Annotated in this window: 51 protein-coding genes (2 of these 51 cut by a window edge); 27 read left to right on the forward strand and 24 right to left on the reverse strand. The window is 65.1% G+C overall.

Annotated features, from left to right (window positions below):
- A protein-coding gene (gene ureG / locus IVB46_RS15240) for an urease accessory protein UreG (protein ID WP_063980981.1) crosses the window boundary here: on the forward strand, positions 1–381 show its 3' portion. It extends 243 nt beyond the left edge of the window; the window shows 381 of its 624 coding nt (coding positions 244–624); the start codon falls outside the window, past its left edge; the stop codon is at positions 379–381.
- Between the two features lie 300 nt (positions 382–681).
- A complete protein-coding gene (locus tag IVB46_RS15245) occupies positions 682–2340 on the forward strand; it encodes an HWE histidine kinase domain-containing protein (protein WP_063980982.1) in 1659 nt (552 codons plus the stop codon).
- A gap of 73 nt (positions 2341–2413) precedes the next feature.
- On the opposite strand, the gene IVB46_RS15250 is transcribed toward IVB46_RS15245, so the two are convergent.
- The 5 genes from IVB46_RS15250 to IVB46_RS15270 all read right to left on the reverse strand — a co-directional run bounded on the left by IVB46_RS15250 (position 2414) and on the right by IVB46_RS15270 (position 6622).
- Positions 2414–3022, reverse strand: coding sequence for a TetR/AcrR family transcriptional regulator (locus tag IVB46_RS15250; RefSeq protein ID WP_247302567.1), 609 nt, complete (start codon positions 3020–3022; stop codon positions 2414–2416).
- A gap of 172 nt (positions 3023–3194) precedes the next feature.
- Positions 3195–4337 carry an OpgC domain-containing protein gene (locus IVB46_RS15255; RefSeq protein WP_247302225.1) on the reverse strand — a complete coding sequence of 381 codons (1143 nt, stop codon included), beginning with the start codon at positions 4335–4337 and terminating at the stop codon, positions 3195–3197.
- Between the two features lie 187 nt (positions 4338–4524).
- Positions 4525–4980: a hypothetical protein gene (locus IVB46_RS15260; RefSeq protein ID WP_247302228.1), complete on the reverse strand. Its 456-nt coding sequence runs from the start codon at positions 4978–4980 to the stop codon at positions 4525–4527.
- Between the two features lie 82 nt (positions 4981–5062).
- Entirely contained in the window at positions 5063–5434 is a 372-nt protein-coding gene (locus IVB46_RS15265) for a DUF883 family protein (protein WP_028148389.1), read from the reverse strand.
- A gap of 75 nt (positions 5435–5509) precedes the next feature.
- Positions 5510–6622: an AI-2E family transporter gene (locus IVB46_RS15270; protein ID WP_247302230.1), complete on the reverse strand. Its 1113-nt coding sequence runs from the start codon at positions 6620–6622 to the stop codon at positions 5510–5512.
- 205 nt (positions 6623–6827) lie between these two features.
- Here IVB46_RS15270 and IVB46_RS15275 point away from each other — a divergent pair, with 205 nt between their 5' ends.
- Both IVB46_RS15275 and IVB46_RS15280 read left to right on the forward strand, forming a co-directional pair.
- Positions 6828–7610, forward strand: coding sequence for a L,D-transpeptidase (locus tag IVB46_RS15275; protein ID WP_247302232.1), 783 nt, complete (start codon positions 6828–6830; stop codon positions 7608–7610).
- A gap of 17 nt (positions 7611–7627) precedes the next feature.
- Positions 7628–8281 (forward strand): DUF2865 domain-containing protein, encoded by a 654-nt coding sequence (locus tag IVB46_RS15280; RefSeq protein ID WP_247302235.1) that lies wholly within the window; start codon positions 7628–7630, stop codon positions 8279–8281.
- 223 nt (positions 8282–8504) lie between these two features.
- On the opposite strand, the gene IVB46_RS15285 is transcribed toward IVB46_RS15280, so the two are convergent.
- Entirely contained in the window at positions 8505–10598 is a 2094-nt protein-coding gene (locus tag IVB46_RS15285; RefSeq protein WP_247343060.1) for a HAMP domain-containing methyl-accepting chemotaxis protein, read from the reverse strand.
- A gap of 275 nt (positions 10599–10873) precedes the next feature.
- Here IVB46_RS15285 and IVB46_RS15290 point away from each other — a divergent pair, with 275 nt between their 5' ends.
- A complete protein-coding gene (locus tag IVB46_RS15290) occupies positions 10874–11029 on the forward strand; it encodes a Thivi_2564 family membrane protein (protein WP_011084288.1) in 156 nt (51 codons plus the stop codon).
- Between the two features lie 159 nt (positions 11030–11188).
- Here the strand turns inward: IVB46_RS15290 and IVB46_RS15295 are convergent, their stop codons facing one another.
- The 3 genes from IVB46_RS15295 to cysD all read right to left on the reverse strand — a co-directional run bounded on the left by IVB46_RS15295 (position 11189) and on the right by cysD (position 16500).
- Complete coding sequence (locus tag IVB46_RS15295; protein ID WP_247302239.1) at positions 11189–13354, reverse strand: malate synthase G; 2166 nt, start codon at positions 13352–13354, stop codon at positions 11189–11191.
- Positions 13355–13768: 414 nt separating this feature from the next.
- A complete protein-coding gene (gene cysC, locus IVB46_RS15300; protein ID WP_247302241.1) occupies positions 13769–15685 on the reverse strand; it encodes an adenylyl-sulfate kinase in 1917 nt (638 codons plus the stop codon).
- Positions 15686–15705: 20 nt separating this feature from the next.
- Entirely contained in the window at positions 15706–16500 is a 795-nt protein-coding gene (cysD, locus tag IVB46_RS15305) for a sulfate adenylyltransferase subunit CysD (RefSeq protein WP_247302243.1), read from the reverse strand.
- A 236-nt stretch (positions 16501–16736) separates the two neighbouring features.
- On the opposite strand from cysD, the gene cysG reads away from it, so the two are divergent.
- The 12 genes from cysG to IVB46_RS15365 all read left to right on the forward strand — a co-directional run bounded on the left by cysG (position 16737) and on the right by IVB46_RS15365 (position 27967).
- Positions 16737–18161 carry a siroheme synthase CysG gene (gene cysG / locus IVB46_RS15310; protein ID WP_247302245.1) on the forward strand — a complete coding sequence of 475 codons (1425 nt, stop codon included), beginning with the start codon at positions 16737–16739 and terminating at the stop codon, positions 18159–18161.
- Positions 18158–18466, forward strand: coding sequence for a DUF2849 domain-containing protein (locus IVB46_RS15315; RefSeq protein WP_071916679.1), 309 nt, complete (start codon positions 18158–18160; stop codon positions 18464–18466). Before cysG ends, IVB46_RS15315 begins: the two co-directional genes overlap by 4 nt.
- A 30-nt stretch (positions 18467–18496) precedes the next feature.
- A complete protein-coding gene (locus IVB46_RS15320; protein ID WP_063980993.1) occupies positions 18497–20152 on the forward strand; it encodes a nitrite/sulfite reductase in 1656 nt (551 codons plus the stop codon).
- Entirely contained in the window at positions 20139–20654 is a 516-nt protein-coding gene (locus IVB46_RS15325) for a DUF934 domain-containing protein (RefSeq protein ID WP_063980994.1), read from the forward strand. The genes IVB46_RS15320 and IVB46_RS15325 overlap by 14 nt, the downstream gene beginning before the upstream one ends.
- Positions 20651–21382, forward strand: a complete 732-nt coding sequence (locus IVB46_RS15330; protein WP_208088820.1) for a phosphoadenylyl-sulfate reductase — start codon at positions 20651–20653, stop codon at positions 21380–21382. The genes IVB46_RS15325 and IVB46_RS15330 overlap by 4 nt, the downstream gene beginning before the upstream one ends.
- Before the next feature lie 124 nt (positions 21383–21506).
- A complete protein-coding gene (locus IVB46_RS15335) occupies positions 21507–22508 on the forward strand; it encodes a sulfate ABC transporter substrate-binding protein (RefSeq protein ID WP_028148402.1) in 1002 nt (333 codons plus the stop codon).
- A 33-nt stretch (positions 22509–22541) separates the two neighbouring features.
- Positions 22542–23378: a sulfate ABC transporter permease subunit CysT gene (gene cysT / locus IVB46_RS15340; RefSeq protein WP_080584160.1), complete on the forward strand. Its 837-nt coding sequence runs from the start codon at positions 22542–22544 to the stop codon at positions 23376–23378.
- A gap of 9 nt (positions 23379–23387) precedes the next feature.
- Entirely contained in the window at positions 23388–24299 is a 912-nt protein-coding gene (gene cysW, locus IVB46_RS15345) for a sulfate ABC transporter permease subunit CysW (RefSeq protein WP_247302247.1), read from the forward strand.
- Entirely contained in the window at positions 24289–25323 is a 1035-nt protein-coding gene (locus IVB46_RS15350) for a sulfate ABC transporter ATP-binding protein (RefSeq protein WP_063980997.1), read from the forward strand. Before cysW ends, IVB46_RS15350 begins: the two co-directional genes overlap by 11 nt.
- Before the next feature lie 96 nt (positions 25324–25419).
- Entirely contained in the window at positions 25420–25923 is a 504-nt protein-coding gene (locus tag IVB46_RS15355; protein ID WP_063980998.1) for a CAP domain-containing protein, read from the forward strand.
- A gap of 78 nt (positions 25924–26001) precedes the next feature.
- Entirely contained in the window at positions 26002–27177 is a 1176-nt protein-coding gene (locus IVB46_RS15360) for a patatin-like phospholipase family protein (RefSeq protein WP_063980999.1), read from the forward strand.
- A 1-nt stretch (position 27178) separates the two neighbouring features.
- Positions 27179–27967: a 3-hydroxybutyrate dehydrogenase gene (locus IVB46_RS15365; protein WP_028157423.1), complete on the forward strand. Its 789-nt coding sequence runs from the start codon at positions 27179–27181 to the stop codon at positions 27965–27967.
- A 142-nt stretch (positions 27968–28109) separates the two neighbouring features.
- Here the strand turns inward: IVB46_RS15365 and IVB46_RS15370 are convergent, their stop codons facing one another.
- From IVB46_RS15370 to IVB46_RS15380, 3 genes are all read right to left on the reverse strand, one after another.
- On the reverse strand, positions 28110–28934 hold the full coding sequence (locus IVB46_RS15370; RefSeq protein ID WP_247302250.1) for a sulfite exporter TauE/SafE family protein: 825 nt from the start codon (positions 28932–28934) through the stop codon (positions 28110–28112).
- Between the two features lie 190 nt (positions 28935–29124).
- Positions 29125–30483: a flippase gene (locus IVB46_RS15375; RefSeq protein WP_247302252.1), complete on the reverse strand. Its 1359-nt coding sequence runs from the start codon at positions 30481–30483 to the stop codon at positions 29125–29127.
- A 289-nt stretch (positions 30484–30772) separates the two neighbouring features.
- Positions 30773–31612 carry a protein-disulfide reductase DsbD domain-containing protein gene (locus tag IVB46_RS15380; protein ID WP_247302254.1) on the reverse strand — a complete coding sequence of 280 codons (840 nt, stop codon included), beginning with the start codon at positions 31610–31612 and terminating at the stop codon, positions 30773–30775.
- A gap of 142 nt (positions 31613–31754) precedes the next feature.
- Here IVB46_RS15380 and IVB46_RS15385 point away from each other — a divergent pair, with 142 nt between their 5' ends.
- Positions 31755–32399 carry a YqgE/AlgH family protein gene (locus IVB46_RS15385; protein WP_063981003.1) on the forward strand — a complete coding sequence of 215 codons (645 nt, stop codon included), beginning with the start codon at positions 31755–31757 and terminating at the stop codon, positions 32397–32399.
- A gap of 237 nt (positions 32400–32636) precedes the next feature.
- On the opposite strand, the gene IVB46_RS15390 is transcribed toward IVB46_RS15385, so the two are convergent.
- Entirely contained in the window at positions 32637–33524 is an 888-nt protein-coding gene (locus IVB46_RS15390) for a TauD/TfdA family dioxygenase (RefSeq protein ID WP_247302256.1), read from the reverse strand.
- A 113-nt stretch (positions 33525–33637) separates the two neighbouring features.
- Entirely contained in the window at positions 33638–34417 is a 780-nt protein-coding gene (locus tag IVB46_RS15395) for an SDR family NAD(P)-dependent oxidoreductase (protein ID WP_247302258.1), read from the reverse strand.
- Between the two features lie 98 nt (positions 34418–34515).
- On the opposite strand from IVB46_RS15395, the gene IVB46_RS15400 reads away from it, so the two are divergent.
- Both IVB46_RS15400 and IVB46_RS15405 read left to right on the forward strand, forming a co-directional pair.
- Positions 34516–35253 (forward strand): SDR family oxidoreductase, encoded by a 738-nt coding sequence (locus IVB46_RS15400; protein ID WP_247302261.1) that lies wholly within the window; start codon positions 34516–34518, stop codon positions 35251–35253.
- 136 nt (positions 35254–35389) lie between these two features.
- The gene (locus tag IVB46_RS15405; protein WP_063981006.1) at positions 35390–35764 is read left to right on the forward strand and encodes a CsbD family protein; all 375 of its coding nucleotides are present in this window, start codon (positions 35390–35392) and stop codon (positions 35762–35764) included.
- Between the two features lie 188 nt (positions 35765–35952).
- On the opposite strand, the gene IVB46_RS15410 is transcribed toward IVB46_RS15405, so the two are convergent.
- Positions 35953–37647, reverse strand: coding sequence for an SGNH family hydrolase (locus tag IVB46_RS15410; protein WP_247302263.1), 1695 nt, complete (start codon positions 37645–37647; stop codon positions 35953–35955).
- A gap of 158 nt (positions 37648–37805) precedes the next feature.
- Entirely contained in the window at positions 37806–39191 is a 1386-nt protein-coding gene (locus tag IVB46_RS15415; protein ID WP_247302265.1) for a lytic murein transglycosylase, read from the reverse strand.
- A 200-nt stretch (positions 39192–39391) separates the two neighbouring features.
- Here IVB46_RS15415 and galU point away from each other — a divergent pair, with 200 nt between their 5' ends.
- Positions 39392–40267 (forward strand): UTP--glucose-1-phosphate uridylyltransferase GalU, encoded by an 876-nt coding sequence (gene galU, locus IVB46_RS15420; RefSeq protein WP_014498169.1) that lies wholly within the window; start codon positions 39392–39394, stop codon positions 40265–40267.
- Between the two features lie 161 nt (positions 40268–40428).
- Here the strand turns inward: galU and IVB46_RS15425 are convergent, their stop codons facing one another.
- Complete coding sequence (locus IVB46_RS15425) at positions 40429–41925, reverse strand: diguanylate cyclase (protein ID WP_247302266.1); 1497 nt, start codon at positions 41923–41925, stop codon at positions 40429–40431.
- A 137-nt stretch (positions 41926–42062) separates the two neighbouring features.
- Between IVB46_RS15425 and IVB46_RS15430 the strand changes: the two genes are divergently transcribed.
- Together IVB46_RS15430 and IVB46_RS15435 are read left to right on the forward strand one after the other, a co-directional pair.
- Positions 42063–42320, forward strand: coding sequence for a hypothetical protein (locus IVB46_RS15430; RefSeq protein ID WP_028148420.1), 258 nt, complete (start codon positions 42063–42065; stop codon positions 42318–42320).
- Positions 42321–42331: 11 nt separating this feature from the next.
- Positions 42332–42580, forward strand: a complete 249-nt coding sequence (locus tag IVB46_RS15435) for a hypothetical protein (protein ID WP_063981010.1) — start codon at positions 42332–42334, stop codon at positions 42578–42580.
- 548 nt (positions 42581–43128) lie between these two features.
- On the opposite strand, the gene IVB46_RS15440 is transcribed toward IVB46_RS15435, so the two are convergent.
- The 3 genes from IVB46_RS15440 to metG form a co-directional block, all read right to left on the reverse strand.
- Positions 43129–46005, reverse strand: a complete 2877-nt coding sequence (locus tag IVB46_RS15440; protein WP_231143929.1) for an EAL domain-containing protein — start codon at positions 46003–46005, stop codon at positions 43129–43131.
- 154 nt (positions 46006–46159) lie between these two features.
- Positions 46160–47158 carry an NAD(P)H-quinone oxidoreductase gene (locus tag IVB46_RS15445; RefSeq protein ID WP_135214695.1) on the reverse strand — a complete coding sequence of 333 codons (999 nt, stop codon included), beginning with the start codon at positions 47156–47158 and terminating at the stop codon, positions 46160–46162.
- 67 nt (positions 47159–47225) lie between these two features.
- Positions 47226–48905: a methionine--tRNA ligase gene (gene metG / locus IVB46_RS15450; RefSeq protein WP_247343065.1), complete on the reverse strand. Its 1680-nt coding sequence runs from the start codon at positions 48903–48905 to the stop codon at positions 47226–47228.
- Between the two features lie 275 nt (positions 48906–49180).
- Between metG and IVB46_RS15455 the strand changes: the two genes are divergently transcribed.
- A complete protein-coding gene (locus tag IVB46_RS15455; RefSeq protein ID WP_085401848.1) occupies positions 49181–49372 on the forward strand; it encodes a DUF1192 domain-containing protein in 192 nt (63 codons plus the stop codon).
- A 626-nt stretch (positions 49373–49998) separates the two neighbouring features.
- Positions 49999–50508 (forward strand): DUF1465 family protein, encoded by a 510-nt coding sequence (locus IVB46_RS15460; protein ID WP_028148425.1) that lies wholly within the window; start codon positions 49999–50001, stop codon positions 50506–50508.
- A gap of 194 nt (positions 50509–50702) precedes the next feature.
- Here IVB46_RS15460 and rpmE read toward each other — a convergent pair whose 3' ends face one another.
- Complete coding sequence (gene rpmE / locus IVB46_RS15465) at positions 50703–50930, reverse strand: 50S ribosomal protein L31 (RefSeq protein ID WP_007599895.1); 228 nt, start codon at positions 50928–50930, stop codon at positions 50703–50705.
- Positions 50931–51130: 200 nt separating this feature from the next.
- Between rpmE and IVB46_RS15470 the strand changes: the two genes are divergently transcribed.
- Positions 51131–52975, forward strand: coding sequence for an ABC transporter ATP-binding protein/permease (locus IVB46_RS15470; protein ID WP_247302268.1), 1845 nt, complete (start codon positions 51131–51133; stop codon positions 52973–52975).
- A 227-nt stretch (positions 52976–53202) separates the two neighbouring features.
- Here the strand turns inward: IVB46_RS15470 and IVB46_RS15475 are convergent, their stop codons facing one another.
- The 3 genes from IVB46_RS15475 to IVB46_RS15485 form a co-directional block, all read right to left on the reverse strand.
- Complete coding sequence (locus IVB46_RS15475) at positions 53203–53649, reverse strand: GNAT family N-acetyltransferase (RefSeq protein ID WP_247302269.1); 447 nt, start codon at positions 53647–53649, stop codon at positions 53203–53205.
- Positions 53649–54677: a peptidoglycan -binding protein gene (locus IVB46_RS15480; RefSeq protein WP_247302270.1), complete on the reverse strand. Its 1029-nt coding sequence runs from the start codon at positions 54675–54677 to the stop codon at positions 53649–53651. The genes IVB46_RS15475 and IVB46_RS15480 overlap by 1 nt, the downstream gene beginning before the upstream one ends.
- Positions 54678–54820: 143 nt before the next feature.
- The gene (locus IVB46_RS15485; RefSeq protein WP_028150916.1) at positions 54821–55846 is read right to left on the reverse strand and encodes a flagellar motor protein MotA; all 1026 of its coding nucleotides are present in this window, start codon (positions 55844–55846) and stop codon (positions 54821–54823) included.
- Positions 55847–56228: 382 nt separating this feature from the next.
- Between IVB46_RS15485 and IVB46_RS15490 the strand changes: the two genes are divergently transcribed.
- Positions 56229–56651: the 5' end (the start) of a cyclopropane-fatty-acyl-phospholipid synthase family protein gene (locus tag IVB46_RS15490; protein ID WP_247343068.1), read on the forward strand. The gene runs 603 nt beyond the window's last position; the window shows 423 of its 1026 coding nt (coding positions 1–423); its start codon is at positions 56229–56231; the stop codon falls past the right edge of the window.

Consider the following 56651-nt stretch of genomic DNA (forward strand, 5'->3'; position numbering starts at 1 on the left):
TCGATGAACCTGGCCGCGGTCGCGGACATGCGCGCAAAATTCCCCGGGCTCGACCTCGTGCTGATCGAGTCCGGCGGTGACAATCTGGCTGCCACTTTTTCCCCGGAGCTCGCCGACCTCACCATCTACGTCATCGACGTGGCGGCCGGCGACAAGATCCCGTCCAAGGGCGGCCCCGGCATCACCCGCTCCGACCTCCTGGTCATCAACAAGATCGACCTCGCGCCCCATGTCGGCGCCTCCCTGGAGAAGATGGAGACGGACGCCAGGCGCATGCGCGGCGCGCGCCCCTTCGTCATGACCAACCTGAAAAAGAGCGAGGGGCTCGACCAGATCGTCGGCTTTATCGAGGCCAAAGGCGGCCTGAAACGGGCAGGCTGACGGCGCGACGACGTGGCGCAGGGCGTCTTCCGCCGTTAACGTCTGGGGCAAAAGCCGCATCCGCGGAACAAATTTCGGACACGGCGATTAACTACCTCCGGTGCCCGGAGCAAAGCCTTCATGGCCAGACCATCGGCCGGGCGAATTAAGCTTTTCAGGCGACCGAAGTTGCGTACTGATGCCTCCTCCTTCATTATCTCCATTACTGGGGTCCACTCTGTTTCGGCACATGGCCGTTCGAGCGGCGTTGATATGCTCCGTGTTTATTGCCGACCTGCTGTTTTCGCCTGAGTAGTCGAAGTGGTCCGGCTGGGTTTTATCATCGGTTTCATCGCCCTGCTCGGAGCCCTGCTCTCCGGGCTCGCGGCCTATCGCGTCCACGACCAGGAGCTGGCACTGGACCGGATCGCGCTGGCGCGCGCGATCGACGTCCACGCGAGCCTGGTCCAGGACCGGCTGACCGAGCGCGAGCTGCTCGCGCGTGTCGCCTCAGGCTTGTTCCGTGCGCCGTCGGTCATCAAGCCGAACATGCTGGAGCCGCTGCGCTCGGCCATCTACGCCTTCAAGACCGATTTCGTGGTCGCCGGGTGGGTCGCCCGGCTGAAGCCGAACGAGCTTCTGCCGGCGGAGGACGCGATCGCGAGCGCCGGCTTCCCCAATCCGCAGATTCGCACGTATGACGACAAGCCGATCGATCTTGCGAAGGTCACCCAGCCGATCGACGTGCTGATGGACCTCGAACCGCGCAGCAACGAGACCAAGGCGCTGCCGGGCCGCAGCTACGAGCAGGATCAGGTGCGCAGCGCCATGCTGACGCGTGCGCGTGTCGAGAAGAGGTCGGTCGCCTCGGACCCGGTTCAGTTGCTGCGGGGCGGCGGGCCCATCGGCATCATCGTGGCCGCGCCCGTCATTCCCGAGGGCGCGACCGAGCCGGCCGGCTTCGTCACATTTTCCTATGAGCTCGCCTCCCTGATGCTGACCAATGACGACATGTCGTTGTTCTCGGTCGCGCTGAAGGATCCGCGCAGGGAAGGTGGCGAGCTCGTTGCCAACGACCAGGGCGTGGTCTCGTCACGCATGACGGCCGCGGACGGGCCGGCGCCGTCGGCGACGCGCACGGTGAGCTTTGGCGGGCGCGACTGGCATCTCGGCTACTACGCCAAGACCAATTCGGCGCGGCGCGCCGAGCAGACGGCGATCATCGTGGCGGCGATCGGTTTTGCCATCACCGCGATGGTGTGCGGCCTGTTCGGCTATGTCGCCTACAACAATCTGCGGCTCAGCCGGGAAATCCAGGTGCGGATCGGCTTCGAGCGCCGGCTGACCGCCGTCATCGACGAGCTCAACCACCGGGTCAAGAACATCCTGGCGGTGATCCAGTCGATCGTGACGCGCACGCTGCGCCACGGCTCGGACATCGACGTTGCGCGTGAACTGCTGATCGGCCGTATCCACGCCATGTCCAACGTGGTCTCGCTGCTCAGCGAGAGCCAGTGGCAGGGCGTCAAGCTGAAGGGCCTGTTCGAGGCGCGCGCCATCCCGCATGCCGACCGCATCGCCGTCACCGGCCCCGACATCGCGGTCAGCGCGCGCGCCGCGCAGAGCCTGTCGCTCCTGTTCTTCGAGCTCGCCTCGCACTCCGACGAAGGTCTGTCGCTGGTCGGAAAGCATCCGCACATCACCGCGAATTGGACGGTGACGGGCGAGGGGACCGACGAGGTCTTCCATTTCCGCTGGGAGGAGTTCAACACCAGCGAGGCGACGCGCCGCCCGGATTCCGATTTCGGTCTGATCCTGCTCGACCGTGTCGCGCCCGAAGCGCTCGGCGGCACCGCCAAGCGCTACTTCACCGACGCCTCCTACGTCTATGAATTGACGGCGCCGATGGAGACGGTGGTCGACATGTCCGAGCGCGACCGCACGGACAAGATCTCGGCGCCGGTCAGGCCGGTGCGATAGAGGTCGAGCTTCAGATCGTTGCTTTGAGCATGATCTTTTCGGAAAACCGCTTCGCACTTTTCCGGATCATGCTCTAACCCTTCGGCCGCAGCACCAGGTCGACCAGATTGCGCGCGTAGGCCGGCGTGATCGGTGCAATGCCGAAGACGTAGCGGTAGAACAGGCTGCCATAGATGGCGTCGTAGAGATCCTCGGGCGCTCCCACCGCCAGGATGCTGCCATCCGTCTGGCCAGCGGCGATCATCTCGACCAGTGCGTCGCGGCGGAATTGCAGGTAGCGGGCATAGAACAGCTCCGCCGAGCCGGTCTTGGAAATGCATTCGGAGACGACGGCGAGCTGCACCTTGCCGAACTCGCCCTGGAGCGCCTCGGCATAGGCCGCGGCATGGCGGCGTGCGCGCGCCGCGGGGCTGCCGGAGCTCGCAGGCGGCAGCGGCAGCATCTGCGCGGCATGATGAAGGAAGGCGTCGATCAGCAGCGCTTCCCGCGACGGCCACCATTTGTAGATCGTCATCTTGGAGACGCTGGAGTGGCGTGCGACGGCGTCGATGGAGGTGGCGGCAAGGCCGGTGGCGGCCATCAGCGCATAGGCGCTTTCGAGAATGGCGTTGGTGGTCTCGATCGATCGCGGCCGGCCGCGCCGGGGCGCGCTGTCAGCCTCATCACCCCCGCCCTTTGCCATCGCCACGCCCGGTCCCCTCACGCAGAGGCTCCCCGCATAGCGCAGCCACAGGTCTCGGCCTAGCAGAATCGCACGATTATTTGGCTCGAGCGAAGTGGGTACCGGTTCGCGTGAAGAAAACGCGTCAAGACAGGAATCTAGAGCTCCGTTCCGATTAGATCGGAACGGAGCTCTAGGCCTGCTGCCGCAGGGCGGCCGGAAGGTCCTGCCGCCTCGACCACGAGATGTAATAGGCCACTGCCGTCATCGCCGCGAAGCCAACGAGGCTTACCGCGATCTGCATCACCACGAGGTTCGGTCCGGTGATCAGGATGAGATGGCCGGCGAAGGACAGGAACACGGCAACGCAGAACACCGCGAGCCATTCCTCGCCGCATGTGATCACCGCCTGAAGCGGCCGCAACTTCAGGCCGGGGTGGTCGGCCGGAATGAGATGGGTCGCGAGGAAGGCAAGCGCGAGGAAATGGATCACGCGATAGGGCGCGAGATTTTCCTTGTCTGTCGGCGCGATGCTGTTGACGACGACGTCCGGCAAATAGACGGACAGCGCGGGCGAATGCCGCATCAAGGTGACGGCCATTGCGAAGATGAGATAGGCACCCGCAAGGATCCGCAGCCAGGACATGCCGTGCAACGCGCGTCCCGAGGCGCCTGTTACGGCGAACCAGCCGCCCAGGACCATCAGCATCTGCCAGCACAGCGGATTGAAGGTCCAGTCCTGGTCCGGATAGACCCGGAAATTCCAGTCGAACCAGCGCGCCGCAACGTACAGCGCGACCGATGCCGCCAGCGTCAGGTTCGGCCGCCGCAACAAACCCCACAGCGCAAACGGAAAGAACGCCATCAGCGGGATCATCAGTTGCAGGAGGTCGAGGTTCAGCGGCTCTTCCTGGAGCACGAGGCCGCGGACCAGGATGCGCACCGGATGATCGAGAATGCCCGAGATGTTGTATTCGTGGATGATCTCCGGCGCCATCGATTGCGAGGCGACATAGGCGATGGTGTCGATATAGATCACGAAGAGCACGACATAGGCGGCGTAGAGCCGCCAGACGCGGCGAAAGATGCGCGTCGCCGCGACGACGTAGCCGCGCTCCAGCGCCATCCTGCCGTGAATGATGGCGACGCCATAACCCACCACGAACACGAACAGGTCCGCGGCGCCGCTGAAGCCGAAATTTCGCAGCGTCAGGAGATTGACGACGTTGTTCGGGATGTGGTCGACGAACACCGACCAGTTGGCAATGCCGAGCGTCAAATACAATCTGGCATCGTGATGGAATGCGGCGAGGTTCGCCTTGACGGACGGTTTCATCGCGGAAAATGACTTTTGGAATCACGGGCGCTGCTTTTAGCGGCAACCGCCCGCCTATCCGAGTAGCGTTTGCGTGAGGGGGGCCAGAATTGTCCAATCTGGCGCAAAATTGCGCATGATCGCCGGATGGAATTCCCGCAAGCTCGCTCGTTCCGCCGACGACGAAATTATCTTAGCGCTTCGACCGCTATTCGGCCGGTTCAGCCGAGGCTTCGTCGGATGCGCCGGCGCGACTCGCCATAATTCCAAGGGCGACGCCGCCGATCGCCAGGATCGGCAGCAGCCGCTTGATTCCGATGGCGCGAACGATCTGGAGGCCCGTCGCGAGCAGCATGGGGTCGGCGAGCATGCTCGAAGCGGCCGACTTCGCGGCGCGCTCGGCGGCGATCCGGGCGCGCTTCCGCATCTCCCGCTTGTAGCCCCAATAGCTCCCCGCCGCGGCAAGCGTCAGCAGGAAGAAGATGCCGGCGCCGGCCAGGCAGGCCTGCACCGGTCCGTAGGTCTGAAGGACCGAGATGAAGGCGGCCGCGCAGAGAAAGCCCGTGGTGATGAAGAGCGCGAGTGCCGCGCCCGCGGCGAGCGATGTCAGGCGGACGGTCGTGCCCGTCGATGCGCTGATGCCGTCGATGATGCGCTGTAACATGGCCTTGCTCCTCAGATCCCCGCAAGCCGGCAGCGACGGCGCGACAGCGCCGCCGTAACAACGTCAAGGTCCTGCGCCCACGCTAGCGGCGCCAGGCGACACCGATCAGGAAGCCGATGCCGAGCGCGAGTCCGACGGTCGCGAGCGGCCGCTGCGTGATGGCATCTTCCAGCGTTTCCTCGATCGAGCCGTAGGCGTCTTGCGCAGCTTCCATCATGGCGCTGCCGCGATCCGACATGTCGTCGACCGCGGAATCCACGCTCTCGCGGGCCTGGCGATAGCCGCGGCGGGCCTGCTTGCTGGTGGAATTGGCAAAGGTGTTGAGCGCGTCGGTGATCTGATCGGTGAGGGCGGCGATATCGCTTTTCACGGCTGCTACATCCTTCTCGAGGCGTTCTCTGGTGGCTTTGTCGGTCCAGTCTCTCATCCCGGTTTCGCCATTGGTTGACATCAGGAGCTCCAAAGCTGTTGGCGGCTGAGATAGCCGGAAAACGTTTCGTGCCCGGGTAAGTTCCGTTCGGGAAACCGGTCATGCCTGCGGCAGCTGCGGCGAATTCTCCGGCAGCAGATGCTCCTTCAGGATCAGCCCGACGATCAGGAGCGGCGACGACAGGAATGCGCCCATCGGCCCCCACAGCCAGGTCCAGAAGGCCAGCGCGATGAAGACGGCAAGCGCGTTCAGGGAAAGCCTGCGCCCGATGATGGTCGGCGTGACGAAGTGCCCTTCCAGGAAGGTGATGCCGCCGAAGGCGAGGCCCGCCATCAGTCCGCCGCCGATAGTCGGGAAGGCGACGAGCCCCACCACGACCAGAATGACGAACATCGCGACTGGTCCGATGATCGGGATGAAGTTGAGCGCCGCCGCAAGCGCGCCGAGCCCGGCCGGGTTGGGCATGCCGGTGATGGCGCAGATGAGACCGGTTGCGATGCCCACGCCAACATTGATCAGCGTCACCGTCAAAAGATAGTTGCCGAGATGGACCTCGATCTCGTTGAGGATCCGCAGCGTGCGCAGCCGCGCGTCGCGATCGCCGAAATTCATGATCAGCGCCCGCCGTAGGTCGCGCCAGCTCGCGATGAACAGGATCAGGGTGGCGAAGAACAGCAGGAATTCGGCGAAGGTCGGCGACAGGAATTCCAGCGTCGGTTGCACCCATTCGGCTTTCGGCAGCGGAAGGCTTGGCAGCCCCTCGGAGCCGCCCACCATCGTCTGCAACTCCTTCCACAGCGCCAGCGGCCGGTCGAAGACGTGCATCTTCTCCTTCAACTGCGCGCCCAATTCCGGCAGGCGCGAGCTCCACTCCATCGCTGGCACGGCGATCAGCGCGACGACGAAGGCGACCACCGTCGTCACCGCGATCACGATCAGCACGGCGCCGAGGGCGCGCGGCACATGCCGCCGCTCGAGAAAGCTGGCGGCCGGCGACAACATGGTGCCGGCGACGACCGCCATCACGACCGGGAGGAAGAATGCCCTGGCGACGTAGAGCATGGCGACCACGGCAATCAGGAACAGACCGGCGAGCGCAAAGGCGACGAACTCGGTGCGGCGGATCACCGGCGGCAGCTCGACATGGCTGTCGGGAAGCGGGGCGCCCTCGTTATTGCCGGAAATCAGACGTTCAGTGGGAAGGACGCGCACAATATCTCCTCCCGCACGGAAGCCTCCGCGCGCCCATTGTTGGCAGTAGAACGTCCGGGCGGACGTTCCGGTTCCATCGCGGTTTCGTGAAGTTTTGCTCGCTTGACTGTGACGTCGCCGCCGCAGCGAGCGGGGGAACTTGAGTCGGTCCAGCTGCGTTGTTGGGAAGCCGCATCACCCTGATGCACATCCAACGGGGCAGCACATGACAAGGTTCTCTCCAGTCCGTCGCCGCTTCTCGCTGCGCGCCACTACCGCCATTGCCTTCGCGACAGCATTGCTGACCGTGCCCTTTGCGGCACAGGCCCAGACGCTCGGTTATGCGCCGATGCAGCCGCAGGGATATCTGCAGGACCCGAGCTATTCGCGGGGGTATGTCAACGCGGCGCCGCAGGCCGCCGACGAGGATGCCGCTCTGCCCGACCGGCTGCGCAAGCAGATCGTCAGCTTCGACCGGAACGAGCCGGCCGGGACCATCGTCATCGATACCGGCAACACTTACCTCTATTACGTGCTCGGCAATGGCCGCGCGATCCGTTACGGCGTCGGCGTCGGCCGACAAGGTTTCACCTGGGCCGGCGTCCAGAGCGTCAGCCGCAAGGCCGAGTGGCCGGACTGGCATCCGCCGGCCGAGATGATCGCGCGTCAGCCTTATCTGCCGCGCTTCGTCGCCGGCGGACCCGGCAATCCGCTCGGTGCACGCGCGATGTATCTCGGCTCGAGCGAATACCGCATCCACGGCACCAACGATCCCACCACGATAGGCAAGTTCGTGTCCTCCGGTTGCATTCGCATGACCAACGAGGACGTCACGGACCTGTTCAGCCGCGTCAATGTCGGCGCCAAGGTGGTGGTGCTGCCGAAGAACGCCCCGCTGATGGCCAAGGGGTACGACAGGGGCGGCGACCCCGTACGCAAGCGCCCGCCGGTGACGACGCTGCCTTCGGGGCGCCAGGCGCTGAACATCACGACGTCGGCAGTGAACTGAGAGTTGAGCGAGGTCATATGAAGAGACGTTCGATCGGCAAACTGGCCGGTGGCGCGGCGGCGTGCTTCGCCGTCGCCTCGTTCGGCCTCGCGTTGACGCCGTCGGCGCATGCGGAAGACTTCTTCTCGGCGCTGTTCGGCGGCTTCCGCGCGCGCTCCGCGCCGGAGATCCGCATGCCGTTCCCGACCGATGACATGCCGCGCTACGACACGCCGCGCCAGCGGGCCTCTTATGGCGGCGGCATCGCCTATTGCGTGCGCGGTTGCGATGGCCGCTACTTCCCGGCGCAAGGAAACGACACCGAAAGCAAGGCGCAATCCTGCAAGAGCTTCTGCCCGACGTCCGAAACCTCGCTGGTCTATGGCAGCAACATCGACGACGCCACGACGGACAAGGGAAAATCCTATTCCGACCTGCCCAACGCGTTCCGCTTCCGCAACGAGATCGTCGCGGGCTGCACCTGCAACGGCAAGGATCCGGTCGGACTCGCCCAGGTCAAGGTCGAGGACGATCCGACCTTGCGCAAGGGGGACATCGTCGCGGGCAGCGATGGCCTGGTGGTCGCCAACCGCAACGCCAACGACCGCCGTGGCGTCGCGATGAATTTTTCGCCGCTGCCGGAGTCGGTGCGCGCCAGGTTCCGCCAGGTGCCGGTGGTCGCGAAGGAGTAGGGGCGGTGCGGCCTCAAGTGGGTTGCGGCGCTAGCGCCTCGATCTCCACTGTCGTCCCGGACAAGCGGAGCGCAGATCCGGGATCCATAACCACAGGAAGCGGTTTGACGAAGGCACGTGGTTAGCAGCTTGCGCGACAACTTCTCCCTGTGGTTATGGGTCCCGGCGTTCGCCGGGACGACACTGAAGGTGTAGCGGCAGCTTTCTATCCAATCCGCAAGTCCTACGCCGCGCGGATCTTCCCCAGGAAGTCGCTGACCTGCTGGCCGAGCTGACGGCTCTGGGTTTCCAGCGTTTCCGAGGCTTGCTTGACGTTGTCCGCCGCACCGGCGGCAGCATCGGCGTCGGCCTTCACGCCGGTGATGTTGTCGGAGACGTTCCTGGTGCCCTGCGCCGCAAATTGCGTGCTGCGGGTGATCTCCTGGGTCGCCGCGCCCTGCTCCTGCACGGCGGCGGCGATCGCGGTGGCGACCTCGTTCACTTCGCCGATGATGCCGCCGATGGTCTGGATCGCGTTGATGGCGTCGCTCGCCACCCTCTGGATGTCGGCGATCTGCCCGGAGATTTCCTCGGTGGCTTTTGCGGTCTGGCTGGCCAGCGATTTCACCTCGGAGGCGACGACCGCGAAACCGCGCCCGGCTTCGCCCGCACGTGCGGCCTCGATCGTGGCGTTGAGCGCGAGCAGATTGGTCTGCGCCGCGATGGTGTTGATCAGGCCGACGACCTCGCCGATGCGTCCTGCGGACTGCGCCAGCCCTTGCACCGTGCCGTCGGTCTCGCGGGCCTGGTTGACGGCGCGGCTGGCAATGCCTGCGGCGTGCGCCGCCTGCTGGCTGATGTCGTTGATCGAGGCGGAGAGCTCCTCGGCGGCGGCGGCGACGCTGTCGACGCTCATGGAGGCGTCGTTGGAGGCCTTGCCGGCGACCTGGACGCGGTCGTTGGTCTGGCGCGACACCGCGGACAGGTCGCCCGAGGTCTTGCGCATCTCGCCGGACGCTTCGCTCAGTTCGCCGAGCGTCTTGCGCACCGCGCCCTCGAACTCGCCGACATAAGTCTCGACGGCGCGCTGGCGCGCGGCCGCGCCGACATTGCGCTCGCGCTCATGCTCTTCGATCTTGAGCTTCTCGGTCGCCTGCTGCTTGAAGGTTTCCAGCGCGCCGGCAAGCGCGCCGATCTCGTCCTGGCGGTCGAGATAGCCGCTGTCGACGGCAAGGTCGCCGCCGGCGACCTTGAGCATGGCGTCGCGGATGGTGTTGAGGGGATGGATGACGCGGCGGCTGACCAGCATGACCGCGCCGACGGCGAGGCCGAGGGCAAGCGCCAGGAGTGCAAGCTGCACGATCAGCGCGCGCTGCGCGGTACTGCGCTGCTCCTGCGTGTAGGTCCGGGCGGCGTCGAGCGCGGCTTCGGCCACCGCGACCGCACTGGCCATACGGCCGACCGTGAGCGGGCTCCACTGGTTGGCCGTCATCTCGGCCTTCTCACCCTTGACCAGGGTGTCCGCGAGACGGTCGCGCAAGGTGAGATATTGCGGCTCGAAATAGGCGGTCTTGGCCGTGGTCATGGCGGATGCGAGTGCGGGCGGCAATTGCATGCCCGAGGTCGACAATTCCAGCGCTTTCCACATCGCGGCCGTACCGCCGACAAATTGGGTGTAGTTGTAGCGGCCCTCCGGCGTGATCTTGCCGGCCGCAAGTCCGGTCGAGACGATCAGTGAGGCCTCGCCCGCGGTGTTGCGGAGCAGCCAGGCGCTCTGCTTGATCGACAGCAGCTGGTCGATCACGGCATCCTGGTGGTTGACGGTGGCGGCGAGGACGCCCGAGAGCTTGTCGAGCACGTCGAGCAGCCCCTGCGTCGTCTCCATGTATTCCTTGGTCAGGCCGGCGCGGCGCTGGTCCTTCGGTTTGGCAACATCCTCCCAGAACTGCTTCTGCTCTTCGCCCAGCAATTTGTAGAGCCGCGCGAGCTCCGGCACCAGCGCGCCCGATTGCGGGAAGTCGATGCTCGGCAGCAGCTCGAGCGCGCGGGCCATCGCCGGCATCTGCGCATCGCGCAGCGCGCGCAGATATCTCTCGATCTCGGAGTCCATCGGCTCGGTCGCGTTCAGCAGCCGCGACGTGGTCGAGCGGTCGGTGCGCAGATTGTGCATCGCCTTGAACAGATCGGCGGAGGCGTCGGCGATCTGCGAGATGCGGTTGGCGGTCTTGAGGCGGTCCCAGGAGGCGTAGGCGGTGAGCGAGAGTGCAATCACCACACAGACCGAGGTGATGGCGATCACCGCCTTCAGCAGCGCGGACACGGTCAGACGATTCAGCATCGAAGCCCCCCTAAATTCCCATTGCAAAGTTCGTCGAGACGCCCCGGCAACATCAAAAACGGAGGGGCAGACAGATCGGCAATCGCATGCCGTTTGCGGCGCATCACCCAAACGGTTTCTGCATCTGAAACGAAAAGGGTAAAGTTTTAGGCAGGCCGGCTGATCGTAGAATTACGTATTTACTAGAAGTTGCAGTGGGTTGCCGTGATGGAACCTGCGCGGGAGATGGGCGTTAGAACACCGTCAGACAATTTGCCTGAAGGGGGGTCCTTGCGATGCTGGTCGGCGTACTCGTCACCTTTCTCGTCGTCATTCTCGTGCTCTATCTCATCAACATGCTGCCCATGGACGGTCGCGCCAAGCAGATCGCGCGCGTGGTCGTCATCATCATCGGCGTGGTGTCGCTGCTGAAATATCTGACGGTGTTCTAGCGGGGCTGGGCGCGTAGCCCGGATGGAACGCAGCGAAATCTGGGGGGCCTGCCCCAAGCAACGCCGGTCCCGGATTGCGCTTCGCTCCATCCGGGCTACGGTCCGAAAACAAAAAAGCCCCGGCGCGAGCCGGGGCTTTGGTGTTTGAATGATCGGGCTTTAGCCCGCAGCCTTGGCCTCGCGGCGGCGGGCGGTGAGGATGTACTCGGTGTAGCCGTTCGGCTGCTCGCGCCCCTTGAAGATCAGGTCGCAGGCGGCCTTGAAGGCGACCCCGTCGAAGGCGGGCGCCATCGGCTTGTAGATCGCGTCGCCCGCGTTCTGCTTGTCGACGACGACGGCCATGCGCTTGAGCGATTCCATCACCTGCGCCTCGGTGATGACACCCTGGTGCAGCCAGTTGGCGAGATGCTGGCTGGAGATGCGCAAGGTGGCGCGGTCTTCCATCAGGCCGACATCGTGGATATCGGGCACCTTGGAGCAGCCGACGCCCTGGTCGATCCAGCGCACGACATAGCCGAGGATGCCCTGGCAGTTGTTGTCGATCTCCTGCTTGACGTCGTCGGGCGCCCAGTTCGACTTCGACACCGGGATGGTGAGGATGTCGGAGAGCTTCGCGCGCGGACCGCCCTTGGTGAGCTCCTGCTGGCGCGCGGTGACGTTGACTTGGTGATAGTGCAGGGCGTGCAGCGTCGCTGCGGTCGGCGAGGGCACCCAGGCGGTGGTGGCGCCGGCCTGCGGATGCGCGAGCTTCTGTTGCAGCATGTCCGCCATCTTGTCGGGCGCGGCCCACATGCCCTTGCCGATCTGGGCATGGCCGGGCAGGCCGTCGATCAGGCCCATGTCGACGTTCCAGTCCTCATAGGCCTTGATCCAGGCCTGCGCCTTCATCTCGTTCTTGCGGATCATCGGGCCCGCTTCCATCGAGGTGTGGATCTCGTCGCCGGTACGGTCGAGGAAGCCGGTGTTGATGAACATGATGCGCTTGGAGGCGCGCTGGATGCAGGCCTTGAGGTTGACGGTGGTACGCCGCTCCTCGTCCATGATGCCGACCTTGAGCGTGTTCTCGGGCAGCGAGAGCATCTTCTCGACGCGATCAAAGATCTCGCAGGTCAGCGACACCTCGTCCGGGCCGTGCATCTTCGGCTTGACGATATAGGCAGATCCGGTGCGGCTGTTCTTGACCTTGGAGTTGCCCTTGAGGTCGTGGATGGCGAGCAGGCCGGAGACGGCGGCGTCGAGCAGGCCTTCCGGAACTTCCTCGCCGGCCTCGTCCAGCACCGCGTCGGTGAACATGTGGTGACCGCAATTGCGCATCAGCAGCAGGCTGCGGCCATGCAGCTTCACTTCGCCCTTGCCGTCCGGCGTCTTGTAGCTGCGGTCACTGTTGAGCGAACGGGTCAGCGTCTTGCCGCCCTTCTCGAAATCGGCCGAGAGCGTGCCGTTCATCAGGCCAAGCGTGTTGCGATAGACCAGCACCTTGTCCTCGGCATCGACCGCGGCGACCGAGTCTTCCATGTCGAGGATGGTCGAGACCGCGGACTCCATGATCATATCGGCGACGCCGGCGGGATCGTCCTTGCCGATCACGCTGCTGCGGTCGATCTTGACCTCGACGTGCAGGCCGTTGTTGGCGAGCAGCACCGCGGACGGCGCGGCGGCATCACCCTGGAAGCCCGCGAATTGCGCGGCGTTCTTCAGCGCGGTGGCATTGCCGCTCTTCAGCTTCACCGCGAGCTGGCCCGCCACGACGCTGTAGGCGGTGACGTCGGTGTGGCTGCCGGTCGCCAGCGGCACGGCGGCATCGAGGAACGCCTTGGCCTTGGCGATCACCTTGTCGCCGCGCGCCTTGTTGTAATCCTTGCCGCTCTCGGCAGCGTCGTGCGGGATCGCGTCGGTGCCGTAGAAGGCGTCATAGAGCGAGCCCCAGCGCGCATTCGCCGCGTTCAGCGCGTAGCGCGCGTTGGTGAGGGGCACGACGAGCTGCGGGCCGCAGATCTTGCCGATCTCTTCGTCCACATTGGCGGTCTCGACCTTCTGCGTTGCCGGCTCGGGGACGAGATAGCCGATCTCCTTCAGGAAGGCGGTATAGGCATCGAGGTCGAACGCCTTGCCCTTGTTGGCACGGTGCCAGTCGTCGATCTTGGCCTGCAGCGTGTCGCGCACGGCGAGCAGCGCGCGGTTCTTCGGCCCCAGATCCTTGATGATGGCGGCGACCCCGGCCCAGAACGCATCCGGCGCGATCCCCGTTTTCGGGGCCGCTTCCTTGGCGATGAAGTCAAACAGGACGGGAGCGATCTTCAATCCGTGGGCGTCGACGCGTTTCATGATGGGCTTTCTTGTTGGAAATGGCTGTTTTTTGGCTGCTTTTGACCCGACAGCAGCAAAATGCGCCCATAAGGGGCGGCTTTCAGGGCCTATTAGCCCCAAAATCGGGGCCGTGAGAAGGCCTCCAAAAGTTGTCAAAATGTCAAGGCGAGGTGTGGGAGGCAGCTCGTTTTACAAACGCTTGAGCCCGGCTTAGCGCCACGCGCACAACTGCGCTCCCTCCCCCTTGCGGGGGAGGGCAGGGGAGAGGGGTAGCCCAGGAAAAGGTGTGTCTGTCCTCGACGATGAAATCATGTAGCGCCGATGGAGAGAGTCCCCGTGCGGACCCCTCTCCCTAGCCCTCCCCCGCAAGGGGGGAGGGAACGCAGTAGAGCGTGGGGACAGAGCGCGGCGTCTCTCGTGGAGAGCGCGCGCTCAAATATTCGCGGCGAGGTCCACGAGCTCGTCGAACAGCACGCCGGTGGTCTTCAGCATCCGTTCGATCTCGTCCGCGGCGTCCGCAACCGTGCGGGCTGACGTGTCGATCACGAGCTCGGCAGCCTGCGGCGCTTCGTAGTCGTTGCCGATGCCGGTGAACGACGCCAGCGCGCCGGCGCGGGCCTTCTTGTAATGGCCCTTGGGATCGCGATCCTCGCAGACCTCTGCCGGCGTCGCGACATGGATCTCGCGGAACGCGGTGTCGGCGATGCGGCGCGCGGTCGCGCGGTCCTCACGGGCCGGCGAGACGGCGGCGACGATCGCGATGTGGCCGTTGCGGGCGAGATGGGTCGCGACCTCGGCGAGGCGGCGGATGTTCTCGCTGCGGTCGGCGGCGGAGAAGCCGAGATCGTTGTTGAGCCCAGCGCGCAGCGTGTCGCCGTCGAGCAGGATCGGCGAGCCGCCATTGGTGAACAGCCGACGTTCCAGCGCCTTTGCCAACGTCGACTTGCCGGACGCAGGCAGGCCGGTGAGCCAGACCACGGCGCCGTTGTGGCGGTAGCGCGCGGAGCGTTCGTCGGGCCGCAGCGCCGATTCCACCGGCACGATGTCGACCGGCACGGCGCGCTGGCCGGCATCGACCGACAGCACGAGACCACCGCCGGCGATGCGCCCCGAAACCTCGATCACGAGACGGCCGGTCCGCGGATTCTCGGTGTAGGGATCGGCGGCAATCGGGCTCGAAAGGGAAATGTCGATCTCGCCGACATGGTTGCGGCCGATCGCCTTGTTCTCGACGCTCGACAGCTCGCCGGGATCGACCGCCTTCTCGATGGCGACGACGGTGGCGCGGCTTTCCTTCGGGCCGCAGCGGACCAGGAGCTGGTCGCCCTTGGCGAGCGGCTTGTCGTGCAGCCAGAAGATCCGCGCGCGCAGGCGGCGCGTCTCGCGCGGCGCGGAGCCGACATGCGCGACGATGTCGCCGCGCTCGATGAACAATTCGCGGTCGAGCGTGATGCCGACCGAGCGCCCCGCGCCCTGCCGTCCCGCGACCGGCGTTACCGGCCAGCTTTCGACCGTCTTGATCCTGGCGATCTTGCCGGCCGGCATGATCACGATCTCGTCGCCGGCAATGAGGCTGCCGGATTCGATGCGGCCCGCCACGATGCGGCGATCGTCGAACTTGTAGATCGCCTGCACCGGCAGGCGCAGGGCGAGGGCTTCCAGCGGACGCGCCGGCTCGAGCCGATCCAGCGCCTCGACCACGGTCGGACCCTTGTACCAGCCGATGCGGTCGGTGCGCTCCGCGACGCCGTCGCCGTCGCGGGCCGAGATCGGGATCACCGCCGTCGGCGTCACGCCGAGGCCGTTGAGATGCGCCGAAATCTCGTCGCTGATTTCTTTGAAGCGCTCGGCGCTGAAATCGACGCGGTCCATCTTGTTGACGACGATCGCGACCTGCTTCACGCCAAGCAGATGCAGGAGATAGCCGTGCCGACGGGTCTGGTCACGCACGCCTTCGAGCGCGTCGATGATCAGCACCGCGCCGTCGGCCTGCGAAGCGCCGGTGATCATGTTGCGCAGGAATTCGGCATGGCCGGGCGCGTCGATCAGCACGATGTCGCGCGAATTGGTGCGGAAGCGGATCTGCGTGGTGTCGATGGTGATGCCCTGGTCGCGCTCGGTCTGGAGCGCGTCGAGCAGGAACGACCATTCGAACGGCATGCCGCGCCGCGCGCTGACGGCTTTCAGCATCTCGAGCTTGCCGTCGGGCAGGCTGCCGGTCTCGTGCAGCAGGCGGCCGACCAGCGTCGACTTGCCGTGGTCGACATGGCCGACGATGACGATGCGGACCTGCGGACGCGTGGTGCCGTTCGGAGTTGCGGGCGAAGCGGGGGTGACGATCATGTTCATAGCCGCGTTGCGTCCTTGAATCAGAGATAGCCGGCGACGCGCAGACGCTCGAAGGCGTCCTCGGTCTCATGGTCGAGCGCACGGCCGGCACGTTCCGGCACCTTGGTCTGCTCGAGCTCGGCCAGGATCTCGTCGATGTTCGACGCGGTCGACGCGACCGGATTGGTGATGTCCTGATCGCCCAGCGAGCGATAGCGCTTGCCGTCCTTGGCGAGATACAGCGGGATGATCGGAATGTTCTCGCGCTTGGTGTAGGCCCAGATGTCGGCCTCGGTCCAATGCAGGATCGGATGGATGCGCAAATGCGCGCCTTGCGGCGGCGACGCATTGAAATGATCCCAGAACTCCGGCGGCTGGTCGCGCACGTCCCAATTGCCTTCGAGCCCGCGCGGCGAGAACACGCGCTCCTTGGCGCGCGTCGCCTCTTCGTCGCGGCGGATGCCGGCGATCAGGCCGTCAAAGCCGAATTTGGCGAGCGCCATCTTCAGACCTTCGGTCTTGCGCGCAGCGGAACGGGCCGCCGGCGGCAGCGTTGGGTCGACGGCATCGATCGGCGGGCAGGGTTCGACGCGCAGGTCGAGCTCCCACTCTTTCCCGTAGTGATCGCGGAAGCGATACATCTCCGGAAACTTCTTGCCGGTATCGACGTGGAGGGCCGGGAACGGCAGCCGGCCGAAGAACGCCTTGCGCGCCAGCCAGATCATGACGTTGGAGTCCTTGCCGAGCGACCACAGCAGGGCGATCTTCTTCAGGCGGCCAAAGGCCTCGCGAAAAATGTAGATGCTCTGCGCCTCGAGCTGGTCCAAATGGTCCATGCTGGGGGCGGTCAGCCCGACGGGAATTTGCTCGGAAACGGGAGCCCGTAAGTCCCGTCCATCTGCACCGGAATCGGTCCTGAGAAGATGCATCTCTGCCACTTTGCGTTTGGAGGCGAATTTTCTATAGTTGCGGTGCAGAAGAGAAGAAAAAATTTTCTCTTTGCGCGCCCGAAACGACACATATATAGAAAATAATTCCAGTCAACCCCGGATGTGGGGGAAGCGAGTATCGCATGCGGTTCTTGCCGGTGTTCCTCGATCTCAAGGCCGGTCCGGTGGTCCTCATCGGCGCGGGTGAGCTTTTGCGCGCCAAACTGCGCGTGCTCGCTGCTGCCGGTGCGCGCATCCGCGTGCATGCGATCGACGGCAATCAGGACCTGAGCCTCAGTTCCGAAGACGCTGCGCGGGTTGAAATCGCCACTGGCGATCCGCTCACCGCCGATCTCTCGGGCGTCATTGCCATCGTTTGCGCCGGCGCGGGCGATGTCGGCGTTGCCATGTCGGCGCGCGCCAAGGCGCTCGGCCTGCCCGTCAACGTCATGGACGATCTCGAACATTCCAGCTTCATCTTTCCGGCGATCGTCGATCGCGGCGACGTGGTGGTCGCGGTCGGCACCGGCGGCACCTCGCCCGTGGTGGCGCGGCGCGTGCGCGAGAAGATCGAGGCGCTGCTGCCGGCCCGCATCGGCGAGCTTGCCGAGTTCATCGGCGGCTTCCGCAAATCCATCAACGAGCGCATCGCCGAGTTTCCGCTGCGCCGCCGCTTCTGGGAGCGCGTCATCGACGGTCCGATCGGCGCGTCCGTGCTCGCGGGCCGCAAGTGCGAGGCCGACGCCGCGATCAAGGCGATCTCCGATCCGTCCGCGTTCGCGCGTGCCGACAAGCCGGAAGGCTCCGTCGCGCTGGTCGGCGCCGGGCCCGGCGATCCCGACCTTCTCACCATCAAGGCGCTGCGCGCGCTCCAGGATGCCGACATCGTCTTCCATGACGAACTGGTCTCGGGTGAAATTCTCGACCGCATCCGCCGCGACACCACGCGCGTTCCGGTCGGCCGCCGCGTCGGCAAGCCGGGCATCGGCCAGGACGCCATCAACAAGCGCATGATCGAGGCCGCGCAATCCGGCCAGCGCGTGGTGCGGCTGAAGGGCGGCGACCCCATCGTGTTCGGCCGCGGCGGCGAAGAGGTCGAAGCGCTGCGCGCGGCCGGCGTCGCCTATTCGATCATTCCCGGCATCACCGCTGGGCTCGGCGGCGCCGCCGATTTCGAGGTGCCGCTGACCTATCGTCATGAGGCGACCCGCATCACCTTCCTCACCGCGCACAAGGCGCGCGATGCCGAGAATGTGGACTGGTCGACGCTGACCGACACCAAGATGACCGTCGTGGTCTACATGGGCATGACCGCTGCCCCCGCAATCCGCGAAGGCCTGTTCGCGGCCGGCCGTTCGCCGGAGACGCCGGTCGGCGTGTTCTCCCGCGTCACGCGGCCGGACGCACAAGGCGCGATCGGCACGCTGCGCGACCTGCCCGAGCTCGTGCGGCGGACCCATGGCGGTCCCGCCATCCTCATCATCGGCGACGTGGTCCGGCATGCCGGTTCACTTCGCCGCGAAACACCCAAACAAATCATCTCTGACCTCCTGGATGCTGCCGAATGACCTCTCCCTTGCAAAAGAAACTTAAAATCAGCGATTCCTCCGTCGTGACCGCTAACCGTACCTGGGATGGCGTTGTCGTCTACCGCACCGCTGCCAAGGGCTGGTCGGCTGACCTCGCAGACGCCGCGATCGTGCGAAACTCCGATGAGGCGAAAGCGTTGCTCGCCGAGGCCGTGGCCGATGACGTCGGCGCGATTGGTCCCTATATCGCTCCGGTCCAGATCGGCGAGGACGGCAAGATCGTGCCCGGAAATCTGCGCGAGCAGATCCGCCGCGATGGCGTGACCATCGACTTGCCGGTTTAATCGCAGGTCGGGCTGTAAGGCACTTTAATCATGTACGCTTACGACGAAATCGATCGCACGCTGGTCAACGAGCGCGTCTCGGAATTCCGCGACCAGGTGCAACGCCGTCTCTCGGGCGAGTTGACCGAGGACGAATTCAAGATGCTGCGCTTGCAGAACGGCGTCTATCTGCAACTGCACGCCTACATGTTCCGCGTCGCGATTCCCTACGGAACGCTGGCGTCGAACCAGTTGCGGCAGCTTGCCCATGTCGCGCGCAAATATGACCGCGGCTACGGCCATTTCACCACGCGCCAGAACATCCAGTTCAACTGGATCAAGCTTTCGGACCTGCCGGATGCGCTGGCCGATCTTGCCGAGGTCGGCATCCACGCGATGCAGACCTCCGGCAACAACATGCGCAACGTCACCTCGGATCAGTGGGCCGGCGTCGCGCCGGGCGAGATCGAGGATCCCCGCATCTGGTCGGAGCTGATCCGCCAGCACACTACGCTGCATCCGGAATTCTCGTTCCTGCCGCGCAAGTTCAAGATCGCGATCACCGCGTCGGATCACGACCGCGCTGCGATCAAGGTCCACGACATCGGCCTGCGGCTGATCAAGAACGAGAAGGGCGAAACCGGCTTCGAGGTGCTGGTCGGCGGCGGTCTCGGCCGCACGCCGTTCATCGGCAAGACCATCAAGCACTTCGTCCACGGCCGCGATCTCCTGAGCTATATCGAGGCGATCCTGCGCGTCTACAACCAGTACGGACGCCGCGACAATATCTACAAGGCGCGCATCAAGATCCTGGTGCACGAGCTCGGCATCGAAAAGTTCTCCCGCGAGGTCGAGGAGGAGTGGCAGCATATCCGCAACTCCTCGCTTCAGATCGACGACGAGGTGATCGAGGACATCCGCTCGCGCTTCATCTATCCGGCTTATGAGAAGCTGCCGCACATGCCGGACGAGCTGCGCCAGGCCGCGGCCGATCCCGATTTCGAGGCGTGGCGCAAGAACTCGGTCGCCGCGCACAAGAACCCGGGCTACTCCATCGTCACGATCTCGCTGAAGCCGATCGGCGCGCCTCCGGGCGATGCCACGGCCGAGCAGATGGATGCGCTGGCCGATCTCGCCGACAAATATTCCTTCGGCGAGATCCGCGTCGGTCATGAGCAGAATTTGGCGCTGCCGCATGTTGCCAAGCGCGACCTGCCGGCGCTGTGGAAGGCGCTCGACAAGCTTGGGCTGGCGACGCCGAACGTCAACCTGATCACCGACATCATCGCCTGCCCGGGACTCGACTATTGCTCGTTGGCCAATGCGCGCTCGATCCCGATCGCGCAGGAGCTGACGCGGCGCTTTGCCAACCATGAGCTCGCCAATCTGATCGGGCGGCTGCATATCAACATCTCCGGCTGCATCAATGCCTGCGGCCATCATCATGTTGGCCATATCGGCATTCTCGGTGTCGAGAAGAACGGCGAGGAGGTCTACCAGATCACCATCGGCGGCCGTGCCGACGAGAGCGCCGCGCTTGGCAATCTGATCGGCCCCGGCGTCAAGTTTGACGAGGTCGCTGACGTCGTCGAGGACATCGTGGAAGCCTATCTGGCGCTGCGCGAGCGGCCGGAGGAGCTGTTCGTCGACACCGTGAAGCGCCTCGGCGTCGAACCCTTCAAGGAGCGCGTCTATGCCACTCGTTAACGGCGGAAAAATCGCCGACGACAGCTTCGTCAAGCTTGCCGTCGACACGCCGCTGCCCGAGGGCGGCGACATCCTGGTGCCGGCCGAGCGCTTCCTCAGTGATGCGGACGCGCTGCTCAAGCGCGGCGGCAAGGTCGGCGTGATCTGGCCGAACAATCGCGATATCGCCGAGCTCGTGCCCTATCTCGGCAAGATCGCCGTCGTCGCATTGGTGTTCCCGAGCTTCCGCGATGGCCGCGCCTACAGCCAGGCGCGCCTGCTGCGCGAGCGCTATAATTATCGCGGCGATTTGCGTGCCACCGGCCAGGTGCTGCGCGATCAGTTCGTGTTCATGCTGCGTGCCGGCTTCGATTCCTTCGAGGTCAAGAAGCAGGCCGACGCGGAAGCCTTCATGCAGACGGCGAAGCGCTATTCGGTGTTCTATCAGCCGACCGGCGACGGCCGCATCACCGCGCTGCACCGGCGGATGCAGCTGCGTCACTCCGAAGGTGTCGGCACGTGAACGCAATCGCGCCCCAGGTCGCTTCGGTGTCCGCGTCCGCGCTGCCCTCGGCGGAGGAACTCGATCGCGCGCTGCGCGATGCTTCGCCCGCGGAGGTCATCGCCGCGGCGTTGCAGGCGGTCGGGCGCGAGAAGCTTGCGCTGGTGTCGTCCTTCGGCACGGAATCGGCGACGCTGCTGAAGGTCATGGCCGACGTCGATCCGGCGATCCCCGTGATCTTCCTCGACACCGGCTGGCTGTTCGAGGAGACGCTGGCCTATCGCGACACGCTGATCGCGGAACTCGGCTTGAAGGACGTCCGCTCGATCAGGCCTGCCGAGGAGACGCTGTCGCGCGAAGATCCCGACCGCGACCTCTGGTTCTCCGATCCAGACGCCTGCTGCCGCATCCGCAAGGTCGAGCCGCTGGCGCGTGCGCTGAAGCCGTTCGATGCGTGGCTCAATGGCCGCAAGCGCTTTCAGGGTAATGCGCGCACCGACATTCCGGTGGTCGAGGATGATGGCGCGCGGTTGAAGTTCAACCCCTTCGCCAATGTCTCGCGCGAGGAACTCGAAGCCATTTTCGTCCGCGCCAAATTGCCGCGTCATCCGCTGGTGGAGTCCGGTTTCCTGTCGGTTGGGTGTATGCCTTGCACCAGCAGAACGGCCGAGGGCGAGGATGCACGCGCCGGTCGCTGGCGCGGCCGAGCCAAGACAGAATGCGGCATCCACACGATGAAGACTTCGTAGCACAGTCGAGCTGTCCGGCTACGAACAAGAAAATCCGGTTCCGTTGACTTGAGAGCGTTTCGCCCCGAGTTATGCCCGCGTGCCATCGATGACGATGACGTCGTCGAGGTGAATGGAGATGGACATGATGCGCCGTATCGTTCCGCTCGCGGCAGGGCTGCTCTTGACTGGATTGTTGGCAAGCTCGGCTCTCGCCGCTGACATCAATCTCTTGAACGTGTCGTACGATCCGACGCGTGAGCTCTATGCCGAGTTCAACAAGGCGTTCGCGAATGCCTATCAGAAGGAAACCGGCAAGAGCGTCGAGATCAAGCAGTCGCATGGCGGCAGCGGCTCGCAGGCGCGTGCCGTGATCGACGGATTGCAGGCCGACGTGGTGACGCTCGCGCTTGCCTATGACATCGACGCCGTCGCGAACAAGGGCCTCACCGCGACCGACTGGCAGAAGCGTCTGCCGCAGAATTCATCGCCCTATACCTCGACCATCGTGTTTCTGGTGCGCAAGGGCAATCCGAAGGGCATCAAGGACTGGGACGATCTGCTCAAGACCGGTGTCTCGGTGATCACGCCGAACCCGAAGACCTCCGGCGGGGCGCGCTGGAATTATCTCGCGGCCTGGGGCTTTGCCCAAAAGAAATACGGCTCGGCCGACAAGGCCAAGGACTTCATCGGAAAGCTCTACCAGCAGGTGCCGGTGCTCGACACCGGTGCGCGCGGCGCCACCGTGACCTTCGTCGAGCGCGGCGTCGGCGACGTGCTGCTGGCCTGGGAGAACGAGGCCTACCTCGCTCTGAAGGAGTTTGGTGCGCAGAAGTTCGAGATCGTGGCGCCGCCGCAATCGATCCTCGCCGAGCCGCCGGTCGCGATCGTCGACAAGGTTGCCGATAAAAAAGGCACCCGCAACGCGGCCGATGCCTACCTCCAGTATTGGTATACCAAGGAAGGTCAAGAAATCGCCGCGCGCAATTTCTACCGTCCGCGCGACGCCGAGATCGCCAAGAAGTACGAAAACTCCTTCGCCAAGGTCGAACTGTTCACGATCGACGACGTTTTCGGCGGCTGGACCAAGGCGCAGAAGGAACATTTTGCCGACGGCGGCGTCTTTGATCAGATCTACAAGAACTGATCGGGCGCCGTCTTAGGAGTAGCAGGGGGCCTGGTGAGCGCAGTTGCAGCACGACGACGGACATTGCCGGGCTTCGGTCTCACGATGGGACTGACGCTTTCCTGGCTCTCCATCATCATCCTGATTCCGCTTGCCGGGCTGTTCCTGAAATCGCTGGAGCTGAGCCCCGAGCAATTCTGGAACATCCTGTCCAGCCGCCGCACCCTCAACGCCTTGCGCGTCTCCTTCGGCCTCGCCTTTGCGGCGGCCTGCGTCAATCTCGTCATGGGCAGCATCATCGTCTGGGCGCTGGTGCGTTACCGCTTCCCCGGACGCCGGCTGTTCGACGCCATCGTCGACGTGCCGTTCGCGCTGCCGACCGCGGTCGCCGGCGTCGCGCTGACCGCGCTGTTTGCCGAGAAGGGCTGGCTAGGTGCGCCGCTCGCCGCGCTCGGCATCAAGGTGGCGTTCACGCCGATCGGCATCTTCGTCGCCATGATCTTCATCGGCATCCCCTTCGTGGTGCGCACCGTGCAGCCGGTGCTCCAGGACCTCGACCCCGAGATCGAGGAGGCCGCCGGCAGCCTCGGCGCCAGCCGCTGGCAGACCATCATCCGCGTGATCCTGCCCTCGCTCGGACCGGCGCTGCTCACCGGCCTCGCACTCGCCTTCGCCCGCGCGGTCGGCGAATACGGCTCGGTGATCTTCATCGCCGGCAATCTGCCTAATGTCTCCGAGATCGCACCGCTCCTGATCGTGATCCGGCTGTCCGAATTCCGCTATGCCGACGCGACCGCCATCGCCGTGGTCATGCTCGTCGTCTCCTTCGTCATCATCTTCGCCGTCAACCGGCTCCAGCGCTGGGCGCAGAGCCGGATTCCGGCGCGCTGAGGGCAGATCATGACGATGCAGATCGCAGATTCCGTCTCGCTGCCTTCGACCGATGCGCGCGCGCGTGCGCACGCCGCTGCGGCACGCGACAGCCTCCGCACCGAGCCGCCGGCAATACGTATCACCATCATCGCGCTGGCGGTGATCTTCCTCAGCGTCTTCGTCGTGCTGCCGCTGGTTCTGGTGTTCGCGCAGGCCTTTTCGAGAGGCGTTCTCGCCTATTTCTCTGCGCTTGCCGAGCCGGAAGCGCTGGCTGCAATCAAGCTGACGTTGATCGTGGCGGCGATCTCGGTCGGCCTCAATCTCGTATTCGGCCTCGTCGCGGCATGGGCCATCGCCAAGTTCGAGTTTCGCGGCAAGACCTTCCTGATCACGCTGATCGACCTGCCGTTCTCGGTGAGCCCGGTGATCTCGGGCCTCGTCTTCGTGCTGCTGTTCGGCGCGCAGGGCTATTTCGGCAGCTGGCTTAGGGATCACGATATCCAGATCCTGTTCGCGGTGCCCGGCATCGCGCTCGCCACCACCTTCGTGACCTTCCCGTTCGTGGCGCGCGCGCTGATCCCCCTGATGCAGGAGCAGGGCACGCAGGAGGAGGAGGCCGCGATCTCGCTCGGCGCCTCCGGCCTGCAAACCTTCTTCCGCGTCACCCTGCCCAACATCAAATGGGGCGTGCTCTACGGCGTCCTGCTCTGCAACGCGCGCGCGATGGGCGAATTCGGCGCCGTGTCGGTGGTATCCGGACACATCCGCGGCGAGACCAACACCATGCCGCTGCTGGTCGAGATTCTCTACAACGAGTACCAGTTCGTCGCTGCGTTTGCGATCGCCTCGCTGCTGGCGATGCTGGCCCTGATCACGTTGATCGCCAAGACCGTTCTCGAACGTCACCTCGACGAAGGACACGACGCAAGTGACCATTGAAGTCAGGAATCTCGTCAAGCAGTTCGGCAGCTTCAAAGCCCTCGACGGCGTCGATCTCAAGGTCGACAATGGCGAGCTGCTGGCGCTGCTCGGTCCGTCCGGCTCCGGCAAGACCACGCTGCTGCGCATCATCGCCGGCCTCGACTGGCCCGATTCCGGCGAGGTTTCCTTCAATGGCGAGGATGCGCTGGCGCGGGGCGCGCGCGAACGGAACGTCGGCTTCGTGTTCCAGCACTACGCGCTGTTCCGCCACATGACGGTGTTCGAGAACGTCGCCTTCGGCCTGCGCGTGCAGCCGCGCGCCAGCCGTAAGGACGAGTCCACCATTCGTGCGCGCGTCAAGGAGCTGCTCGATCTCGTGCAGCTCGACTGGCTCGCCGACCGCTATCCGAGCCAGCTCTCCGGCGGCCAGCGCCAGCGCATCGCACTCGCCCGCGCGCTCGCGATCGAGCCGCGCATCCTCCTGCTCGACGAGCCCTTCGGCGCGCTCGATGCCAAGGTGCGCAAGGAGCTGCGCCGATGGCTGCGCTCGCTGCACCAGGAGATCAACGTCACCTCGATCTTCGTCACCCACGACCAGGAGGAGGCGCTCGAAGTCGCCAACCGCGTCGTGGTGATGGACAAGGGCAGGATCGAACAGATCGGCTCGCCCGACGACGTCTATGAAAGCCCGGCGACCGCCTTCGTCCACGGCTTCATCGGCGAATCCATCGAGCTGCCGGTCCAGGTCGAAGGCGGCGTCATCAGGCTCGGCGACCGCCCACTCAATCTTGCAGCAGACGGCTTGGTGTCTGGCGCGTCAAAACTGTTCGTGCGGCGACATGATATGCTGGTCGGCCCGCCCGGAAGCGGTGCCTTCGAGGGCGCTGTGCAGCACGTCCGGAATTTCGGCCCCGTGCAGCGGGCCGAGGTGGCGCTATCCGGCGGCGAGACCATCGAGATCGACGCCCCCCGCGACAGGGAACTGCGCGCCGGCGACACGATCGGCCTCGAACCGCGCCGCTACCGGATATTTGCGGGCTAGTAGGCGCCTCGGCCGAAAGCTCAAATCTTCCTCAATATTCACCTTTCAGCCACGGTTGGTATGCAACAACGGCCCCTCATTTGGGGGCCCCTGAACATGCGCGCTGCGGCCGCAATACTCATCACTTTGCTTCTCGCCGGCTGCGCCGGCAACGAAGCACCGGTCCAGCAGCCGTCGATGTATGCCGACATGTCGGTCCCGGGCACCAAGCTCGATGCGCAGGCGGCAGCGATTATGATCTCGCAATACCGCCAGAACAACGCCCTCGGCACCGTCGTGATCGACCCCGATCTGATGCGGCTCGCCGAATCCCAGTCCCAGGCCATGGCGGCGGCCAACAAGATGGACCATGACGTCCGCGCCCCGCTGGCCAAGCGCCTCAGCGCGGGCGGCTATCCGGCGACGGTGGCGGTCGAGAACGTTTCGGCGGGCTATCATACGCTGGCGGAAGCGTTTTCCGGCTGGCGCGACTCGCCTCCGCACCGGGCCAACATGCTCAAGAGCGGTGTCACAAAACTGGGCATCGCGGCGGGCTATGCTCCCGGCACCAAATACAAGGTGTTCTGGACCATGATCCTGGCCTCGACCGACCCCCGATAAGCCAGACTTGATCCCGGGATGCATTGACGCCGCGGCGGACTGTCGCCACGGTGGCTCGCCTTTTGCTATTGTTCCCAGATGACAGATCATAGCCCGGAAGTCGCAACAGTCCCCGCGAAGGCGCAGCGCGTCCTGGTCCTCCAGGGCGGCGGTGCGCTCGGCTCCTATCAGGCCGGCGCCTACCAGTCGCTGTGCCATTTCGACTTCGAGCCGGAATGGGTCGCCGGCATCTCGATCGGCGCGGTCAATGCCGCCATCATCGCCGGCAACGAGGGACAGACCCGCGTCAAGCGGCTCAAGGAATTCTGGGAGATGGTGTCGGCGCCGGTGCCGTGGAAGCCGATCGGCAAGAGCGATCACAGCCGCGAGCTGTTCAATTCGACCAGTGCCGCATTGATCGCGACCTTCGGCGTGCCCGGTTTCTTCACGCCGCGCATTCCGCCCGCGCCGCTCTGGCCGCCCGGCACCAAGCAGGCCGAGAGTTATTACGACACCGCGCCGCTGAAGAAGACGCTGGAGCGCCTGGTCGATTTCGATCGCATCAACGATCTGAAGACGCGCCTGTCGGTCGGCGCCGTCGGCGTCACCTCGGGCAACTTCAAATATTTCGACAATTACGAGTTCAAGAAGCTCGGCAAGACCATCGGCCCCGAGCACATCATGGCCTCCGGCGCGCTGCCGCCGGGATTTCCGTCCGTCGTGATCGAAGGCGAGCACTATTGGGACGGCGGCATCGCCTCCAACACGCCGCTCGACTACGTGCTCGATGCCGAGGTCGCTCGCGACATGCTGATCTTCCAGGTCGATCTGTTCAGCGCCCGCGGCGATCTGCCGAATTCGTTGCTCGAGGCGACCGAGCGCGAGAAGGACATCCGCTTCTCCAGCCGAACGCGGATGAACACCGACAAGAACAAGCAGATCCATAATGCGCGCCGGGCCGTGCGCGATCTGATTTCCAAATTGCCCGATTATCTGAAGAATGATCCTTCCGTGGAATTCCTCGCGAAGGTATCGCGTGAAAGCACGGTCACCGTGGTGCACCTGATCTATCGCAGCAAGAACTACGAATCTTCGTCGAAGGATTACGACTTCTCGCATGTCGCCATGGTCGAGCACTGGGAAGCCGGCGTGCGCGACGTGCATCTGTCGATGCGCCACAAGGACTGGCTCGAGCGGCCGCAGTCCGGCGAGACCATGGTGACCTACGATCTCACGGGGGACGTCACCGCGCCCCCGCCAAAAAGGAGCGAATAACATGGGTAGTCTGTCAGGCAAGAACGCCGTCGTGACCGGTTCGACCAGCGGCATCGGGCTCGCCTACGCGCGCGCCTTCGCCGCCGCCGGCGCCAATGTCGTCATCAACGGCTTCGGCTCGCCGGAAGATATCGAGAAGGAGCGCGCCAAGATCGAGTCCGACTTCGGCGTGAAGGCGGTGTATTCGCCGGCCGACATGACCAAGCCCGCCGAGATCGCCGGGATGATCGCGCTCGGCGAGAAGTCGTTCGGCTCGGTCGACATCCTCGTCAACAATGCCGGCATCCAGTTCGTCTCGCCGATCGAGGAATTCCCGGTCGAGAAGTGGGACCAGATCATCGCGATCAACCTGTCCTCGGCTTTCCACGCCATCCGTGCCGCGGTGCCCGGCATGAAGAAGAAGGGTTGGGGCCGCATCATCAACACGGCGTCGGCGCACTCGCTGGTCGCCTCGCCCTTCAAGTCCGCCTATGTGTCGGCCAAGCACGGCATCGCCGGCCTGACCAAGACCGTGGCGCTCGAGGTCGCGACCCACAAGATCACCTGCAACTGCATCAGCCCCGGCTATGTCTGGACGCCGCTGGTGGAGAAGCAGATCCCCGACACGATGAAGGCGCGCAACCTCACGCGCGAGCAGGTCATCAACGACGTGCTGCTCGACGCGCAGCCGACCAAGGAGTTCGTCACCTCCGAGCAGGTCGCAGCCCTCGCCCTGTTCCTGTGCGGCGACGATGCCGCGCAGATCACCGGCACCAACCTGTCGATCGACGGCGGCTGGACGGCGGAGTAACGACCGGTGTCATGCCCCGGCTTGACCGGGGCATCCAGTACGCCGCGGCGGAAGTTGCAAGAGCGAGTTCGCCAACGTTAGGCTCTGGAATACTGGATCGCCCGGTCAAGCCGGGCGATGACAGCTAGGGCGGGTGGCCGGCCTAATGCGTCCAGGCCAGCGCCGTCACGATCGCGGAGGACAGGTTCAGCTCCGCGAACATGATCTTGCCGGCGACCACGAACAGCACGCAGGCAAGCGTCAGGCGCAGCACCGTCTCGGGGACGCGCGTTGCACTGAGACTGCCGACGATGATGCCGGGCAGCGAGCCCAGCAGCAGTACGCCCATCAGGGCCCAATCCACATCGCCAAGCGCCCAATGTCCGATGCCCGCGACCAGCGTCAGCGGCACCGCATGCGCGATGTCCGAGCCGACGATGGTCGCCATCGGAAGGCGCGGATAGAGCAGCAGCAGCACGGTGACGCCGACCGCGCCCGCACCGACGGATGAGATCGACACCAGCACGCCGAGCACGATGCCGGTGACGACGGTCGCGATCGCGGTGGTGCGCGCATTGACCTGCTCGAGGCGCTTCCGATAGCGCTCCATGAGGGCCTTGCGGAAGATCAGCGAGGTCGCGGTCAGCAGCAGTGCAAAGCACAGCACCAGATTGACCAGGCTGCGCTCGGAATCGCTCCTGAGGTCGAGCTTCCACAGCACGAGCAGCGTCAGCGCGCTCGCCGGGATGCTGCCGCAGGCGAGCCGCAGTACCGCTGGCCAGTGCACGCTCCGCGACCAGCCATGCACCACGCTGCCGCCGGTCTTGGTGGCGGCGGCATAGAGCAGGTCGGTGCCCACGGCGGTGGAGGGGTGGATGCCGAACAGCAGGATCAGCAGCGGCGTCATCAGCGAGCCGCCACCCACGCCGGTCATCCCGACAAGCAGGCCGACGCCAAATCCGGAGGCGACATAGAGCGGATCAATCATGTCTGGGGAATCTTAGGTTTATCTCGTCGGTTGAGCAATATGACGTAGAATAAAATTTCCCTGAAACGCAATCGCTTCGGTTGAATAAGAAAAATCTTGCTATAGGCGGCGGGCGGGGAGGGGGTTTCAGTCGCCGCCGCGCAAGGCGCGAAACAGCCATTCTCCAGGCCGGCAACCCGGGTGGCAGCGCCTATTTGCCAAACGCCAGCACGTGCAGGCCGAGCCGCCGGCGCACGATCCAGAACAGCAGCACCGTCTCGAATGTCAGCGAGATCGAGGTCGCGGCCGCGGCGCCGTGACCGCCGAAGCGCGGCACCAGCGCGATGCAGAGCACGAGGTTCATGACGAAGGCCAGCGCGTAGGCCAGCGCACAGATCTTCTGCTGGCCGAGCATGTTGAGCAGGCGCTCGACCGGTCCAATCGCGGCGCGCACCACGAGGCCGATCGCGGCGACGAACATGATGTCGTAGCCGACCGTGAATTGCGGGCCGAACAGCCAGAGCAGCGGCTTGCCAAGCGCAAGCAGCACGATGGTCGCGGCCAGCGACGGCCAGAACGTCCAGTTGATGGCATGCGCGACATAGGCCGACAGGCGCGCCTTGTCGCCGAGCGCATTGTACTCGGCGAAGCGATGCGCTGTCGTCGCCGACATCGCGTAATGGATGAACGAGACCAGGGCGAGCGTCTTCACCACCGCGAAATAGACACCGACCTCGTCCGATGGGCGGAACTGCTGAAGCACCAGCACGTCGGTATAGGACAGCAGCAGGTAAAAGCTCTCGACCAGCAGGATCGGCAGCGAGACGGCGAGCCAGCCACCGATGTCGTAGGTCTTGGGGCCCGGCTCGATGTGATCGGCGAGCTTGCGGTTCAGCACCACCATCTGCCCGGTCATCGCGATCCACACCGCGCCGGCGCTCGCGACCATCGCGGCGACCGCGCCGAGGTGATAGCCGAGCAGGAAGGCAGCGGCCGTGATGCCGATGATCAGCGCCTGGCGGATGATGAATTGCGGCATCAGGCCGAGCTGCATCCAGTCATGCGAGCGCGCGATGCCGTCCTGGGTGTTGGCGACGACGAAGGCGGGCAGCGTCATGCAGCCGATATAGAGCGGCAGCACCTCGGCTGGATCGATCCAGGGCGAGAGCAGCTTGACGATACCGGCAAGCGCCAGCGACACCAGCGTGGACACGGCAAAGGTCAGCCAGCGGCTGCCGGAGAGAAAGCCGCGCAGCAGCGCATGCTCGCCGCTGGTGCGATACTCCGGAATGATCTTTTGCGCGGAGGCCGAGATGCCGAAATCCATCATGCTGCCGAGCAGCAGTACCCAGGTCCAGACATAGACGTAGATGCCGTAGTCGGACGTCCCCATCCAGCGCGCGAGCAGAACCTGCGAGAAATAGGCAAGGCCCGCGCTGATCACCCGGATGATGAAGATGGTGCCGGCCAAGCGCCGCGTCAGCGACGCTTCGTTCGACCCGCCCGTCAGCTTCGCGCGCAGCCGCGCGATGAGGCCGGCAGGTCCGGTCGTTGCGGGTTCTGCATCCATCACGGCCAATTCGAGATCCCCAGGGCGTCCGTATCAGGCGTCCCGCGTGCTGCGGCAGGCCTGATGCGGTAGCCCTTGGGGATTAGCAACCATTCGTTAAGATTGGGTTGGGTGAGGCATGCTGCCGCTCCAGCCACCGGCGTCGTCCCCGCCTAGTGCGCAATTGCACACGGGGGGCGGGGACCCATAACCCCAGGGAGACATTGTTGCGCTGGCTGGTAACTCCGAGTCTTCGCCAAACCACTCCCTGTGGCTCGCGCTGCGCGCGCCCCGGGACGACAGCTCCGGCTCACTCCAGATTCGTATTGAACTCGTACGACTTCTCGGGCGCGACGAGCGTGAACTTCAGCGCCGCTCCGTCGGGCTTGGCGCCCGGCGGCAGTCCGTCGAGCTCGAAGGAAAATCGCTGCACGCCGGGTGGGCTGCGCTCGACCGGCGCCGGAATCGGCAACGCCCAATCGAGCGTTGGCCCTTCCACGAACAAATTGACGCCGCGGCTGTCAGGCACGACCACGTCGACCACCACATTCTTGGGACCGTCACGTCTGACGTCGCGGATGGTCAGCGGATTGGGATCACCGATCGCGGCAGGCTTCGGCACGGTGTCGAGCGCGGCACGCAGATTGGCGTCCTCGGTCGAGGCGACGTTGTTGAAGCCGAGCTCGACATTGGCCTCGACGGGAACGCAGAGCTTCTCGCACACGGCGTAGTTGATCTCGGCGCGCAGCGTCACCGGCTTGTCGGGCGCCTTGGGCACGATGCGCAGAGGTAGCACGATCTGGCCGTGATAGCCGATCGAATGCCCGCCCGCGCCGTCATCGAATTTCAGCGGCGCCGGCCACATCACCGTCACCGCTTCGACATTGTCCGACTTGGAGAAATCGAACCGCGGCGGAACGCCGGAATCGCCGGGGATGCGCCAGTAGGTCTTCCATCCCTGCTGGAGCTGGAAGGCGATACCGCCGAGCAGGACAGCGCCGCTGCGCGATCCCGCCAGCAATCGCACTGCGGAATGGCCGTCGCGCTGCCAGGGCGAAGCGTCGTCGGCGCGGGCTGCGAGCGTCATCGACGACGCAAGCAGGGTTGTTGCGACGCCAAACGCCGCATGCAGGGGAACTCTTGTCAGCATGGCACGTCTTTACAGGGTCGCCCCTGGGCAAACCATTGAATTGCTTGTGATGGATGCACCTGAATCAAATCTGTGCAAGCCTTGATTTGACAGCAGCCCGGCCCGACATCAGGATAGGAATCGAAACCGGAGTGCTTCACCGATGGCTCCCACAGGCAAAAGGACGGGCGAAAGCACCCGCAGCGCGGCCCCCGCGCTTCCCAGCTCGGCCGGCTATCTCGACGGCCAGCTCCTGATCGCGATGCCCGTGATGGGCGATGAGCGCTTCGAGCGCTCGGTGATCTATCTCTGTGCGCATTCCGCCGAGGGCGCGATGGGCATCATCGTCAATCATCCCGCCGGCAGCATCGACTTCCCCGAGCTGTTGCAGCAGCTCGGCATCATCAAGAAGGGCGAGCACATCAAGCTGCCGGAGAACGCCGAAAGCATGAAGGTGCTGCGTGGCGGGCCGGTCGATACCGGCCGCGGCTTCGTGCTGCATTCCAGCGATTTCTACATTGAGAACGCGACGCTCCGGATCGACGACGGCGTCTGCCTCACCGCGACCGTCGACATCCTGCGGGCGATCGCCAACGGCTCCGGCCCGAAGCACGCCATCCTCGCACTTGGTTATGCCGGCTGGGCGCCGGGCCAGCTCGAGACCGAAATCCAGAGCAATGGCTGGCTGCATTGCGATGCGGATTCGGATTTGATCTTCGGCGACGATGTCGACGAGAAGTACGGACGCGCGCTGCGCAAGATCGGCATCGATCCCGGCATGCTCTCGAACGATGCGGGACACGCGTAGCTGTTGCGCCAACCTCCGCTGTCGTCCCGGACAAGCGGAGTTTCTGGCAACGCGTAGCGTTGTCCAGAACGGAGCGCAGATCCGGGACCCATAACCACAGGAAGTCGTTGTTGAAGCGGGCTGGTCACCACTAGTCTTCGCCAAACCACGGCCTGTGGTTATGGGTCCCGGATCTGCGCTTCGCTTTGCTACGCTTGTCCGGGACGACGGCGGAATTTGTGGCTACTCCAATGCCGCCTACTCCGCCGCCTGCTGCTGTACCGTCGGCTCTGTCCCCGCCACCGTCGCGCGGCGCATGTCGCGGGGCTGGGACTGGTCGTAGCGGCGGACGCGATGCATGGTCTGGCGGTTGTCCCACATCACGAGATCATGCAGCTTCCATTTGTGGACATAGACGAACTCTGCGTTCGTCGCATGGTCGTTCAGATCGCGCAGCAGCAGCCGGCCTTCGGGGACACTCATGCTGACGATCTTGCCGGCATGCGATGAAAGATAGAGCGACTTGCGGCGATGCACCGGATGGGTGCGCACCAGACGTTGCAACACCGGCTTGAACATCTGCTTTTCGTCGTCGGTGTACTCGGTGAAGCCGAGCGATCCGCGCGAATACATCAGCGAGTGCTCGCAGACGAGATCCTCGATCTCGGCCTTGGTGTCGTCATCGAGCGCGTCATAGGCCGCGCGCATGTCGGCGAACTCGGTATTGCCGCCCTTCGGGTTCACCACCCGCGCCGACAGCAGCGAGAATTTTGCGGGGATCGGGCGAAACGAGCTGTCGGAATGCCATAGGCAGTTGCCGAGGTTGAACAGATGCGCGCGGCTGTCCTTCGCCAGCGGCTTGCCATCCTTGCCGAGATTGGAGACGTCGTTGAGGCCCGATTGGAGCCGGTAGTCCTTTTCCTTGGTCACGGTGCCGCCGCGCGCGTCCTCCCGCTGGCCGAAATTCAGCGCGAAGGCCATCTGCTGCTCGTCGGTGATGTCCTGGTCGTGGAAGACCAGCACCGCATATTTGTCCATGGCAGCCTCGACCTCGCGCGCCTCGGCCTCGGTGAGAGGCTTTCGCAGGTCGAGGCCCGAAACCTCACCGACAAAATGTTTCTGAAGCTGCCGGATGGCGATCGTCATGGTGTTTCTCCCGCGAACCGCGAGCGGTTGGTCCCGCTCTGCCGGTGAAAAAGCTACTCCCGCGACCGGAGTTGTCAACGCTCGGCGCGCATATCTCTTAAGCGTCATGGCTCTCACGCGTTGCGCGCCATCAGGCCACCGTCGACAGGGATCACCGCGCCGGTGAGGAAAGACGCAGCCGGCAGGCACAGGCTCAGCGTCATATGCGCGACCTCCTCGGGGTCGCCGTAACGGCCGAGTGCAGTGCGGCGCTTGGCGTAGATCGTCTTGTGCTCTTCGGAGATGCGGTCGGTAATGGCGGTGCGGATCGGGCCCGGGCAGATGCAGTTGACGGTGATGCCCTCGCGGCCGAGCTCGACGGCGAGCGAGCGCGTGAGGCTCGCCACGCCGCCCTTCGCCGCCGAATAGGGGCTGTGCAATGCGGTGGCGCCGAGCGCCTCGGTCGAGGCGATGTTGACGATGCGCGGGCTCTTCGACCTGCGCAGGTGCGGCAGCGCGGCGCGGATGATACGCGGATGCGCCGTCAGCATCACGGCGATGCCCTTGGCCCAGGCGTCTTCGTAAGCCTCGTCGTCGATCGCGACGCGCACGGAGATGCCGGCATTGTTGACGATGATGTCGAGCCCGCCGAAATGCGCCGCGACATCGCCAACCACGCGCTTGATCTCGCCGCCATCGGCGACATCGAGCTTCCACGCCTTCGCGGATCCGGCGTTCGCGGCAATCTCCTTGGCAACGGACAGCGCGCCCTGCTCATCAAAGTCGGTGACGGCGACGTTCGCGCCTTCAGCGGCGAACACGCGCGCTGTCGCGCGCCCCATGCCGCTCGCCGCACCCGTGACGAGAACGGTTAGGCCCTTCACCGACCGGCTGAGCTCCTTGAATTCGGACATGCCGTTTCCTCGCGTCTCTTGTTTCTTGTTATGAGATGGACAAGGCTGGCATCGATCCGCAGACAGGTCAAACAAGCAAAACAAAAGGGGAGGCCGCGATGGCGAACGAGCTCGATTTCTCAGGCAAGCAGGTGCTGGTGGTCGGCGGTTCCAGCGGTATCGGCAACGGCATCGCGCAAGCCTTTCGCGCCAAGGGCGCGCAAGTTGCAGTCTGCGGCACGCGTGCTCATCCCGCGGAATATTCGGCGCAAGAAGGCTCCGATCTCACGGGTCTTTCCTATGCGCAGCTCGACGTCGGCAACACCGGCGCGGTGGAAGCGTTCAAGCCGTCCTTCGACCGTCTCGATGTGCTCGTGCTCGCTCAGGGCGCGGTGCTCTATCGCCGCGGCGAGTTCGAGATGGCCGGCTTCCGCAAGGTCGTCGAGGTCAATCTGATGAGCCTGATGGCCTGCGCCACGCGCTTTCATTCCATGCTGCACGATAGCAAGGGCGCGCTGATCATGGTGTCCTCGACCGCAGCCTATCATTCCACCATGGGCAATCCCGCCTACAACGCCTCGAAGACCGGCGCAGTCGGATTGACGCGGACGCTGGGCGAGGCCTGGGCCGAGGATGGCATCCGCGTCAACGGTATCGCGCCCGGACTCGTCGACACCAAGATGACGAAGGTGACCACCGACAATCCCAAGCGGCTCGAAGGCGCGTTGTCGCGCATTCCGCTGCGGCGATTGGGCACGCCGGCCGACATGGCGGGCGCGGCGCTGTTCCTGGCCTCGCCGCTGTCGTCCTACATCATTGGCCAGACGCTGGTGGTCGATGGCGGGCTCATCCTGTAGCCCGGATGGAGCGACTGGCCCGCCGTAACCCGAAGAGCGCAGGCGGAAGCGTAGTCCGGACTACACACTTTCGCAGAAGCTTGGAACTGCGCTGCTCCTGATCGGTTACTTGGGTTGACCCCCGAGGAGGAGCAACATGGACAAGGATCGGATCGTCGGATCGGCCAAGGAATTCGCTGGGCGCGCAGAAGGCGCCGTCGGTGATCTCGCTGGCGATGCGCAGACACAGGCGTCAGGCAAGGCGCGGGAAGCCGCCGGCACCGTGCAGAATCTCTACGGCCAGGCCAAGGATGCCGTGCGCGACGCCGGCGAGACTGCGGCCGGCTACGCCAAGGATGCCTACGACAAGCCGGCCGAGACCTTGCGCGACGGTTCGCAGGCGATTGCCAAGAAGGTGCAGGACAATCCGCTCGGTGCGCTGCTGATCGCCGGCGGGATCGGCTTCGCACTCGCGCTTCTGATGTCGCGTCCCGCCCGTCGCCCGCCGCCGCGCTGGCGCTATTACGGCTAGTCGCCACCACCCGAATTCCTTCGTGCCCCGGACGCAATGCGGCCTGGGCGATGCGTAGCATCGTCCGGTAACGCCGCTTTGCTGGGCCGGGGCCCATTCTTTTGTGAAATTCGTGAGTGGGCTAGGTCCCGGCTCTGCGTCGCATCACCAAGAGGTGCTGCGACGCGTCCGGGACGCGAGACCTTCGCTTACCGGAACATCTCCGCCGATCGCCCGACGTTACCGGGCGGGCGCGGGATCGCGGGATTGAGATTCGGATTGCGCGGCGCCGGCGCGAATTGACGCGGCGGTGGCTGCGGAGAGCCGAAGCCGAAGAAATCGCGGAATGCCGGCGTTGCCTGGGCCGGCTGCTGCGGCTGCTGCTGTACCGGCGGCTTCTTCGGCGCGAGTCTTGGCGGCGCGATCGCAGCGGCAGCGCTTGGCGTACCGGGAGCAGCAGCACCACCATCCGGCGTCGACGCCGCCATCGGCGTATCGCCCTTGGCCTGCTCGCGGCCGACTTCGCGGCGCGGCCAGGCATAATCATCGGCACGGCCGGCGGGCGCGGCCAGTGGCTCACCCTTCACCATCGTCTTCGCGGCGAGCGCATCGACGGCAGCGGGACGCGAACCCGGTCCGCCCAGCAATTGATCGGCCGAGATCGAGGCCGCAACCAGCGGCACGATCGGTCCCGCCAGCGGCCGCGGCGCGGGCTTGCCGGGCTCGGCGCTGGTGTCGGGGGTCGCAGGCTCGCTCGGCAGCGCAATCGGGCCGGAGCGTCCGGCGAGCAGGCGCGTGATCTCGCGCTCGACATAGTGGGCGAGCTTGCGTGCGCCGGGTTTCGTGAAATAGACGCCGTCATAGCTGCGGAGCTGGCGGATCTGGCCCTCGAAGTCCGGGCCCTTCTGGAGGAAGCGGCCGGCTTCGTCGACAAAGCCGTCCCAGACATCGACATAGGTGATGCCGGCCTTGGCCGCGCCTTCGCGATAGAGCGAATCCAGGAACAGCATGTCCGCGGTGCCCTTGGGGCCGCGGATCGCGGGCAGGCCGACCCAGAGCACCGGAACGCCCTTGGACTTGAGAACGTTGGCCAGCTCCTCGATCTTCTTGCCGTAGAGTTCGACCCAGCGCTCGTCGCGGAATTCGTAGAGACCGTTCGGGTTGCGCGCGGTCTTCTCCGGCGCTGTGACCGCCGGCGTGTCGGCGTTGTCGGCATCGTCCTGCGGCAGGTCGGTGTCGGCGGGCTTGTCGTCCGGCTTGGCGGCCGTGTCGGGTTTAGCATCGCCCGGCTTGGCCGGTGGCTTGGCGCGCGCGCCCTTGTCGTTCTTCTTGTCCGTCGCCTTGTCGGATTTGTCGGGTGCGGCCTCGCGGATCGAGATGCGGTCGTTGAGGCCGAGCATGACGACGATCACATCAGGCTTCTCGGTCTCGAGAATCCCCTTCGCTGCCGCCGCCCAGTCCGCGGGCTCACCCTTCGGCTGGTACTTGATCAGGCCGGACGTGGTCTTGTGCTTGCGGATCACGCCCATGTCGGGCTGCTCGGTGTAGGCGTCTTCGAGGCCGTAGGCGAGCCAGTCGGCCATGGCGTCGCCGATCACCAGCACGTTCTTGTCGGGCGTGGTGTCGCGCTTGGCTGGTGCCGGCGCGCGCGAAAAATCCTGGCGCGGCGCCTGCTGCTGCTGCGGCTGCTGGAATGGCGCGAAGAAGTCGCCGCCGAACCAGCCGCCGCCTCCACCGTTCCGCGGTGGCGGGGCCTGCCGCTGCGGCGGACCGCCGAAACCGGGGAAGTTGAAGAACTGCGCCGAGGCGGGTCCTGCAACCGACACCAGAATCGCAAGCGCCGTCCCCAGCGCGATCAGCGGGCCGGTCTCGGTCAGCGCCTTGAACAGGGACTTCTTCGACATGCGATCTCAGGCACGCGCAATGGGGATTGGGACAGGCTCGATATAATAGCGGAATCAGGCGCCAAACGGGCAGATTCTTCTGCCATACACCGGGGAACCGCCGTCCCCGTCAAGGCGATCGGGCAATTTCCCTGTTCAGGGTTACTTTCGGGGCGGTTTTACCGCCCGCGGAGGCGATCCAGCACGTCCGAGGAGGCAAATCCGTCGGCGGGGACCCCGATCGAGGCTTGGAAATTGCGCAGCGCCTCCCGGGTCTGGCCGCCGAACTGGCCGTCCGGGGTGCCCTTGTAGAAGCCGCGCTGGGCCAAGAGCTGCTGGAGTTCCAGCCGTTCAGTGCGGGACAGCTCGCGCTCCTGCCGCGGCCAGGGCTGCACGAAGGGCTGGCCGCCGCGCAGGCGGTCGGCGAAATGGCCGATCGCCAGCGCATAAGCCTCGGCCGGGTTGTACTTCATGATGACGCGGTAATTCTGCAGCATCAGGAAGCCCGGGCCCTGCGCCCCGGCGGGCGCCAGCAGATAGGCTTTCTCGGCCGGATGCGGGAAGGGCTGGTTGGCCGGGCGCTTGAGCCCGAGCTTCTCCCACTGCGCCATCGTCATCGCCTTGGCGCGATCGGCCAGCATGTAGTTGAAGCCCTGGGGCACCACGACCTCGTAGCCCCAGGTCTGGCCGGCCTGCCAGCCGTCCTTCTTCAGATTGTTGGCGGTCGAGGCGATCAGATCGGTGGGATTGTCGACGACGTCGCGCCGTCCGTCGCCATCGCCATCCACGGCAAAGCGCTTGAACGCAGTCGGCATGAACTGGGTCGGGCCGAAGGCGCCGGCCCAGGAGCCGCGCATTTGCTCAGGCCTGAGATCGCCGCGGTTGAGGATCTCCAGCGCGGAGAGAAACTCGTCCTTGAAATAGGCCTGGCGGCGGCCGATGCAGGCGAGCGTCGCGGTCGATTGCAGCACGCTGCGGTCGCCCATCTGCGTCGAGTAATTGGACTCGATGCCCCAGATCGAGGCGATGATGTAGCGGTCGACGCCGGTGGCCTTTTCGGTGGCGTCGAACTGCGCCTTGTATTTGGCGAGGACCTCGCGGCCCTTGGCGAGGCGGTTGTCGTTCACGAGGATGTCGAGATAGTCCCAGATCGACTTGGTGAACTCCGGCTGCGAATCCATCAGATCCATGATGCGCAGATCAGGCGACAGCCCGGCCGTGAAGCGCTGGAAGTTCTCCTGCGTGATGTTGCGCCGTGCGGCATCGGGCCACATCCCCGCCACGCAATTGTTGAAGTTTGAGGCGGCCTCGCGGATCGCGGCGGCCGTCATCAACGGGTGGCCGGAGGCGCCGTCCTCGCCGGTCCATGGCAAGGCGCCGCCGGGGCCGGGCGGGGCTTGCGAGGGCGCTGGATTCGAGCCGGAAAAAATACCGCCGAACAGGTTCGACAACCCGTTCTGCGCTTGGGCGTGCGCGCTGACAGGCAGCAGCACGGCGGCCGCAAGCATCATTGCGCCGGTCACAAATCCAGCACGTTTCGCCAGCGCTGCCACTGATTGCATCATACCCTACCTGTCCGGCCGAAAATCCGCCTTCAGGAGGCCCGGTACCGGTTGCCAATAGCTTAACAAAGGTGAAATTTTGGTGTCGGCCTTTTTCTCAACTCTGTGAGTGCGAGGCCCCACATCCGCCTTTGTTAGCGGCTGCAAACAAGCTAGCAAGATACCATTGCTCCCTTCACGTCCTCAGGTATTCGATCTGTCCCATGAAAATTCGCAAAGCCGTATTCCCCGTCGCCGGCCTCGGCACCCGCGTCCTGCCCGCCACCAAGGCGATGCCGAAGGAAATGCTGACCATCGTCGACAAGCCGCTGATCCAGTACGTCTATGACGAGGCGAGGGAAGCCGGCATCGAGCATTTCATCTTCGTCACCGGCCGCAACAAAAACGTCATCGAAGATCATTTCGACAAGATGTTCGAGCTCGACGCGACGCTCGCCGCGCGCGGCAAGAAGGCCGAGCAGGACATCCTGGCGCAGAACCAGCCGGAGGCCGGCGCAGTCAGCTTCACCCGCCAGCAGGCGCCGCTCGGCCTCGGCCACGCCGTCTGGTGCGCGCGCGACATCGTCGGCAACGAGCCGTTCGCGGTGGTGCTGCCCGACGAGCTCGTGCTCAACACGACCGGCTGCCTCAAGCAGATGATCGAGACGGCTTCAACGCTCGGCGAAAAATCCAACGTCATCGCGGTCGAGGCGGTGCCCGACCATCTCACCCATCAATACGGCATCTGCGGCGTCGGCAAGCGCACCGGCAAGATGTTCGAGGTCGACGGCATGGTCGAGAAGCCGGCCAAGGGCACCGCGCCCTCCAACCTCTCCATCACCGGCCGCTACATCCTCCAGCCGGAGATCTTCAAGATCCTGGAGACCCAGGAGCGCGGCGCCGGCGGCGAGATCCAGCTCACCGACGCCATGATCGGCCTCGCCAAGTCGCAGAAATTCTACGGCGTCGAGTTCGAGGGCGAGCGCCATGATTGCGGCTCCAAGCCCGGCTTCCTCCGCGCCAACATCGCCTACGGCCTGAAGCGGCCGGAACTGCGCGATGGGCTGATCGCGGAGATGAAGAAGTATCTGGGGCAGTAGCTGCCACTCTCGGTGTCGTCCCGGACAAGCGAAGCGCAGATCCGGGACCCATAACCCCAGGGAGTTGTTTGGCGAAGACTCGTCGATCGGTACTGCTACCTCCGACGATCGATAGATTCCGCGGTATGGGTCCCCGCGTTCGCGGGGACGACACTGAGGCCTCAAGCCACCAGCGACAGCTTCGGAAGGCTCGCGACCACGGACTGGTTGCGGCCGCCGGCTTTCGCCGCATAGAGCGCCTTGTCGGCGGCGGCGACCAGGACCGGCCAGTCCAGGCCGGTCGTAGGAACCAAGCCCGCAATGCCGCAGGAGACCGTCGACGCCGCCTGGTCGTCGGACCAGCCCTGCACCTTGCCGCGGATCGTCTCGGCGACATTGAGGGCCTCGGCGGCCGAGGTGTTCGGCAGCAGCACCGCGAATTCCTCGCCGCCATAGCGCGCGGCGCAGTCGCCGGACCGCCGCACCGAATCGGAAATGCAGATGGCGATGCCGACCAGCACCTGGTCGCCGGCCTGATGGCCGAACGTGTCGTTGTAGGCCTTGAAGTGATCGGCATCGATCATCAGCAGCGCGACCGGCGTCTTCTGGCGCATCGCGCGGCGCCATTCGACGTCGATGACCTGATCGAACTTGCGGCGGTTCTTCAAGCCGGTGAGCGCATCCGTCGTCGCCATCTCCTCGAGCTTGCGCTCGGCTTCGGCACGCCGGCTGATCTCGCGGGCGAGCACCAGCGTCGAGGCCAGCATGAACAGGATGAGCGCCAGGACCACGGCGCCGATGCGGTAGGCTTCCTTCTGCCAGAGCTCGAACACGGCGGCGAGCGGCTTGCCTGCCACCACGAACAGCGGACCCGGGCCGGTGCTGCGGACGTAGAGGCGCGGCGTCGCGTCCACCGGGCCCTGGCCCGCATAGGACCCGCCGGCCTTGAGATTGTCGGCCTTCCAGCTCTGCTGCGTCCCCAGATTCTTGCCGATGACGTCGAGATCGAACGGCCGCCGCATCATGATGGTGCGATCGCGCGTCAGCACGGTGATGGTATCGTCGGGATCGAGGTTCAGGCGCTCGAACAATTCGTGGAAATAGCTGAAACGGATCGAGCCGGTGACGACCCCCAAGAAGCCGCCGTCGGTATCGCTGATGCGCCGGCTCAGCACGATGGAATAGGCGCCGCGAAACAGCATCGGACGGCTGATGAAGAGGCCGGCGTCGGGATCGTCGCGATGAACCCTGAAGTAGTCCTCCTCGCTCCGGTTCTCCGGCAGGGGATCGAGCGTGGAGGCGTCGATGGTCAGCCTGCCCTCGGCATCGAACACCTGGATGGCGCCGAAGTGCCGCGCCGTGGTGGCGTGATCGAACAGGATCAGGTGACGGATCGGCTTCGAGACCGCGTTGATCTCCGGCAGCAGCATGTTGCTGGCGACCGCCTTCAGGGAGAGATCGTAGATCTCGATGTTGCGGCTGATATCTGCTTCGATGGAGGTGGCCAGATTGTCCAGCGTCTGGCGAGCGAGGGCCTCCTCGCCGCGGCGCATGTCCAGCATGACGTTGACGCAAATGGCGGAAAAGCCGATCACCGTCACGACGGACGATATGATCAGCAGCTTCGCCGAAATCCGCCACGGCCGGCGGGTCGTGACGTCGCGCCATCCAGACTGCATCGAGTGCTCCCGACACTAGTGGATGCGCCCGAAATCTTGCGTAGTGTTTAAGCCGGGACGGCGCTGCCACAATGAGTTAAGAATTGGTTTCCGCGGGCATCGCTTTTGGGCAGCGGAGCTGGGACGAGAGGACGATTGTGAACGATTACGACGCGCTGCGGGATTACCTGATGCGGCAGAAGCAAACGGAATTCGTGCTGAGTTTCGAGCAGATCGAGGAGATCATCGGCTCGGCCCTGCCGCGGGCGGCGAATCGCGCCTCATGGTGGGACAGCCTCCGCAGCCCCGACATCCAGATGCCCCAGCGCGAAGCCTGCCTCGCCGCGGGCTTCGTCGCGACGCGGATGCCAGACGGCCAGAGCGTGCGATTCACGAAGAAGAAGCAGCGCAGGTGAGCTGACGCTGCATGATTTTGCGCTGGCTAAGGGGGATTTTTGGCGCAGCCCTGATTGCAACAGGCGTGCTGTTCGCGCTCGCCTTCGAGGCCCGCTACTGGCGCTGGCGCGACTGCTTCAACGAGCTCGGCCGCTGTTACGACCCAGTAACGCAGGATGTTTATCTCGAACAGGCGGGAATGGTCTGGGGCGGTCTTGCCGCGATCTCGCTGGTGGTGGGGTTTTGTTTGGTCGCGGGGCTACGACGCAAGCCAGGGTAGGTCAGCTGGACGCGGTGCGCCGCAAGCGCGAGACGGGGGGCGTTAGCCCAAGTGTAGAGCCACGGCCTTCATTGGCGATTATGGGGCCAGCGTTCGTCATGGGCTCGTATCAGGCATCTGGTCGTCTGCCGGTCGCAGACGCGCACGCATGTGTTCTGGCGCCCTCGAACGTCACCGGCCCCGCCGGTGTAGTCGGCACATGTGCCGAGGCAATTTGCGCCTCGATCCTCGCATCGTGCGGCTGTCACTGCTTCGGCCGATGAGGCGAGGAACACTCCGGTGCCGATGAGGGTCATCGCGTAGAAAAGGTGCCGAGTCATCCGTGACTCCTGAGAAAGACGCGTGGTCTGCTCATTCTGAGAACGACAGCTGCGAGCCCAGTGACCTCGATGACGAAGCCGTTCTGGATCGAATGCTGCGTGCCATCTTTCATGGTGGTCGAGCAGGGCCCATTGATCTGGATCAAGCCCGGCATAAGCGCGCCAGTGCGGCACCCCGCTCGCTTTGCGAGCGACCCTTTCCGGGAGGAGAGCGGAAGAAGATAAGCGCTAGCTCGCCGCTTCCAGCCGCACTTCGGTGAGCAGACGCATCGCCGCGTCCGCGTCCATCGGCTCGCCGAAGGCGAAGCCCTGCGCGTACTCGCAGCCCATCTGGTAGAGCTCGACCGCGTCGGAATCGGTCTCGGCGCCTTCCGCGACCACGTCCATGCCGAGATCATGCGCGAGCGCGATGATCGACTTCAGGATCACCGGACGGGTGCCGCGGTTGGTGGTGCGCACGAAGGACTGGTCGATCTTGATGGTGTCGAACGGGAAGCGCTGCAGATAGGCCAGCGAGGAATGGCCGGTGCCGAAATCGTCGAGCGACAGCCCGGTGCCGAGCTCGCGGATCCGCGTCAGCATCTGGGCTGCGTGCTCCGGGTTCTCCATCACCAGCGATTCCGTCAATTCCAGCTTCAGCGTGCCGCGCGCCACCGAGGAGCGCGACAGCACGGTGCGGATGTCGTGGATCAGATCGTGGCGCAGCAATTGCCGCGAGGAGACGTTGACGGAGGCGAAGATCGGCTCGCGCGAGCGCATCGCGCGTTGCCACACCGAAAGCTGCTTTGCGGTCTGGTCGAGCACGAACATGCCGAGGTCGACGATCAGGCCGGTCTCTTCCGCGATGCTGATGAATTCCGACGGCGCCATGCGTCCGAGCTTCGGATGATCCCAGCGCACCAGCGCCTCGAAGCCGGCGATCGAACGATCCTCCAGCCGCACGATCGGCTGATACAGGATCGTGAGCTCCTGCCGCTCGATGGCGCGGCGCAGCTCGCTCTCCAGCGTCAGGCGGTCGGTCTTTCGCGCGCGCATCGCCGGCTTGTAGACGTCGATGCGGTCGCCGCCGATCCGCTTGGAATGATACATCGCAAGCTCGGCGTCCTTGATGATCTCGTCCGTCAACTGGGTCTGCGGATCGGACAGCGCGAGCCCGATCGAGGCGGTGAGAAAAATCTCGCGGTCGTTGAAGGCGATCGGGGCGCGGATGGTCTTGCGGATGGTCTCGGCGAAGGCGGTGATGCGGGCCGGGTCCTGCTCCGAGAGCAGGATCAGGCCGAACTGGTCGCCGGCGAGCCGCGCCAGCGTGTCCTGCGGCTTCAGGATGCGGGTGAGGCGGCGGGCCAGCGTCAGCAGGATCGAGTCGCCGACCGCGATGCCGACGGAATCGTTGACCTGCTTGAAGCGGTCGAGGTCGATCACCATCAGCGTCGGCCGCAGCGTCGGCATGGTCTTGGCGAAATGCGCGACCGCACCGAGCCGATCCATGAACAGTTTCCGGTTGGGCAGGCCGGTGAGGTTGTCATGCACGGAATCGTGCAGCAGGCGCTCCTCGGCGTTGCGCAGCTCGGTCACGTCGGTGAGCGTGCCGACCACGCGCGAGACCTCGCCGTCCGAGCCGACCACCGGGCGCGCCTTCAGCGCGAACCACATGAAATGACCGTCCGGCGTGCGCAGCCGGAAGTCCTGCACCAGGCGGCCGCGGCGCTGGTCGAGCACGCTGTCGAGCGCGGCGCGGAACCGGTCCTGGTCGAGCGGATGCAGCACCTCGAGCCACGACGCCGCGGGGCCTTCCAGCGTGCCGCGCTTGAGGCCGAGCAGGGCTTCGGTCTCGGGGCTGGTGAACACCTTGTCGGCGGAGACGTCCCAGTCCCAGATCAGATCGCCGGAACCGGCCAGTGCCAGCGCGCGCCGCTCGATGTCGGAGACGACGCCGGTGGTGGCGCTGCCGCCGGCAAAGGCGTGCTGCATCACCGTAAAGCCGATCAACATCACGATCAGCACGAGGCCGCCGAGCAGAGCCGGGCCGACGATGTCGTTGGTGACGGAGCCCGCGACCGTCATGCCGGCCGCGACCACCCAGACCACCAGCAGGAACCAGGTCGGGATCAAGAGCACCGCGCGGTCGAAGCCGTGGGTGGAGAGGTAGACGATCAGCGCGAAGCCCGCGAAGGCGATCAGCACCAGCGACATGCGGGCGATGCCGGAAGCCACCGCCGGGTCGAACAAGGCGAGCGCCACCAGCGAACCCAGGAAGGCAAGCCAGAGCACCGTAATGTGCGAATAGCGCACGTGCCATCGACTGAGGTTGAGATAGGCGAACAGGAACACCAGCAGCGTCGCCGCCAATATCGCTTCACCCGCCGCGCGCCAGATGCGCTCGGCGTTGTTCGACATATCGAGCACCTTGCCCCAGAAGCCGAAATCGACGCCGATATAGACCAGCACCGCCCAGGCCAGCGCCGCGGCGGCCGGGAACATGATGCTGCCCTTCACCACGAACAGGATGGTGAGCACGAGCGCCAAAAGCCCGGAGATGCCGATCACGATGCCCTGGTAGAGCGTGAAGGAATTGACCTTGTCCTTGTAGGACTCGGGCTCCCACAGATAGAGCTGCGGCAGCTTGTCGGTGCGCAGTTCCGCGACAAAGGTGACGACGGCGCCGGGATCGAGCGTGATGCGGAACACGTCGGCCGTCGCGCTCTCCTGGCGCTCCGGGCGGTCGCCGATCGAGGGCGTGATGGTCGCGATGCGCGACAGCCCGAGGTCGGGCCACAGCAGGCCCGACGAGACGATGCGGTAATGCGGGGCGACGATCAGGCGGTCGAGCTGGTCGTCGGTGTTGTTGGCGAGCGCGAACACCACCCAGTTCTGGCCGCCCTCGCGGGCGCGCACCTCGATGCGGCGGACGATGCCGTCGGTGCCGGGTGCGGTGGAGACCTGGATGCGATCGGCGTCACTGCGCTGATGCTCGAGCACGCCGGTGAGGTCGATCGCGGGCGCGTCGCCGCGGACGCTGACGGCATCCAGCGCGCGCGCCGGGGATGCGGCGACGAGAATCATGAGGCCCAGCGCTATGGGCGCGAGGCACCTGATCAGACGCAAGGTCGGTTCTCCGCGTTCGACGCAAACTCTTCAGTGCAAGATGGTCAGTGCAAGGCGTTTTCCGAACGGAACAAGATGGTTCGGCGCGTCGCGATAGATGCCACGAAAGCGAGGAAAATCAAAGGGTTTCCGCCTTGCCTGATGGGCCGTTGGCCTAGACCTCCAACACAATTTTGCCAATATGTGCCGAGGTCTCCATGCGCCGGTGCGCATCGGATGCCTTTTCCAGCGGGAAACTGCTGTCCATCAGCGGCTTGACGCGGCCTTCGCGCAACAGCGGCATCACTTTCGCCTCGATTGCGGCCACCATGGCCGCCTTGTCCGCATTACTACGGGGGCGCAGGGTCGAGCCGGTATGGGTCAGGCGCTTCACCATCACCTTGGCGATGTTGACGCTGACCTTGGGGCCGTTGAGGGTTGCGATCTGCACGATGCGGCCGTCGACCGCCGCGGCATCATAGTTGCGGTCGACATACTCGCCGGCGACCATGTCGAGGATCAGATTGACGCCGGCTTTGTCGGTCTCTTCCTTGACCACGGCGACGAAGTCCTCGGTCTTGTAGTTGATGGCGCGGTCGGCCCCGAGCTTGAGGCAGGCATCGATCTTGTCCTGCGATCCCACGGTGACGAACACTTTCGCGCCGAAGGCTTTCGCAAGCTGGATCGCCATGGTGCCGATGCCGGAGGAGCCGCCATGGATCAGCAGCGTCTCGCCGGCCTTCAGGCCGCCGCGCTCGAACACGTTGTGCCAGACCGTCATCAGGGTTTCCGGCAGCGCGCCGGCTTCCTTGATCGACAGTGCCGGCGGCACGCTCATCGCCTGGGCGTCCTGCGCGATGCAGTACTGCGCATAGCCGCCGCCGGCGACCAGCGACATCACCTTGTCGCCGATCTTGTGCCGTTTGGCGTTGCTGCCGACCGCCACCACTTCGCCGGCGATCTCGAGCCCCGGCAGGTCGCTGGCGCCGGGCGGCGGCGGATAGGCGCCGGAGCGTTGCGCCACGTCGGGCCGGTTGACGCCCGCGGCCTGCACCTTGACCAGGATCTCGTCGGGACCGGGCTGCGGAACGGCACGTTGTTCCGGCACCAGCACCTCCGGTCCACCGGGCTTGGAGATGGCGACCACGGTCATTTGCGCGGGCAGCTTGTCCATGATGTGTCCTTGGATGAATGAATTCGGCGGATGGCATATCGCCTTTTTCCGCCGAAGTGAAACGACATTAAGGCCCGAACCGCGCCGCCAGATGGCTTGCTCTTTCGGGAGAGATTTTTTCGACCAGTGGACCGATCGGCGCGATCGCTGTGCCGGCGCCGCCGTCGAGCAGGTCCGCGATCGGGCCACGGGGCCAGCGTGGCGCGGCATCCTCGCCACCGAAGGCGTGCAGCACATTTTCCGACAGGCTGGGCACGATACTCCACGCCAGCACGGCGCAGGTGCGGACCAGATTGAGGGCTGTTCGCGTCACGATCGCCGCGCGAAGCCGATCGGACTTGATGGCCGTCCACGGCGCGGCATGCTGCAGGTAAGCGTTCGCCACATCCCAGATCGCACGCGTTGCGGCAGCCGCTGCACGAAACTCCAGCGCCTCGTGGTGCCGTCGCAGCGTCGCGATCCGCTGCTCCAGTTCCTGTGCGAGCAGGTGCTCGGCCTCGTCAGGAGCGCCGCCTTCCGGAATCCGGCCGTCGAAGGCCCGATGGGCGAAGCTGACAATGCGATTGACGAGGTTGCCGAAGATGTCGGCGAGATCCTTGTTCACGTCGGCGACGAACCTGGCAACGTTGAAATCGGTGTCGGCGCTTTCGGGCGCGTTGGCGATCAGCCACCAGCGCCAGAGATCGGCGGGCAATTCCTCCAGGGCCTGGTCGGTAAAGATGCCCCGATTGCGACTGGTCGAGAACTTGCCGCCCTCGTAATTGAGCCAGTGGAATCCCTTGATCACGTCCACGCTCTTCCAGGGCTCGTTCGAGCCGATCAGCGTCGCCGGGAAGCTCACGGTGTGGAATGGGATGTTGTCCTTGCCGAGGAACTGGACGTAGCGGACGTCGTCGGCCTGCCACCACCATTTTCGCCAGTCGCGGCTAGGTGCGGCGGCGGCCCATTCCTGGGTGGCGGCGATGTAACCGATCGGCGCGTCGAACCAGACATAGAAGACCTTGTCGGCGAATCCCTGTCGCGGAACCGGGATGCCCCAGGCCAGATCGCGCGTGATGCAGCGATCGCGCAGATCGGCTGTCAGCCAGCCTTTCGCGGTCGATACCACGAAGGAGGGCCAGCCGGAGCGGCTATCGATCCACGCGCTCAACGCTCCGACAAGTTGCGACTGGCGCAGGAACAGATGGCGGCTTTCTCGGACCTCCAGCGCCCGGTCGCCCGACAGCGCAGACCGCGGGTCGATCAGTTCGGGCGGATCGAGCAGCGCGCCACACTGGTCACATTGATCACCGCGCGCGGACGGGTCGCCGCAATGCGGGCAGGTGCCGAGCACGTAGCGGTCCGGCAGGAAGCGGCCGTCCGTGGGCGACCAGACCTGCGGCAACTTACGTTCCTCGATCAATCCGGCATCGTCGAGCCTGCGATAGAAGTGCTGCGTCAGAGCGCTGTTCTGTGGCGAGCTGGTTCGCCCGAAATGGTCGAAGGAAAGGCCGAACCGGCGGTAGATGTCGGCCTGGATTGCGTGCTGCGCGTCGCAGAAAGTGCGGACATCCTGTCCGGCGCGAACGGCGCCGAGCTCGGCCGGCGTGCCGTGCTCGTCGGTGGCGCAGATGAAGAGCACGTCGTCGCCGATCTGCCGCCTGAAGCGGGCATGGACATCGGCAGGGAGGAGCGAGCCTATGAGATTGCCGAGATGCTTGACGCCGTTCACGTAGGGAAGGGCGCTGGTGATGAGAATTTTGGTCATGACTGCGGTCTTTCGCGTTTGGTGATGCCGACCGACGAAAAATCAAAAGCCCTCCCGCATGATCGGAAGGGCTTGGGGTCGGCTCATGCCTCACGCGCGTGGACGCGCGCTTATCTCGTCCGGTCAACCTCCTTGCGGTCGGGCCGGGGCATTCGCGTCAGGTGTTGCGCGCTCGCGAAAGTCACTGCAAATTCTCCTTGTGCAGAAGCGATACCATTTCGGCTCGGAAAGCGCCAGATCGGCGTCGTTCAGGACAGGACTGCCCGGGAGGACACATGGCCATCGAGGACGACGACAAGCCGCGCAAGAAGGTCAGCCATGAAATCGGACAGGATCTCTCACTCCTGTCAGTGGAAGAACTGACCGAGCGAGTGGCGCTGCTCAACACCGAGATCGCAAGGCTCGAGGAAGCCGCCACCAAGAAGCGTGCCTCGCGCAATGCGGCGGATAGTTTTTTCAAGAAGTAGGGCCCAGCGCTCACCTCTCGTGTCCCGGACGCGGTGCAGCGCGTAGCGCTGCTGCGCAGAGACGGGACCCATGCTTCGCGCAAAACTATCTCGCGTCGTCATTCCGGGGCGGCGTGCAGCGCCGAGCCCGGAATCCATAATCACGGGCAGTTGAAACGGGCAGGCTGAGCCGGGCCACCGCATCCGCCTGTGGCTATGGATTCTCAGATGCGCAATTGCGCATCAAAGCTCGCGACTTCGTGGCGCCCCGGAATGACGAGTGCCGAGTTTGTTCCGCCGCCCCCTCGGCCAGTGACCGACATGGCTAACGAACTCTCAAAAAATTAGCTCGTTTACTTCCAATTAAGCTTTCGGGTTTATGACTGGAGCTGTCCTCGTTTGGACACCGAGTGGCTCCTGTCCACTCTGTTTGACGCCTCCCTGTTATCAACTTTCAAAGCCGCCGGTCTCCGGCGGCTCTTTTTTTGCCTTTTTGGGTCCCGTTCCGGTTGAATTCCGAGGAAAGACGCGCGGAAACCATATCCGCGCTTGTCGCTGGACTCCGCGTCCGGCTCGCGCAATGATTTGTTCATCATAAGCCGGCGCCAAAGCCGGACAGTCAGACAGTTGCGTAAGGGGCGTTAACCATGGAACGTTTGCAAGCCGAAGGTGCTCTCGTTCAACTCAGCGAGCGGTTTACCAATTCTGCGGCGTTCGGCGTCCTGTTCCGTGAGGGCATGGACCTGGTGGAAGAGACGGCCGCCTATCTCGATGGCGCCGGCCGCACCGAGGCCAAGGCGCTCGATCGCGCCGTCAGCCTCACCTATGCGACCGAGAGCATGCGTCTGACCACCCGCCTGATGCAGCTTGCCTCGTGGCTGCTGCTGCACCGCGCGGTGAAGGAAGGCGAGATGACGCTGAGCCAGGCCAATCGCGAGAAGACCAAGGTCAAGCTCAGCGCCGCCGATCCCGGCCCGTCCGATACCGTCGAGAAGCTGCCCTCGCAGCTCCAGGATCTGATCCATCGCTCGATGAGCCTTCAGACCCGCGTGCGCCGCCTCGACACCACCATCCACACCCCGCCGGTCGAATACGTGGCGATCGGCAACCCGCTGGTGCCGCAGCTCAACGCGCTGAAGGCCGCGTTCGAGCGGTAAGCACCCAGGTGCCGTAGTCACAGGTCTCGTAGGGTGGGCAAAGGCGCAAAGCGCCGTGCCCACCATTTTGCTTTCCGGATCGTAGAAGGAAGGGTGGGCACGCTTCGCTTTGCCCACCCTACTGGTCTCGCTACAAACAAAAACGCCCCCGGTCTGACCGGGGGCGTTTTTCGTGTCCAGCCTTGCGGGCGGGATCAATCCTTTTTGAGAAAGCCCGAAAACTTCTTCTGGAAGCGCGAGACGCGGCCGCCGCGATCCATCAGCTGGGCGTTGCCGCCGGTCCAGGCCGGATGCGACTTCGGGTCGATGTCGAGGTTCAGCGTGTCGCCTTCCTTGCCCCAGGTGGAGCGGGTCAGGTACTCGGTTCCGTCGGTCATCACGACCTTAATCGTATGATAATTCGGATGAATTTCGGCTTTCATGGCAATTCCTCGGCGCCCGGCGCCTGTCTTGAGTGGCTATCGAATGACGGATTTGGCGGGGTCTATACCCCACAGGCCCCTTTAAAACAAGCCATTGTGGGCAAAGGAGAACCGGGCCGTCCCCTAAGGGACATCCCGGATTTGCCACTCCCCCCGCAGCGGCCTATGTGGAGCTAATATGTCTCCTTGGGTCCGATCTCATGAGCGCTGTGGAACGGCTTGACGACCAGTACCGCGACGAGCGCGCCGGGCCTGAGGCCCCGTCGATCGAAGCCGAGTTGATCGAGACGCCGGCGAAGGGCCGCGCGAAGCTACGGCCGCTGCTGGCACTTGCGCCCTATGTGGCCCGCTATCGCGGCCGCGCGGCGCTCGCCTTCGTCGCGCTCACGGTCGCGGCGCTGACCACGCTGCTGGTGCCCATCGCTGTGAGGCGGATGATCGATTTCGGCCTGACGCCGGAAGGCATCGCGCTGATCAACAGCTACTTCTCGGTGATGATCGCGGTGGTCGCCGTGCTCGCGCTTGCCAGCGCCTCGCGATACTACCTCGTGATGACGATCGGCGAGCGCATCGTCGCCGACCTCCGGCGCGACGTCTTCGCCCATCTGCTCTCGCTCTCGCCGGCCTTCTTCGATTCCGCGCGCAGCGGTGAGCTGGTGTCGCGGCTCACGGCCGACACCACCCAGATCAAGTCCGCGGTCGGCGCCTCCGTCTCGATCGCGCTGCGCAATCTCATGATGTTCTTCGGCGCGGCGGCGATGATGGTGATCACCAGCCCGCGCCTCTCCGGCTTCGTGCTGCTCGCCATTCCCCTGATCGTGCTGCCGCTGGTCGCGTTCGGGCGCTGGGTGCGGCGTCTGTCGCGCAACGCGCAGGACACGCTCGCCGAAGCCTCCGCCTATGCGGGCGAGCTGGTCGGCGCCATCCGCACTGTGCAGGCCTATACCAGCGAAGGGCTAGCCGAGAAGCGTTTTGGCGGCGAGGTCGAGCAGGCCTATGAAGCCGCGCGCACCTCCACGCAGGCCCGCGCCGTGCTCACCGCCATCATCATCTTCATCGTGTTCGCAAGCGTGGTCGCGATCCTCTGGATCGGCTCGCATGACGTCCTGATCGGCACGATCTCGCCGGGTCGGCTCGGCCAGTTCGTGCTCTATGCGGCCTTCGCCGCGGCTGGCCTCGGCCAGCTCAGCGAGGTCTGGGGCGAGGTCTCGGCCGCCTCCGGCGCCGCCGAGCGCCTGTTCGAGATCCTGCATGTGCAGCCCGAGATCACCGCGCCGGCGTCCCCGCGCGCGTTGCCGGTGCCGGCGCGCGGCGAGGTCGGCTTCGACCAGGTCAGCTTCGCTTATCCGGCGCGGCCTCACGTCAATGTGCTCGATGCCGTGTCGTTCACCGTGCGCCCCGGCGAGAAGGTCGCGATCGTCGGCCCCTCAGGCGCCGGCAAGAGCACCATCTTTCATCTCCTGCTGCGCTTCTACGACCCGCGGGGCGGCGCGATCTCCCTCGACGGCGTGCCGGTCAAATCCGCCGACCCGCGCGATTTCCGCTTGCGCATCGCATTGGTACCGCAGGAATCCAACGTGTTCGCCGCGAGCGCCCGCGAGAACATCCGCTTCGGCCGGCCCGATGCGACCGATGCCGAGGTCGAGCGCGCCGCCGAGCTCGCGCATGCCGCCGAGTTCATCCGCCGCCTGCCCGAGAGTTTCGAGACTCCACTCGGAGAGCGTGGCGTCACGCTCTCCGGCGGCCAGCGCCAGCGCATCGCGATCGCCCGCGCCATCCTGCGCGATGCGCCGCTCTTGCTGCTCGATGAAGCGACCTCGGCGCTCGATGCCGAAAGCGAGACGCTGGTCCAGACCGCACTCGAAGAGCTGATGCGCCACCGCACCACGCTGGTGATCGCCCATCGTCTCGCCACCGTGCTGTCCTGCGACCGCATCCTGGTGATGGACCAGGGCAAGATCGTCGAGCAGGGCACGCATGCCGAGCTCGTCGCCAAGAACGGGCTCTATGCGAGGCTCGCGAGGTTGCAGTTCGAGGGCGCGTGAGGCGTCCCGCCTGCTGCCTCATTCACGGTGTCATCGCCCGCGAAAGCGGGCGATCCAGTATTCCAGAGACGGTAGTGGGATTCGGAGAAGTCGCGGCGTACTGGATGCCCCGGTCCCGGCTCCGCCAAGGCTACGCCGAGGCCCACACGAGCGCTCGGCACGCCGAAGCTTCAGCGAAGGCGGCAAGCCGGGGCATGACAGCGGAGGAGGGGCGGCAGCAAACCTCGTCACGCCCGCCAAATCATCTTCAGCACCGGGCGTCCCGAGGTCGGGTTCAAATCGTCGCCGGCATGGGCAAAGCCGTTGCGCTCGTAGAATCGGATGGCGCGGGCATTGTCCTTGTTGACGAGCAGCGTGACGCCTGACGGTGACAGCCGCTTGGCCTCATCCACCAACAGCCTCGCCGCATCCGAGCCCCAGTGCGCGGGATCGACCACGAGCTGGTCGAGATAGCCTTCACCGTCGATGGTGACGAAGCCGGTCAGCACGCCGTCCGCTTCGGCGACGACGATCGAGGCTTTCGGCACCAGATCCTTGCGCCAGCGCTCGCCCCACCAGTCCAGCCGCGCGGCGAAATCGATCTGCGGATAGGCCTGCTGCCAGGTGCGATGCCAGAGGTCGATCGCGGCGGCTTCGTCCTCGGGGTGGTAGGGGCGGAGGTGGAGGGCGCTCACTACCGCTCCGTCAGCTTCAGCTCGATGCGGCGGTTGCGCTTGTAGGCCTCTTCCGTGTTGGCGGCGTCGAGCGGCTGGAATTCGCCGAAGCCGGCGGCGACGAGGCGCTGGGCGGGCACACCAAGCGAGATCAGATATTGCACCACCGAGATCGAGCGCGCCGCGGACAGGTCCCAGTTCGATTTGAAATTCGCGCCGCTCACCGGGCGCACGTCGGTGTGGCCGTCGACGCGCAGCACCCAGGGGATTTCGCTCGGGATCTTCTTGTCGAGATCGATCAGCGCGGTGGCCAATGTGTCGAGCTCGGCGCGGCCCTCGGGCAGAAGTGTCGCCTGGCCGGTGTCGAAGAACACTTCGGACTGGAACACGAAGCGGTCGCCGACGATGCGGATGTCAGGGCGATTGCCCAGAATGGTGCGCAGGCGGCCGAAGAACTCCGAGCGATAACGCGACAATTCCTGCACGCGCTGCGCCAAGGCAACATTCAGGCGAGACCCCAGATCGGCGATGCGGTTCTGCGATTCCTTGTCGCGCTTCTCGCTGGCGTCGAGCGCCTCCTCCAACGCGGCCAGCTGCCGGCGCAGCGCGCTGATCTGCTGGTTCAGCACCTCGATCTGCGCCAGCGCCCGCGCCGAGACCGCCTTCTCCGAGTCCAGCGCCTTGCCGAGCTCGGTGGTCTTGCCTTGGGCGTCGTTACCGGCGGCGGCGAGGCCGTCATAGAGACCCTTGATGCGATCGCGCTCGGTCTCGGCCGAGGCGAGGCCCGCTTTCAATTGCGAGACCTGGTCGTCCAGCGTGAGCTTGCCGAGCTTCTCCAGCGACAAGAGCTCGTTGAGCTGGGCGATCTTGGCGTTGAGCTGCTCCAGCGCCTTGTCCTTGCCGGTGACCTCCTGCGACAGGAAGAACTGCACGACCAGGAACACCGACAGCAGGAAGACGATCGACAGCACCAGCGTCGACAGCGCGTCGACGAATCCGGGCCAGTAGTTGAAGCCGGCTTCGCTGCGGCGGCCGCGGGCTAGAGCCATTTACGTCTCCGTTCTCTCGTGTCCCGGACGCGCTGCAGCGTGCAACGCTGCTGCGCAGAGCCGGGACCATTCCTTCGTTTCTCTGGGCCCCAGCTCAGCAGCGCATCACTTCGTGCTGCGCCGCGTCCGGGGCACGCAAGCGCCTAGCCCTTCTCCGGTTGGCGCGCGATGCGCTCCAGCAGGCGGCGGATCTCGCGGTTCTGCTCGCCCTGGCCGTCGGCCCATTCGCGGATCATCTGCTGCTCGGTCCGCATGTGCGAGACCAGCGCCTGGATGGCTTCGGCAAGGCTCGCCATTGCCGCCGTGGTGCCGCGGCTGGCGCTGCCTTCCTCGAGCACGGAGCGTAAGCGCTCGACGGCGGCCTGGAGCTCGCCGCTGGCAACGCCGCCGCCGCCACCGGCGGCTGCGACCGCAACCTCGCCGTGGCCATATTCGCGCACGGTGGTGGCGAGCCAGTCTTCGAGGTCGGTGTAGAAGCGGTTCTGGGCCTGGCTCGATTGCAGATCGAGGAAGCCGAGGATCAGCGAGCCGGCGAGGCCGAACAGCGAGCTCGAGAACGAGATGCCCATGCCGCCGAGCGGGGCGGCGAGGCCCTCCTTCAGCGTGTCGAACAGGGCGCCGGAATCGCCCCCGACCTTGAGCCCGTCGATCACCTTGCCGACCGAGCCGACCGTCTCGATCAGGCCCCAGAAGGTGCCGAGCAGGCCGAGGAAGACCAGCAGGCCGGTCATGTAGCGGGAGATGTCCCGGGCCTCGTCCAGGCGGGTCGCGATCGAATCGAGCAGGTGCCGCATGGTGGTCTGGGTGATCGTCATCCGCCCGGTGCGCTCGCCGCCGAGGATCATGGCCATCGGCGCCAGCAGTTTCGGGTGCCGGGACGGCGCCAGGCCGGGATCGGCGATGCGGAAATTGTTGACCCAGGAGACTTCGGGGTAGAGCCGGATCACCTGGCGGAAGGCCAGGATGATGCCGATGAACAGCACGCCGCCGATCAGGGCATTGAGGCCGGGATTGGCGAAGAAGGCCAGGATGATCTGCTTGTAGAGCACCACGCCGACCAGGGTGCACAGCACCAGAAAGACCAGCATCCGCACCAGGAAAACGCTGGGTGAGGATAGCTTGGTATATTCGATATCGATGGGGGAGCGGGGCGAGGCGCCTGGCGGCATGGCCGGTATCATCCGTTACGAACTTGCTTGCGGGGCGCACTATGGCACAGCGGCAGCCCAAAAAAAGCGCCGGATGTGCCGATTTCGTGGAGAGCTCTCGGAACCCAAAGCTGAAACCGCGCTTTGATAGAGGCGCAATTTGCAAAACTTCGGCATTCCGCAGGCTTAGGTCGGATTTTTTGCATGGTGACGAATCCTGGGGAGTGGCTGTCATCGCGCTCCTGCTCGCGGTCCGGATGGCGCTCGCCTGGGTGGCGCGGCAGCATCTGCGGCGCGGTCGATCCTGTCTGGACCTCAGAGCCCGCCGGGCGGGTGGCAACGCCCGAACCTGTCCGTTCCTTCCGCCGCCGCCACAACGAGACCTGATCAACGGAGTGATCGCATGAGCGTCGTTTCCGCGATCTTCGGGACTGCCGAACGCGTGCCACTGCCGGACGTCGTGATCCGCGCCGCGATCCAGCGCCTGTGCTCGCGCACGGCGACGCGCATGTCCGCGCTGGGCGCGGCCGACGATGCCGCCTTCGCCGGGCGGATGATCCTGCGGCCGATCGCCGGGGACGTGGACGCCGTCAATGCCGGGCATGAGGAGGTGCCCCCGGCGTTCTTTGCGGAGGTGCTCGGCCCCAACCGCAAATATTCGTCCTGCTTCTACAAGTCCGATGCGAGCACGCTGCAGGAGGCGGAGGAGGAGGCGCTGCGCCAGACCGTCGAGCACGCCGGTCTCGCCGACGGCCAGACCATCCTCGAGCTCGGCTGCGGCTGGGGCTCGCTGTCGCTGTGGATGGCGCGGCGGTTCCCGCACGCG

This window comes from Bradyrhizobium sp. 61 (genome assembly GCF_023073075.1).
Lineage (GTDB): Bacteria > Pseudomonadota > Alphaproteobacteria > Rhizobiales > Xanthobacteraceae > Bradyrhizobium > Bradyrhizobium barranii.

What these genes read in the sequence shown, in the direction of transcription:
- IVB46_RS15360 (WP_063980999.1), top strand. Translation starts at nt 26,002, where the DNA reads ATGACAGATCATAGCCCGGAAGTCGCAACAGTCCCCGCGAAGGCGCAG.
- IVB46_RS15470 (WP_247302268.1), top strand. Translation starts at nt 51,131, where the DNA reads ATGAGCGCTGTGGAACGGCTTGACGACCAGTACCGCGACGAGCGCGCC.
- IVB46_RS15260 (WP_247302228.1), bottom strand. Translation starts at nt 4,980, where the DNA reads ATGTTACAGCGCATCATCGACGGCATCAGCGCATCGACGGGCACGACC.
- cysC (WP_247302241.1), bottom strand. Translation starts at nt 15,685, where the DNA reads ATGAACATGATCGTCACCCCCGCTTCGCCCGCAACTCCGAACGGCACC.
- IVB46_RS15290 (WP_011084288.1), top strand. Translation starts at nt 10,874, where the DNA reads ATGCTGGTCGGCGTACTCGTCACCTTTCTCGTCGTCATTCTCGTGCTC.
- IVB46_RS15425 (WP_247302266.1), bottom strand. Translation starts at nt 41,925, where the DNA reads ATGCAGTCTGGATGGCGCGACGTCACGACCCGCCGGCCGTGGCGGATT.
- galU (WP_014498169.1), top strand. Translation starts at nt 39,392, where the DNA reads ATGAAAATTCGCAAAGCCGTATTCCCCGTCGCCGGCCTCGGCACCCGC.
- cysW (WP_247302247.1), top strand. Translation starts at nt 23,388, where the DNA reads ATGACGATGCAGATCGCAGATTCCGTCTCGCTGCCTTCGACCGATGCG.
- IVB46_RS15315 (WP_071916679.1), top strand. Translation starts at nt 18,158, where the DNA reads ATGACCTCTCCCTTGCAAAAGAAACTTAAAATCAGCGATTCCTCCGTC.
- IVB46_RS15410 (WP_247302263.1), bottom strand. Translation starts at nt 37,647, where the DNA reads ATGTCGAAGAAGTCCCTGTTCAAGGCGCTGACCGAGACCGGCCCGCTG.
- IVB46_RS15250 (WP_247302567.1), bottom strand. Translation starts at nt 3,022, where the DNA reads ATGGCAAAGGGCGGGGGTGATGAGGCTGACAGCGCGCCCCGGCGCGGC.
- IVB46_RS15365 (WP_028157423.1), top strand. Translation starts at nt 27,179, where the DNA reads ATGGGTAGTCTGTCAGGCAAGAACGCCGTCGTGACCGGTTCGACCAGC.
- IVB46_RS15460 (WP_028148425.1), top strand. Translation starts at nt 49,999, where the DNA reads ATGGAACGTTTGCAAGCCGAAGGTGCTCTCGTTCAACTCAGCGAGCGG.
- IVB46_RS15385 (WP_063981003.1), top strand. Translation starts at nt 31,755, where the DNA reads ATGGCTCCCACAGGCAAAAGGACGGGCGAAAGCACCCGCAGCGCGGCC.
- IVB46_RS15375 (WP_247302252.1), bottom strand. Translation starts at nt 30,483, where the DNA reads ATGGATGCAGAACCCGCAACGACCGGACCTGCCGGCCTCATCGCGCGG.
- IVB46_RS15280 (WP_247302235.1), top strand. Translation starts at nt 7,628, where the DNA reads ATGAAGAGACGTTCGATCGGCAAACTGGCCGGTGGCGCGGCGGCGTGC.
- IVB46_RS15445 (WP_135214695.1), bottom strand. Translation starts at nt 47,158, where the DNA reads ATGGACAAGCTGCCCGCGCAAATGACCGTGGTCGCCATCTCCAAGCCC.
- rpmE (WP_007599895.1), bottom strand. Translation starts at nt 50,930, where the DNA reads ATGAAAGCCGAAATTCATCCGAATTATCATACGATTAAGGTCGTGATG.
- cysG (WP_247302245.1), top strand. Translation starts at nt 16,737, where the DNA reads ATGCGGTTCTTGCCGGTGTTCCTCGATCTCAAGGCCGGTCCGGTGGTC.
- IVB46_RS15320 (WP_063980993.1), top strand. Translation starts at nt 18,497, where the DNA reads ATGTACGCTTACGACGAAATCGATCGCACGCTGGTCAACGAGCGCGTC.
- IVB46_RS15435 (WP_063981010.1), top strand. Translation starts at nt 42,332, where the DNA reads ATGATTTTGCGCTGGCTAAGGGGGATTTTTGGCGCAGCCCTGATTGCA.
- IVB46_RS15255 (WP_247302225.1), bottom strand. Translation starts at nt 4,337, where the DNA reads ATGAAACCGTCCGTCAAGGCGAACCTCGCCGCATTCCATCACGATGCC.
- metG (WP_247343065.1), bottom strand. Translation starts at nt 48,905, where the DNA reads ATGACCAAAATTCTCATCACCAGCGCCCTTCCCTACGTGAACGGCGTC.
- IVB46_RS15455 (WP_085401848.1), top strand. Translation starts at nt 49,181, where the DNA reads ATGGCCATCGAGGACGACGACAAGCCGCGCAAGAAGGTCAGCCATGAA.
- IVB46_RS15325 (WP_063980994.1), top strand. Translation starts at nt 20,139, where the DNA reads ATGCCACTCGTTAACGGCGGAAAAATCGCCGACGACAGCTTCGTCAAG.
- cysD (WP_247302243.1), bottom strand. Translation starts at nt 16,500, where the DNA reads ATGGACCATTTGGACCAGCTCGAGGCGCAGAGCATCTACATTTTTCGC.
- IVB46_RS15335 (WP_028148402.1), top strand. Translation starts at nt 21,507, where the DNA reads ATGATGCGCCGTATCGTTCCGCTCGCGGCAGGGCTGCTCTTGACTGGA.
- IVB46_RS15295 (WP_247302239.1), bottom strand. Translation starts at nt 13,354, where the DNA reads ATGAAACGCGTCGACGCCCACGGATTGAAGATCGCTCCCGTCCTGTTT.
- IVB46_RS15390 (WP_247302256.1), bottom strand. Translation starts at nt 33,524, where the DNA reads ATGACGATCGCCATCCGGCAGCTTCAGAAACATTTTGTCGGTGAGGTT.
- IVB46_RS15415 (WP_247302265.1), bottom strand. Translation starts at nt 39,191, where the DNA reads ATGATGCAATCAGTGGCAGCGCTGGCGAAACGTGCTGGATTTGTGACC.
- IVB46_RS15485 (WP_028150916.1), bottom strand. Translation starts at nt 55,846, where the DNA reads ATGCCGCCAGGCGCCTCGCCCCGCTCCCCCATCGATATCGAATATACC.
- IVB46_RS15380 (WP_247302254.1), bottom strand. Translation starts at nt 31,612, where the DNA reads ATGCTGACAAGAGTTCCCCTGCATGCGGCGTTTGGCGTCGCAACAACC.
- IVB46_RS15355 (WP_063980998.1), top strand. Translation starts at nt 25,420, where the DNA reads ATGCGCGCTGCGGCCGCAATACTCATCACTTTGCTTCTCGCCGGCTGC.
- IVB46_RS15285 (WP_247343060.1), bottom strand. Translation starts at nt 10,598, where the DNA reads ATGCTGAATCGTCTGACCGTGTCCGCGCTGCTGAAGGCGGTGATCGCC.
- IVB46_RS15405 (WP_063981006.1), top strand. Translation starts at nt 35,390, where the DNA reads ATGGACAAGGATCGGATCGTCGGATCGGCCAAGGAATTCGCTGGGCGC.
- IVB46_RS15480 (WP_247302270.1), bottom strand. Translation starts at nt 54,677, where the DNA reads ATGGCTCTAGCCCGCGGCCGCCGCAGCGAAGCCGGCTTCAACTACTGG.
- IVB46_RS15370 (WP_247302250.1), bottom strand. Translation starts at nt 28,934, where the DNA reads ATGATTGATCCGCTCTATGTCGCCTCCGGATTTGGCGTCGGCCTGCTT.
- IVB46_RS15275 (WP_247302232.1), top strand. Translation starts at nt 6,828, where the DNA reads ATGACAAGGTTCTCTCCAGTCCGTCGCCGCTTCTCGCTGCGCGCCACT.
- IVB46_RS15400 (WP_247302261.1), top strand. Translation starts at nt 34,516, where the DNA reads ATGGCGAACGAGCTCGATTTCTCAGGCAAGCAGGTGCTGGTGGTCGGC.
- IVB46_RS15395 (WP_247302258.1), bottom strand. Translation starts at nt 34,417, where the DNA reads ATGTCCGAATTCAAGGAGCTCAGCCGGTCGGTGAAGGGCCTAACCGTT.